Annotated in this window: 43 protein-coding genes (1 of these 43 only partly in view); 17 read left to right on the top strand and 26 right to left on the bottom strand. The window is 67.2% G+C overall.

What is annotated here, in order from left to right; translation table 11 throughout:
* The 4 genes from ABE422_RS05655 to ABE422_RS05670 all read left to right on the top strand — a co-directional run.
* Nucleotides 1-357, top strand: partial view of a tryptophan--tRNA ligase gene (locus ABE422_RS05655; RefSeq protein ID WP_313208855.1) — the final stretch only. Its footprint begins 933 nt before the window's first position; the window shows 357 of its 1,290 coding nt (coding positions 934-1,290); the start codon falls outside the window, past its left edge; the stop codon is at nucleotides 355-357.
* Nucleotides 358-525: 168 nt separating this feature from the next.
* Nucleotides 526-855, top strand: a complete 330-nt coding sequence (locus ABE422_RS05660; RefSeq protein ID WP_019185526.1) for a hypothetical protein — start codon at nucleotides 526-528, stop codon at nucleotides 853-855.
* Between the two features lie 40 nt (nucleotides 856-895).
* Entirely contained in the window at nucleotides 896-1,828 is a 933-nt protein-coding gene (locus ABE422_RS05665; RefSeq protein ID WP_346482629.1) for an MBL fold metallo-hydrolase, read from the top strand.
* A 71-nt stretch (nucleotides 1,829-1,899) separates the two neighbouring features.
* The gene (locus ABE422_RS05670; protein WP_346482644.1) at nucleotides 1,900-3,552 is read left to right on the top strand and encodes a M28 family metallopeptidase; all 1,653 of its coding nucleotides are present in this window, start codon (nucleotides 1,900-1,902) and stop codon (nucleotides 3,550-3,552) included.
* Nucleotides 3,553-3,571: 19 nt separating this feature from the next.
* On the opposite strand, the gene ABE422_RS05675 is transcribed toward ABE422_RS05670, so the two are convergent.
* Both ABE422_RS05675 and ABE422_RS05680 read right to left on the bottom strand, forming a co-directional pair.
* Nucleotides 3,572-3,955, bottom strand: coding sequence for a hypothetical protein (locus ABE422_RS05675; protein WP_346482630.1), 384 nt, complete (start codon nucleotides 3,953-3,955; stop codon nucleotides 3,572-3,574).
* 40 nt (nucleotides 3,956-3,995) lie between these two features.
* Entirely contained in the window at nucleotides 3,996-5,330 is a 1,335-nt protein-coding gene (locus ABE422_RS05680) for an MFS transporter (protein WP_346482631.1), read from the bottom strand.
* A gap of 178 nt (nucleotides 5,331-5,508) precedes the next feature.
* Here ABE422_RS05680 and yedA point away from each other — a divergent pair, with 178 nt between their 5' ends.
* Together yedA and rarD are read left to right on the top strand one after the other, a co-directional pair.
* The gene (gene yedA / locus ABE422_RS05685) at nucleotides 5,509-6,411 is read left to right on the top strand and encodes a drug/metabolite exporter YedA (protein WP_313219912.1); all 903 of its coding nucleotides are present in this window, start codon (nucleotides 5,509-5,511) and stop codon (nucleotides 6,409-6,411) included.
* Entirely contained in the window at nucleotides 6,408-7,328 is a 921-nt protein-coding gene (rarD, locus tag ABE422_RS05690; RefSeq protein ID WP_313219913.1) for an EamA family transporter RarD, read from the top strand. Before yedA ends, rarD begins: the two co-directional genes overlap by 4 nt.
* A gap of 800 nt (nucleotides 7,329-8,128) precedes the next feature.
* Here rarD and ABE422_RS05695 read toward each other — a convergent pair.
* The 5 genes from ABE422_RS05695 to ABE422_RS05715 all read right to left on the bottom strand — a co-directional run bounded on the left by ABE422_RS05695 (nucleotide 8,129) and on the right by ABE422_RS05715 (nucleotide 15,970).
* The gene (locus tag ABE422_RS05695; protein ID WP_346482632.1) at nucleotides 8,129-10,951 is read right to left on the bottom strand and encodes a TonB-dependent receptor; all 2,823 of its coding nucleotides are present in this window, start codon (nucleotides 10,949-10,951) and stop codon (nucleotides 8,129-8,131) included.
* 431 nt (nucleotides 10,952-11,382) lie between these two features.
* Complete coding sequence (locus ABE422_RS05700) at nucleotides 11,383-12,693, bottom strand: ABC transporter permease (protein WP_313208848.1); 1,311 nt, start codon at nucleotides 12,691-12,693, stop codon at nucleotides 11,383-11,385.
* A 10-nt stretch (nucleotides 12,694-12,703) separates the two neighbouring features.
* Nucleotides 12,704-13,864, bottom strand: a complete 1,161-nt coding sequence (locus ABE422_RS05705) for an FtsX-like permease family protein (RefSeq protein WP_313208847.1) — start codon at nucleotides 13,862-13,864, stop codon at nucleotides 12,704-12,706.
* Between the two features lie 14 nt (nucleotides 13,865-13,878).
* The gene (locus ABE422_RS05710; protein WP_313208846.1) at nucleotides 13,879-14,568 is read right to left on the bottom strand and encodes an ABC transporter ATP-binding protein; all 690 of its coding nucleotides are present in this window, start codon (nucleotides 14,566-14,568) and stop codon (nucleotides 13,879-13,881) included.
* Between the two features lie 166 nt (nucleotides 14,569-14,734).
* The gene (locus ABE422_RS05715; RefSeq protein ID WP_346482633.1) at nucleotides 14,735-15,970 is read right to left on the bottom strand and encodes an efflux RND transporter periplasmic adaptor subunit; all 1,236 of its coding nucleotides are present in this window, start codon (nucleotides 15,968-15,970) and stop codon (nucleotides 14,735-14,737) included.
* Nucleotides 15,971-16,175: 205 nt separating this feature from the next.
* On the opposite strand from ABE422_RS05715, the gene ABE422_RS05720 reads away from it, so the two are divergent.
* Genes ABE422_RS05720 through ABE422_RS05735 form a run of 4 tightly spaced genes read left to right on the top strand, consistent with a single transcriptional unit; the run spans nucleotide 16,176 to nucleotide 19,683 of the window.
* A complete protein-coding gene (locus ABE422_RS05720) occupies nucleotides 16,176-17,075 on the top strand; it encodes an ABC transporter ATP-binding protein (RefSeq protein WP_313208844.1) in 900 nt (299 codons plus the stop codon).
* Nucleotides 17,072-17,842 carry an ABC transporter permease gene (locus ABE422_RS05725; RefSeq protein WP_313208843.1) on the top strand — a complete coding sequence of 257 codons (771 nt, stop codon included), beginning with the start codon at nucleotides 17,072-17,074 and terminating at the stop codon, nucleotides 17,840-17,842. The genes ABE422_RS05720 and ABE422_RS05725 overlap by 4 nt, the downstream gene beginning before the upstream one ends.
* A gap of 6 nt (nucleotides 17,843-17,848) precedes the next feature.
* Complete coding sequence (locus tag ABE422_RS05730) at nucleotides 17,849-19,084, top strand: sensor histidine kinase (protein WP_313208842.1); 1,236 nt, start codon at nucleotides 17,849-17,851, stop codon at nucleotides 19,082-19,084.
* Complete coding sequence (locus ABE422_RS05735) at nucleotides 19,081-19,683, top strand: response regulator transcription factor (RefSeq protein WP_346482634.1); 603 nt, start codon at nucleotides 19,081-19,083, stop codon at nucleotides 19,681-19,683. The genes ABE422_RS05730 and ABE422_RS05735 overlap by 4 nt, the downstream gene beginning before the upstream one ends.
* Before the next feature lie 121 nt (nucleotides 19,684-19,804).
* Here the strand turns inward: ABE422_RS05735 and ABE422_RS05740 are convergent, their stop codons facing one another.
* The 10 genes from ABE422_RS05740 to ABE422_RS05785 form a co-directional block, all read right to left on the bottom strand.
* The gene (locus ABE422_RS05740; RefSeq protein ID WP_313208840.1) at nucleotides 19,805-20,371 is read right to left on the bottom strand and encodes a cytochrome b/b6 domain-containing protein; all 567 of its coding nucleotides are present in this window, start codon (nucleotides 20,369-20,371) and stop codon (nucleotides 19,805-19,807) included.
* Nucleotides 20,368-21,480, bottom strand: a complete 1,113-nt coding sequence (locus ABE422_RS05745) for a catalase family peroxidase (RefSeq protein ID WP_346482635.1) — start codon at nucleotides 21,478-21,480, stop codon at nucleotides 20,368-20,370. Before ABE422_RS05745 ends, ABE422_RS05740 begins: the two co-directional genes overlap by 4 nt.
* Nucleotides 21,481-21,646: 166 nt before the next feature.
* Nucleotides 21,647-23,014 (bottom strand): leucyl aminopeptidase family protein, encoded by a 1,368-nt coding sequence (locus ABE422_RS05750; RefSeq protein ID WP_346464192.1) that lies wholly within the window; start codon nucleotides 23,012-23,014, stop codon nucleotides 21,647-21,649.
* A 28-nt stretch (nucleotides 23,015-23,042) separates the two neighbouring features.
* The gene (locus ABE422_RS05755; protein ID WP_102788871.1) at nucleotides 23,043-23,753 is read right to left on the bottom strand and encodes an HAD family hydrolase; all 711 of its coding nucleotides are present in this window, start codon (nucleotides 23,751-23,753) and stop codon (nucleotides 23,043-23,045) included.
* A gap of 64 nt (nucleotides 23,754-23,817) precedes the next feature.
* The gene (locus ABE422_RS05760; protein WP_346481080.1) at nucleotides 23,818-24,294 is read right to left on the bottom strand and encodes a hypothetical protein; all 477 of its coding nucleotides are present in this window, start codon (nucleotides 24,292-24,294) and stop codon (nucleotides 23,818-23,820) included.
* 85 nt (nucleotides 24,295-24,379) lie between these two features.
* Nucleotides 24,380-25,471, bottom strand: a complete 1,092-nt coding sequence (locus ABE422_RS05765) for an AI-2E family transporter (RefSeq protein ID WP_346482636.1) — start codon at nucleotides 25,469-25,471, stop codon at nucleotides 24,380-24,382.
* Between the two features lie 136 nt (nucleotides 25,472-25,607).
* The gene (locus ABE422_RS05770; RefSeq protein WP_313208835.1) at nucleotides 25,608-26,090 is read right to left on the bottom strand and encodes a protein sip-5; all 483 of its coding nucleotides are present in this window, start codon (nucleotides 26,088-26,090) and stop codon (nucleotides 25,608-25,610) included.
* Nucleotides 26,087-26,587, bottom strand: a complete 501-nt coding sequence (locus tag ABE422_RS05775) for a phage holin family protein (RefSeq protein ID WP_313208834.1) — start codon at nucleotides 26,585-26,587, stop codon at nucleotides 26,087-26,089. Before ABE422_RS05775 ends, ABE422_RS05770 begins: the two co-directional genes overlap by 4 nt.
* An 8-nt stretch (nucleotides 26,588-26,595) precedes the next feature.
* Nucleotides 26,596-26,961, bottom strand: a complete 366-nt coding sequence (locus tag ABE422_RS05780) for a hypothetical protein (protein ID WP_019185548.1) — start codon at nucleotides 26,959-26,961, stop codon at nucleotides 26,596-26,598.
* Nucleotides 26,962-27,072: 111 nt separating this feature from the next.
* A complete protein-coding gene (locus ABE422_RS05785; protein ID WP_313219918.1) occupies nucleotides 27,073-28,500 on the bottom strand; it encodes a Do family serine endopeptidase in 1,428 nt (475 codons plus the stop codon).
* A gap of 555 nt (nucleotides 28,501-29,055) precedes the next feature.
* On the opposite strand from ABE422_RS05785, the gene ABE422_RS05790 reads away from it, so the two are divergent.
* Entirely contained in the window at nucleotides 29,056-30,060 is a 1,005-nt protein-coding gene (locus tag ABE422_RS05790) for a histone (RefSeq protein WP_346481079.1), read from the top strand.
* Between the two features lie 214 nt (nucleotides 30,061-30,274).
* The gene (locus ABE422_RS05795; RefSeq protein ID WP_313219924.1) at nucleotides 30,275-30,958 is read left to right on the top strand and encodes a hypothetical protein; all 684 of its coding nucleotides are present in this window, start codon (nucleotides 30,275-30,277) and stop codon (nucleotides 30,956-30,958) included.
* A 15-nt stretch (nucleotides 30,959-30,973) separates the two neighbouring features.
* Here ABE422_RS05795 and ABE422_RS05800 read toward each other — a convergent pair whose 3' ends face one another.
* Together ABE422_RS05800 and ABE422_RS05805 are read right to left on the bottom strand one after the other, a co-directional pair.
* A complete protein-coding gene (locus ABE422_RS05800; RefSeq protein ID WP_346482637.1) occupies nucleotides 30,974-33,391 on the bottom strand; it encodes a DPP IV N-terminal domain-containing protein in 2,418 nt (805 codons plus the stop codon).
* A 170-nt stretch (nucleotides 33,392-33,561) separates the two neighbouring features.
* Nucleotides 33,562-33,921 (bottom strand): DUF1428 domain-containing protein, encoded by a 360-nt coding sequence (locus ABE422_RS05805; protein WP_313208823.1) that lies wholly within the window; start codon nucleotides 33,919-33,921, stop codon nucleotides 33,562-33,564.
* Nucleotides 33,922-34,580: 659 nt separating this feature from the next.
* Between ABE422_RS05805 and ABE422_RS05810 the strand changes: the two genes are divergently transcribed.
* Both ABE422_RS05810 and ABE422_RS05815 read left to right on the top strand, forming a co-directional pair.
* Nucleotides 34,581-35,153, top strand: a complete 573-nt coding sequence (locus ABE422_RS05810; RefSeq protein WP_121044142.1) for an Ax21 family protein — start codon at nucleotides 34,581-34,583, stop codon at nucleotides 35,151-35,153.
* Between the two features lie 132 nt (nucleotides 35,154-35,285).
* The gene (locus tag ABE422_RS05815; RefSeq protein ID WP_313208822.1) at nucleotides 35,286-35,711 is read left to right on the top strand and encodes an NUDIX domain-containing protein; all 426 of its coding nucleotides are present in this window, start codon (nucleotides 35,286-35,288) and stop codon (nucleotides 35,709-35,711) included.
* Nucleotides 35,712-35,730: 19 nt separating this feature from the next.
* Here ABE422_RS05815 and ABE422_RS05820 read toward each other — a convergent pair whose 3' ends face one another.
* From ABE422_RS05820 to ABE422_RS05845, 6 genes are read right to left on the bottom strand one after another with little or no spacing between them, the layout of a single operon-like run.
* Nucleotides 35,731-36,834: a sugar kinase gene (locus ABE422_RS05820; protein ID WP_313208821.1), complete on the bottom strand. Its 1,104-nt coding sequence runs from the start codon at nucleotides 36,832-36,834 to the stop codon at nucleotides 35,731-35,733.
* On the bottom strand, nucleotides 36,831-38,012 hold the full coding sequence (locus tag ABE422_RS05825) for a GDSL-type esterase/lipase family protein (RefSeq protein WP_346482638.1): 1,182 nt from the start codon (nucleotides 38,010-38,012) through the stop codon (nucleotides 36,831-36,833). The genes ABE422_RS05820 and ABE422_RS05825 overlap by 4 nt, the downstream gene beginning before the upstream one ends.
* A gap of 30 nt (nucleotides 38,013-38,042) precedes the next feature.
* The gene (locus ABE422_RS05830) at nucleotides 38,043-38,798 is read right to left on the bottom strand and encodes a glucose 1-dehydrogenase (protein WP_019185567.1); all 756 of its coding nucleotides are present in this window, start codon (nucleotides 38,796-38,798) and stop codon (nucleotides 38,043-38,045) included.
* Between the two features lie 43 nt (nucleotides 38,799-38,841).
* Nucleotides 38,842-40,134 carry an MFS transporter gene (locus tag ABE422_RS05835; RefSeq protein ID WP_313208819.1) on the bottom strand — a complete coding sequence of 431 codons (1,293 nt, stop codon included), beginning with the start codon at nucleotides 40,132-40,134 and terminating at the stop codon, nucleotides 38,842-38,844.
* Nucleotides 40,131-42,371 (bottom strand): oligoalginate lyase, encoded by a 2,241-nt coding sequence (locus ABE422_RS05840; protein WP_346471471.1) that lies wholly within the window; start codon nucleotides 42,369-42,371, stop codon nucleotides 40,131-40,133. Before ABE422_RS05840 ends, ABE422_RS05835 begins: the two co-directional genes overlap by 4 nt.
* Entirely contained in the window at nucleotides 42,368-44,593 is a 2,226-nt protein-coding gene (locus ABE422_RS05845) for a polysaccharide lyase 6 family protein (protein WP_346482639.1), read from the bottom strand. Before ABE422_RS05845 ends, ABE422_RS05840 begins: the two co-directional genes overlap by 4 nt.
* Before the next feature lie 281 nt (nucleotides 44,594-44,874).
* Here ABE422_RS05845 and ABE422_RS05850 point away from each other — a divergent pair, with 281 nt between their 5' ends.
* Nucleotides 44,875-47,766, top strand: coding sequence for a TonB-dependent receptor (locus ABE422_RS05850; RefSeq protein WP_313208816.1), 2,892 nt, complete (start codon nucleotides 44,875-44,877; stop codon nucleotides 47,764-47,766).
* Nucleotides 47,767-47,855: 89 nt separating this feature from the next.
* Nucleotides 47,856-48,599, top strand: coding sequence for a FadR/GntR family transcriptional regulator (locus tag ABE422_RS05855; RefSeq protein WP_346482640.1), 744 nt, complete (start codon nucleotides 47,856-47,858; stop codon nucleotides 48,597-48,599).
* A 21-nt stretch (nucleotides 48,600-48,620) separates the two neighbouring features.
* Here ABE422_RS05855 and ABE422_RS05860 read toward each other — a convergent pair whose 3' ends face one another.
* Nucleotides 48,621-49,010: a DUF6165 family protein gene (locus ABE422_RS05860; protein ID WP_259260470.1), complete on the bottom strand. Its 390-nt coding sequence runs from the start codon at nucleotides 49,008-49,010 to the stop codon at nucleotides 48,621-48,623.
* Nucleotides 49,011-49,245: 235 nt separating this feature from the next.
* Between ABE422_RS05860 and ABE422_RS05865 the strand changes: the two genes are divergently transcribed.
* Nucleotides 49,246-49,884: a TorF family putative porin gene (locus ABE422_RS05865; RefSeq protein WP_346466244.1), complete on the top strand. Its 639-nt coding sequence runs from the start codon at nucleotides 49,246-49,248 to the stop codon at nucleotides 49,882-49,884.
* Nucleotides 49,885-50,003: the final 119 nt, after the last annotated feature.

A 50,003-nucleotide genomic window follows, 5' to 3' on the forward strand; every position in this document is an offset into this window, starting at 1 on the left:
CAGCAGCTGCGCGAGCAGTTCGCGGTGCCGTTGCTCAAGGAGCTGCGTCATGCGGTCGGCCTGCGTGATCTCTCCACCGCCGGTGACGTGCCCAGCGAGGAAAGCGGGGCCGCACGCGCTGCACCGCCGCTGTTCAAGCAGTACCGCGAACAGGATGGCCGCTTCTACTTCAAGCTGCAGGCCAGTGACGGCACGCTGCTGATCCAGAGCGAAGGCTTTGATTCGCCGCGTGACGCCGGCCAGCTGATCGGCGTGCTCAAGCAGACCGAACATGGCGACGGCCTGCAGAGTGAGCTGTTCAAGCTCGAGGCCGAGGTGGACGTCGTGCTGGCCGCACTCCAGGCGCTGCGCGGGTAATGCCGGCGGCTGTCCGGCGCAGGTAACCGCAGCATCACGTAGTGCCGGCCGCTGGCCGGCAACCAGGCGAACGCCCCATCACGCAGGCATCGACCGTGGGTCGATGCAACCGCTATGGCATGATGCCCCTGCACGCCGCAGGGGCGTGTTCCTGCACGGGAGACTGCGATGGCCTGGTTGTCGTTGTTGTTGTTCCTGCCCTGGTTCGTGCTGCTGGGCACGCTGTACTGGCTGTTTCCGCGCCAGCCGCGTGGCACCGCGCGCCGCGTGTTCGATGGTGCTGCGCTGGTGCTGGCCTTCGTGCTGAGCATCCTGGCGATGCTGTGGGGCCACCACATCGGCGTGGTCCAGAACGATGCCGGACCGATCTGGCGACAGGTGCTGGCGGTGCTCTATGCCTACGGTGCATTCCTGGCGGTGATGGTGGCCGCGGTGCTGCTGCGTGGGCCACTGCTGAGCGCGACTGCGACCAAAGCCGCATCGAAGCCGCTGCACTGATCGACGTAAGATGGAGGCGTTTCGTGCCAGGGATGTGTTGATGCACTCCGAGCCCAGCATTCATACGATTGACACCGCGTTCCAGCGCGATGATTTCGATGCCGCCTACCTGATTGTCGAGAACGGCCGGGCGGCGTTCATCGATTGCGGTACCGGCCTGGCCGTGCCGGCGATGCTCGCCGCGTTGGCGCGCGCCGGCTGCACACCCGAGCAGGTCGACTGGCTGATCCTCACCCACGTGCACCTGGACCATGCCGGGGGTGCCGGCCTGCTGATGCAGCAGCTGGCCAACGCCACGCTGGTGGTGCATCCGCGCGGCGCGCCGCACATGATCGATCCGGCCCGGCTGATCGCCGGTGCCACCGAGGTCTATGGCGAAGCGGAGATCGCGCGCAGTTATGGGCCGATCCTGGCGGTCCCTGCCGACCGGGTGGTGATTGCCGAGGAGGGCCACACCGTGGATCTGGCCGGCCGCCCGCTGCTGTGCGTGGATACGCCCGGGCACGCGCGTCATCATCTGTGCGTGTGGGATGCACGCAGCCGCAGCTGGTTCACCGGCGATACCTTCGGGCTGTCCTACCGCGAGCTGGACAGTACGCAGGGGGCCTTCATCGTGCCGACCTCATCGCCGGTGCAGTTCGATCCCGAGCCGCTGAAGCAGTCGATCGCGAAGATGCTGGCCTACGATCCACAGGCCATGTACCTGACCCACTACGGGCGCGTGGCACCGCCGCGGAAACTGGCGGCGGATCTTGTCGAGCAGATCGATGCGATGGTCGAGATCGGTCGCCAATGCGATGGTCGGCCGGATCGGCATCGCTGCCTGGTCGCGGCGCTGACCGCGCTGTACCTGGAACGCGCGCAGGCGCATGGCTGCCCGCTCGATGATGAGGCGGTGACCCGGGTGCTGGCGATGGACATCGAACTCAACGCCCAGGGCCTGGCCTGCTGGCTGGATCGCGATCGGCGCTAGTGCACGGTCACGGAGGTGTCACGTTACACTCCGGTGTCCTGTTTTCCGTCCTGGTGTCTGCCGTGAATCCGATGCGCATGCTGCTGCTGTCGTCCTGCCTGTTCGTGGGCGGCCTGGCCCACGCCGCCAATGACCTGCCCGGTGGCGGCATCGATCCCCAGGCCCTGTCGCGGCATGTCCGCATCCTGGCCTCGGACGCGTTCGAAGGCCGCGCGCCGGCCACGCAGGGTGAAGAGCGCACCGTCCAGTACCTGATCGAAGAGTTCAAGACGTACGGCCTGCAGCCCGGCGGCGTCGACGGCAGCTGGGTGCAGCCGGTGCCGATGGTGCGTGCGCAGGTCGATGGCCCGGTGCGTGCGCAGCTGCGCCAGAAGGGCAAGCAGCGCGCCCTGGTCAATGGCGAAGACGTGACCCTGCAGAGCCTGCGTCCGCAGGATGCGGTGGCGATCAAGAACGCTCCGCTGGTGTTCGTGGGCTACGGCATCGATGCGCCCGAGCGCCACTGGAACGATTACAAGGACGTCGATCTGCACGGCAAGATCGCGGTGGTGCTGATCAACGACGCCGATTTCGAGGCCGACCAGCCGGGCGCGTTCGATGGCAAGGCGGTGACCTATTACGGCCGCTGGACGTACAAATTCGAAGAGGCCGCGCGCCGCGGTGCGCAGGGCGTGCTGATCGTGCACGAGACCGCGCCGGCCGCGTATGGCTGGGCCACGGTGAAGAGTTCGGGCACCTCGCCGCTGTTCGATATCGAACGCACCCGCGAGCAGGCCCTGGCCCAGCACGTGCCGGTGCGCGGCTGGATGCAGCGCAGCCTGGCCGAGCAGCTGTTCCGCGATGCGGGCCTGGATTTCGAGGCCGAGAAGCGCCGTGCGATGACCCCGGCCTTCAAGCCGGTCGCGCTGGGCGATGCGCAGCTCTCGGTGGACTTCAAGCTCAAGCGCGAGCAGGTGATCACCCGCAACGTGGTGGCCAAGCTGCCGGGCGGCGCGCATGCCGATGAAGCGGTGATCTTCTCCGCGCATTGGGATGCCTTCGGTATCGGCCAGCCCGATGCCAAGGGCGACCGCATCCGTCGCGGCGCGATCGACAACGCCACCGGCGTGGCCACCGTGCTCGAGCTGGGCCGCGTCTTCGCTGCCGGCCCGCAGCCGCAGCGCACGCTGTACTTCGTGGCGCTGACCGCCGAAGAGAAGGGCCTGCTCGGTGCCAGCTACTACGCCGCGCACCCGCTGGCCCCGCTGGACAAGACCGCCGCGGTGTTGAACATCGAGATGTTCAGCCCGGATGGCCCGACCCGCGATATCGCGTCGTGGGGCAAGGGCCGGGTTTCGCTGGAAGGCGACCTGGAGCGCGTGGCCAAGGCCCGTGGCCGCACCTATTCGCCGGATCCGAACCTGGAAGCGGGCTTCTTCTACCGCGCCGACCACTTCGCCTTCGCCCGCCTCGGCGTGCCGGCGATCACCATCGGGCCGGGGCTGGACATGCGTGAGGGTGGGATCGAGAAGGGCCGAGAGCTGCGCGATGCCTACTTCGCTGCCTGCTATCACCAGGCCTGCGATGCGTGGACCCCGAGCTGGGATCCGAGCGGCCACGCCGCCGATACCCTGCTGGTCTACGACCTGGGCGCAGAGCTGGCCAACAGCCGTCGCTGGCCGCAGTGGGAAGAAGGCTCCGAGTTCCGCGCCGAGCGCGAGAAGAGCGAATCGGCGCGCCGTTGAGGCGTACCGTCGGCGGCGCTCAGCGCCGCCGCAACAGACGCCAGGCGCCCCAGCCGCTGGCCGCGAGCGCGGCCAGGTAACAGGCGATCATCCAGCCGAACCGCGCCGGCTGGGTGTCGGCACTGGCGGCATGCCGGCCGAAACGCAGCTGCAGCGCGCTGTGCCCGCTGCCGAGGTCGGCCGCCAGTTGCAGTGCCAGGGCGACCATCACTGCCAGCAGCGCCAGGCCGAAACCGATCCGCGGCCAGCGGGCCTGTGCCGATGGGCGACCCAGCACCCACGCCACGGTCGTGCCGGTGGCGAGCAGGGCAGCCCCCCATAACAATGCAGCGCCCGCAGGGGCGCTGATTGCATGAGCAGCGGTGCCGGCCTGGGCGAAGCCCGGGACCAGCATCGCGAGCATCCCCCCACCCCGCGCGATCGCGGGGTGGGCCGTGCCGCGGTTACTTGCGCGTGCCATCAAGCCAGTTCGGGCCCTTGTTGGTCAGGAAGAACATATAGACCACCAGCGAGACGGCGATGATCGCCGTGACGTACACCGCGAACATGCCGACCTGGCCGGTCTTCAGCGCGCCCTGGTACAGCAGCGGCGCGGTACCACCGAACAGCGAGTTGGCCATTGCATACCCAAAGCCCACGCCCAGTGCGCGCACATGGGTGGGGAACAGTTCGGCTTTGACCACGGCGTTGATCGAGGTGTAGCCGGTCAGGATCACGAAGCCGAGGCCCAGCACCAGGAAGGCCATGAACGGATCGTGCTGGTTGGGCAGTTCAGTGATCAGGTACCAGCTGTACAGCACGCCGCCGATACCGAAGAACACCAGCAGGCTCTTGCGCCCGACCATGTCCGACAGCCAGCCGCCGATCGGCTGCAGCACCATCAGGAAGGTCAGCACGCCGAGGTTGATCATCGTGCCGGTCATGACGTCATCGCCCGCGAATGCGCTCTGGATCATCTTCGGCCCGTTGACCGAATAGGTATAGAACGCGACGGTGCCGCCGGCGGTGATCAGGAAGCACAGCAGCAGCGGACGCCACTGGTTGACGAACAGCTCACGCATCGAGCCGGAGGCCTTGGCGCGGCCATCGCGTGCGGCTTCGATGGAATCGGTCTGCAGCGATTCGTCCATGCTGCGGCGCAGCCAGAACACCACGATCGCCGCGATGCCGCCGATACCGAACGCCACGCGCCAGCCCCAGGCGGAGATCTCCGGCTTGTCCCAGAAGGTCAGCATGCCCAGCAGGGTCAGCTGCGCCAGCACGTGGCCACCGACCAGCGTGACGTAGTGGAACGAGGACAGGAAGCCGCGCCGGCCGGGGATGGCGGCCTCGGACATGTACGTCGCGCTGGTGCCGTACTCGCCGCCGGTGGCGAAGCCCTGCAGCAGGCGCGCGAACAGCAGGATCACCGCCGCCCAGATGCCGATCTGCGAGGCGGTCGGGGTGATCGCGATCAGGAACGAACAGGCGGCCATCACCGTGACCGACACCGTCAGCGCCAGCCGGCGGCCGTAGCGGTCGGCGAAGCGGCCGAAGTACCACGCGCCGATCGGGCGCATCAGGAAGGTGGCGGCGAAGATCGCCCACACGTACATCGTGGAGTTCTTGTCGGCGGCCGAGAAGAACTGGGATTCGAAGTAGACCGCGAAGACCGAGTAGACGTAGACGTCATACCACTCGACCAGATTGCCGGCCGAGCCTTTGAGGGTATTGGAGATGGAACGCCGCAGGGCGGCCCGGTCGGAAGGTGCCGCGGTGGCGGGGACGGATGTACTCATACAGGGTAGGGGGTCCTGGCGGGGAAGCGTGGATTGCTCTTGTTACCTTACCGCACGTCAAAAACGGGTGCGTGTCAGGCAGCACGAGGCGGCCCGGTGAAATCAGCGTGCCAGCACAAGGGGTGCCGCGCCATCGGCAACGGCCTAGAATTCGTGTTCCCCCGCACTGTGGTGGCCCATGGCCGTCCTACCCGAATCCCCGTCGGCCGCTCCCCGCAGCGGCCTGGTCGTCCTGGCGCTGCTGCTGGTGTACGTGGTCTGGGGGTCCACCTATCTCGGGATCCGGCTGGCGCTGGAGGGCGGCGCGCTGCCGCTGACGATGGTTTCCGGCGGCCGGTTCATCATCGCCGGCTCGCTGATGTACGCCGTGCTGCGCTGGCGTGGCTCGCCTGCCCCGACCCGGCGCCAGTGGCGCAACCTGGCGATCATGGGCCTGACCATGCTGGTGCTGGGCAACGGCATGGTGGTGCTGGCCGAGCGCACGGTGTCCTCGGGCCTGGCCGCGACCGCCGTGGCCTCGGTGCCGCTGTGGATGGCCCTGTTCGGCGCGATGCGCGGGCAGAACGCCAGCCGTGGCGAGTGGCTGGGCATCGCGATCGGCTTCCTCGGCGTGGTCTGGCTCAACGCCGGCAGCAGCCTGACCGCCACGCCGCAGGGGTTGATCCTGCTGCTGATCGCCCCGATCGGCTGGGCCTTCGGCTCGATCTGGGCGCGCGGCCTGGATCTGCCCAGCCCGTTCATGACCGCCGCCGGGCAGATGCTCTGCGGTGGCGCGATGCTGATCGTGCTCGGCCTGCTCAGTGGCGAACGCCCGACCACCTGGCCCAGCATGAATGGGCTGCTGGCGGTGGCCTACCTGTGCATGTTCGGTTCGATCGTCGCCTTCACCGCCTACGTGTGGCTGCTGCACAACGTGCGCCCGGCGCTGGTGGCCAGCTACGCCTACGTCAATCCGGTGATCGCGGTGATCCTGGGCGTGATCATCGGCAACGAGCATTTCGGCGGCCGCGACTTCCTCGCGATGGCGGTGATCCTGGCCGGCGTGGTGGTGCTGACCCTGGCCCGGACGCGCGCGAAGTGAGCCTGCCCGCCCAACACAGCCTGCAGGAACAACGCCGCGGGTTCGCGATCACTGCCTTCACCTTCACCCTGTGGGGCCTGGTGCCGGTCTACTGGCACCTGCTCAAAGCGGTCCCGTCGCAGCAGATCATCGCGCACCGCATCATCTGGAGCACGGTGCTGGTGGTGGCCTGGCTGCTGCTGAGCAACGGAGTGGGCTGGTGGAAGGCCATCGCCGCGCAGCCGCGCGCGCTGCCGACGCTGGCACTGAGCAGCGTGGCGATCGCGTTCAACTGGGGCCTGTACATCTGGGCGATCAACGCCGGGCACGTGATCGAGACCAGCCTGGGGTACTTCATCAACCCGCTGGTCAGCGTGGTGCTCGGCGTGGTGGTGCTCAAAGAGCGCCTGCGCCGCCTGCAGTGGCTCGCGGTGGGCTGCGCGGCCCTCGGTGTGGCATGGCTGACCCTCGATGCGGGAACGCCGCCCTGGATCGCGCTGGGGCTGGCCTGTTCGTTCGGCCTGTACGGACTGCTGCGCAAGATGATCTCGGTGGACCCGGTGGCCGGCCTCGGCGTGGAGAGTCTGTATCTGTTCCTGCCGGCGATCGGGTTCGCGCTGTGGAGCGAGAACGGGCACGGGGGCGGTTTCTTCAGCGGCTGGGGCTGGCGCAATGATGCGCTGTTGATCTTCGGCGGTGCGGTGACGGCGTTGCCGTTGATCGGCTTCGCGTACGGGGTGAAGCGGATTCCGTTGTCGCTGGTCGGGATTCTGCAGTACATCGCGCCCAGTATCGGGTTGTTGTTGGGCGTGTTCTTTTTCCGCGAGCCGTTCGATACGGCCAAGGCGGTGGGCTTCGCGGCGATCTGGACCGGGCTGCTGCTGTTCATCGGCGACGGAGTGTGGCGGTCGCGGGTGGGTGGTGCGTTGAAGCGCTGAAGGCTGAAAGCCTGAAAGCCTGAGCCCTGGTTTGCCGGGGTGCGTGGCCAGGCGGGGTGTGGGTGGGTGCGCGGGACCCGCCGTGAACCCATCCATGGCGGCATATGGTCCCGCGCACCCACCCACACCCCGCCTCCGACAGTGGGCTGGTGGCCAAAGTCAAAGCGACAGGCGGCACGGCGCTGCGGCGCCATTGCTGCAGCGCCGAGCGTATTGATCCGGTGGAAGCAACGCCCGTCGAAGCGTAGCGAAGTCATAGCGCAGCCAAGACAGAGGGCGGCCAGGATAGAGCGCAGCCACGACAGAGCGTAGCCAAGCAGGTGGAGCGGAGTCTGTGAGGCAGAGCAAAGCAACGCTGAGCCCATCAAGCTGGGCGGATCAACGCTGAGCAGATGAAAGCCGCGCAGATCAAAGCCGGGCAGATCAAAAGCCGCAGCCGCGGTGCTGCTGTTCCATTGCGCACCAGCCCACTGTCAAAGGGTGGGCACGGGTGGGTTGGCGGGACCGTATGCCGCCATGGATGGCGGCATACGAGCTTACATGGACGTACTTGCAGCGGGTCCCGCGAACCCACCCCGGGCCGCCCCCACCCCCGCCACCCCCGCCCCAACCAGCGCGACCGCAGCCCTACGCGCTTTTGCGCTTTTGCGCTGTTGCTCTGCTGTTGCGTCTCAACTCACACCTCCTGCAGTCTCGCGAGATCAAAAAAAAGACGGCGCCCGAAGGCGCCGTCTTACTTCCACTCAGCGGCTTGGAGAGAGTAAGCCGCAGATTAGAAAAGGGTGATCAGGCGAACCCGATCAGAAACGCTGCTGATACTTCATGTACATATAGCGGCCGATATCGAACCCACCGTAGTACGTGAAGCTGCTGTTCGGCTGGCTGTACATGATCGGACCCTGATGGTCGAACACATTGTTCAGGCCCATCGAGACCGTGCCATTCCACGGCAGCACATAACGCACCTGGATATCGTGGAACGTGTTCGAGCCCACCTTGTTGATGCCCTGGCGGCCCGTGTACGCCGAACTGAAGCCCGGATTGCTGCACTCGGTCGTGTACGCACAGTTCTCCTTCATGCTGGAGTAGTAACGCGCCGTCCAGCCGAGGCCGAAGTTGCCGTACTGATAGTCCAGATTGAGGTTCGAACGCACGCGGAAGTTGCCCTCCCAGCCCGTGTACTGACGCACCGGGGTGGTGTCGACGTTGTCGTTCTTGCGCTCCAGGTAGTCCACGTACGTGGTGTTCCAGGAGACCGCGAACTTGCCGATCGCCAGCTCCGGCAGACGGTAACGGACCGACAGGTCATAGCCGGCCGTTTCCTGGTAGCCCGCGTTCAACAGCGTGCGGTCCAGACCGTTGACCTGACCGATGGTGCGGCCCGACTTGGCACGGGTGAAGCGGTCGCATGCGGCATCCACACCCAGCACGTAGCACTGGTTGAGCATGTCCGTGGCCGACTCACCGACGATCACGTCGTTGATGCGGATCTTCCACCAGTCCAGGCTCAGGTCCAGGCCCGAGACGAACTCCGGGCTGTAGACCACGCCCACGGTCCAGGTCTTGGCGGTTTCCGGCTTCAGTGCGGCGTTGGAGCCCGAGCTGAAGTCCGTGCCACCCTGCTGGCCCGGTACCGTCGCGGCGGTGCCGTCAGCGGCGAGCTGGCGGAAGTTGGCCGGGACCCCGTTGGCCAGGCAGCGCGCCAGGACCTGCGGGTTGTTGGCAGCCGCGCCGAAGCTGGTGTCGCACGGATCGGTGTACGAATCGCGCGTGCTGGTGGTGCCGCCGTACAGATCTTCCACGGTCGGTGCACGGAAGCCGGTGCCGTAGGTGGCGCGCACCAGCAGGCTGTCGATCGGCTTCCACTTCAGGCCGAACTTGGTGTTCGTGGTCGAGCCGAAGTTGTTGTAGTCCGAATAGCGACCGGCCATGTCCAGCGACAGTTCACGCGCGAAGGCCATGTCGGCCAGCAGCGGGACCTGCAGTTCCAGGTAGACCTCGTTGAGCGAGTAATCGCCCTGGGTCGGCTGGCCGGTGGTGCCGGCGATCTGGCCCTTCTGGACCATCAGGTCCGGCGAGTAGCTGGCTTCTTCACTGCGGTGCTCCACGCCCAGTGCACCCAGGATGTCACCGGCCGGCAGGCTGAACAGCGAGCCGGAGATGTTGGCGCTGGCCACCTTGGTGGTGCTCTGCATCTTGTCGGTGAAGCGGGTGAACAGGAAGTCCTGCACGTCCTGGTTGCTCAGCGAGCCCGGGCCGGTATAGCCCATCGGGGCCAGCGGGTTCCACGGGGTGCAGCCGGCAATCACGTTGCCGACGCTGCCGCAATGGGCGAAGTTGTTGGCATCCAGGAACGACGGGCCGACCGACTGGTTCACGTTCGGCTGGTACATGCTGCCCGTGCCGATGCGCTCGCCTTCATTGCGGTTGTACATGTAGCTGACGTTCCAGTCCCAGTACCGCGAACCGGTCTCGAAGCTGCCTTCCAGGCCCAGGCTGGCGCGCTTGGTGGTCAGGTTGTTTTCGGTGCCGCGCGGCAGCTCTTCGGTGCGATGCGCGAAGGCAACGTCACGACCGAACGGGTTGAACGCGCTGTCCTTGGACAGCAGCGCACGCGAACCGGTGCTCTGGTACGGGTAGCCGGCCAGCTGCTTGCTGGACTCGCGCTCGCTGTACAGTGCATCGGCGACCAGGCGCAGGTCATCGGTGATCGAGAAGCCACCGTTGGCGAACACCGACTTGCGCTGCAGCCCGGTGACCAGGCTCATGTTGGTCTTGGTGTTGGCGTCGTTGGCCTTGTCCGCCGGCTTGAAATTGCCCAGCTGGGTCGGATCGCCGCCCGGGCCCACGCTGAGGTTCCTGCCATCCACGGTCGCGTAGCCCCACGGGGTGACGCCGCTCAGGCCGTCGCCGGTGTGGCGCGGGCCGTTCGGGTATGCGGTGAACGCACGCGCGCCGCCCAGGACCGGATCTTCGTCGGTGTACTCGCCACCCACGGTGACCCAGCCACGGTCGAAGGTCTTGCCGAAGGTCGCGCTGTAGGCGGTCTTCTGGCCGTCGCCTTCGCTGTACTGGCCGACGTAGGCGCTGACTTCGGCACCGTCGAAGTTCTTGCGGGTGATGATGTTGACCACGCCGGCAATGGCGTCCGAGCCGTACAGGGCCGAGGCACCGTCGGTCAGCACTTCCACGCGCTCCACGATCGAGGACGGGATCGAGGCCAGATCGGAGTAACCGCCAGCGCTGACGCCCATGCGGCGGCCGTCGATCAGCACCAGGCTGCGTTCCGGGCCCAGGTTGCGCAGGCTCACGTACATGCCGCCGAAGTCGCGACCCGATTCCAGCGAGGAGGCACGGCTCATGCTCGGCGAACCGGCGGCGGTGACGTCCTGCAGGATGTCGGCGACGTTGACGTAGCCCTTCTTCTCGATCTCGGCGCGGTTCAGCGCGACGACCGGCTGGGCCGATTCGACACTGGCCTGGCGGATGCGCGAGCCGGTGATCTCGATGCGATCCAGGTTGGTGGTGCCGTCATCGGCACTCTGTGCGAAGGCGGGGGCACTGCAGCTGGCGACAAGCGCGATGGCGATCGCGTTGCGCAGCGGATTGGTCTTCAAATACATCCGTGCGTTTCTCTTTCTCTGTAAAAACATTCGCCCGTTGGGGCGGCGTGGGGAACAACACACCACGACGTGGGGGGCGGGAGTCTAATGACTTTTCAAATTTTTTACTTTCATTTGAAAGCGTAAAAACCGCTGTAAATGAACGATGGCTGACAAAACCACGCATTCAGACGAAACCTTTTTCACATCGTCGTGCAGCGCGAAGACAACAGCACCCTCGCAGTGGGCCGAGGCAGCAATAGCGGCGACGTGCGAGGCAACTTGAGTGCGTGCGGCGTGTCGTCGCAGCGCGCGTACAGCTGCGTGATCGACAGCTAAACGTGCAGTGAACACGCACGCACAAAAAAAGAACCGCACTCTTGCAAGTGCGGTTCCAGACTTGGTATTTCGCGTGCGCGATCACGCGCACGCGCGTTGTTCAAACGTATCGCTCAGGTCTCGCGCAATGCCGTGGTGATCGGCAGCCGCGCCGCGCGCAGTGCCGGGAACAGGCCGCCGACCAGGCCGATGCCGAGTGCCCACTTCAGGCCCGTCCACAGCAGCTGCGGGGAAACCTGGAACTGAAACACCACCTGGCTGAAGTTGTTGCCCAGCGTGGAGACGGTGTAGTTGTTGAACACCAGCCACGCCACCAGCCCACCGAGCAGGCCGCCGAGCAGGGCCAGCAGCATCGTCTCCAGCATCACCGCGGTCACCACCGGCACGCCGCGGAATCCAATCGCGCGCATGGTGGCGATCTCGCGCGCGCGCGTGGCCACGGCCGCGTACATCGTGTTGAGCGCACCGAACACCGCGCCGATCGCCATGATCGCGCCGATCACCGTGCCCAGAATGCTGATCAGCTTGCTCAGGCCGCCGGACTGCTTGCGGTAGTAGTCACGGGTAGTCTCCACATCCAGCTTCAGGCGCGGGTCCGCCTCCATGGCGTCCTTGAACTGCTTGAAGCCCGCCGCCCCCTCGGTGCGCACGTTGACCGACTGATACGCACTGCGGTTGTAGGTGGTGGACAGCGTCTGCGTGTCCGACCACAGCTCCGACTCGTGCACATCGTTGGAGGCGAACACGCCCACCACGGTCCATTCCTGCTTGCCCAGCTGCAGGGTCTTGCCGATCTCCAGGCCCTCGAACTGTGCCTGCGCGCCCTTGCCGACCACGATTTCGCGCAGGCCGGGCTTGAACCTGCGGCCCGCGATGATGCGCACGTTGTCGCGTACCGCCCACGCCTGCTCGCCGACGCCACGGAACTGCACGTTGGTATCGCTGTGGTCGCTGCGCGAGAGCAGGCTGATCACCTGCGACAGCTCGGCGGAGATCAGCGGCTTGCCGTCGCTGCCACGGGCCACGCCGGGCAGGTTCTCGATCAACGGGACCTGGTCGCGCATGATCACCGAGTTGGTTTCCGCCTGCGATCCGCCGCGCAGCACGATCGCCACGTCATCGCTGCCGCTGCGCTCCAGGGTGGCCTTGAAGCCATCGCCCATCGCCAGCATCGCCACCAGCACGCCGACCACGCCGGCGATGCCGACCACGATCACCGAGGAGGCACCCCAGCGCTGCGGCAGGCTGGCAATGCCGATCCGTGCGGCTGCCAGCGACAGCCGGCCACTGCGGGTAAGCACCAGCCACGCGGCCAGCAGCACGGCGATCGCCAGCACCATCCACCACGGCAGCACGATCCACACCACCAGGGCGACCAGCAACGCCACCACGGTCACTACGTTCCACATCCAGTGCGTTTTCATGGTGGTCTCCTCAGCGCCCGGCCAATGCATCGACGATCTTCAACCGCTGCGCCCGCAATGCCGGCAGCAGGCCCACCACGATTCCGATCACCGCCATCAGGCACAGCGCCACCCCCCACGTCTGCGCTGGCACGCCGGGCAGGCTGATCATGCCCTGGCTGCTGGCGCTGATCACGGGCATCACGATCGAGGCCAGACCCATGCCGATCAGCCCGCCGAGCACGATCAGCAGCACCGACTCGACCATCACCAGGACCAGCACGGTGCCATCCTTGAAGCCCAGCGTCTTGAGGATCGCCAGCTCCGGGATGCGCTCGCGCACGGCCTGGGCCATGGTGTTGCCAGTCAGCAGCACCAGGGTGAAGAACACCGCGGCCATGATGCCGGTGACGATCAGGCCGATATCGGCGAACTGTTTCGCGAAGGCCTGCGAGAACGAGGCCTCGGTCTGCGACTTGGTCTCATGATCGGAGTTCAGCGACAGCGCATCGATCGCCTGCGCCACGCGTGAGGCATGGGCAGGGTTCTCCAGTTGCACGGTATAGAAACTGACCTGGTTCTTGATGTAGTCGTTGGATTCATCGAAGTAGCTCCAGTGCAGCATCATCTGGTTCTCCGCACCGGCGTTGTTGCGGTCCCTGGCCCGGAAGATGCCGGTCAATTCCAGCGGCCAGTCGTTGCTGCCCTTGCGCGGGAAGATCGTGGCCTGCATCGGAATGGTGTCGCCCAGCTTCCAGCCGAAGCGCTTGGCCAGGGCTTCACCGACCAGGGCACCGGTGCGGGTGTTCTTGAATGCCTCGGCCTGCTCGGGCGGCAGCTCGAACTCCGGGTACAGGTCCATGTAGTTGTCCGAGACCGAGAAGCTCGGGAAGAAGTTCTTCTGGTCCTGGTAGATGCCGCCGAACCACATGGCGTAGTTGACCTTGCGCACGCCCGGGGTGGCTTCGATATCGCGCAGCAGCCGCAGGGGCAGGCTCTGGGTGATCGAGAGCTTGGAGGAGACCACCAGCCGCTTGGCGCCTTCGATGGTGTCACCGCCGGAGTTGAACGCCACCCGGACCGAATCGAGCATGCCGAACAGCAGGAAGGCCGCCACCACCGACAACAACGTCAGCAGGGTGCGGGTCTTGCTGCGGAACAGCTGTGCCCAGACCAGCGAAAAGTATTTCATCGCCGCCTCCTCCGTCAGTGGGCCGCTGGCGCGTCGGCCAGTTCGCCCTTGTCCAGGTGCACCGTGTGCGTGGCGTACTCGGCGGCCTTGGGATCATGGGTGACCATGATGATGGTCTTGCCGTGCTCGCGGTTGAGCTGCTGCAGCAGCCCCAGGATCTCCTCGGCGGACTGGCGGTCCAGGTCACCGGTGGGCTCATCGCAGATCAGGAAGGTCGGGTCGGAAACGATCGCACGGGCGATCGCCACGCGCTGCTGCTGGCCACCGGAGAGTTCATTCGGGCGGTGGCTGCGGCGGTCGGCCAGGCCGACCAGGGTCAGCGCGATCTCGGCATTGCGCTTGCGCTGCGCTGGGCCCAGGTGCGTGAGCAGCAGCGGCAGCTCCACATTCTTCTGGGCGGTCAGCATCGGCATCAGGTTGTAGAACTGGAACACGAAGCCGACGTGGTGGCTGCGCCAGGTCGAGAGCTGGCCGCCGCTCATGCGGTCGATGCGCTCGCCTTCGATCTCGATCTCGCCGGCGGTGGGCGTATCCAACCCACCGATCAGATTCAGCAGGGTCGTCTTGCCCGAGCCGGAGGGGCCCATCAACGCGACGAAATCGCCCGCCTGGATGTCCAGGTCGATGCCGTGCAACACCTGCACTTTCTCGGGGCCGCGCTGGTAGGTCTTGGTGATGTTGCGGAGCGAAACCAGGGTGGACATGGGTGGTTCTCCATGGATCGGGAAGAAAGAGCGTACGGCGCGCCCGGGCGAGGGCCGCCGGGTTCCGCGGTGACGGACAGCCGCCACCGTGCGCGCCGTGACGGCACGAGGGAATCGCACTTGCCGCGAGCGTGAGAGCGGCTCGCGTGACGCAGCTGCTGGCCCGTCAGGGGGTTTCGGTGACCTTGCTGCCGTCATGGAGCTCGGCCGGTGGGGTGGTTACCACGACCTCGCCGGCGCTCAGGCCTTGGGTGACCTGACGGTCGTTGTTGAGCGTGGTGCCCACGGTGATCGCGCGCTGTTCCACCCGCGCGTCGTCCTTGACCACGAAGGCGACGGTCTTCTGCTCGCGCTCCACGATCGCCGAAGCCGGCACGCGCACGCCCTGCGGCTTGGTCGCTTCGGCCGGTTGGGCGCTTTCCAGGAAGCTGACCCGCACGCCCATCTCGGGAACGATGCGCGGGTCCTTCGTCTTCAGCGCCACGCGCACTTTCACGGTGGCCTTGCCGCGGTCGGCGGTGGGAATGATCGCGATCACTTCGGCCGGAATCTTCCAGTCCGGGTAGGCATTGAGGGTGGCTTCGACCGGCATCTTCGGCTGCACGCGGCCGATGAAGGATTCGCCGACCTCGACTTCGATCTCCAGCGACTCCATGTCCACGATGGTGCCGATGCCGGTCCGGGTGAACCCGCCGCCGGCTGACAGCGGCGAGACGATCTCGCCCGGCTGCGCGGCCTTGGCGGTGACCACGCCGGAGAACGGCGCGCGCACGATGTTGTTGTCCACGCCGAGGTCGGCGATCGCCAGCGAGTCGCTGGCCACGGTGGTGTTGCGCTGGGCGGTCTTGAGCTGGGCGCGCAGGTTGTCGCGCTGGGCGATGGCCAGGTCGTACTGCGAGCGCGAGACCAGCTGCTGGCCGACCAGTGCCTGCAGGCGGCCGGCTTCGGCATCGGCCTGGGCCACCTGGGCCTGGAGACCGGCGAGCTGGCTGCGCGCCGCCTCCAGCTGCGAGGCCGAGAGGCTGCGCTGGGCGTTGGCATCGATCGGGTCGAGCGTGGCCATCACCTGGCCCTCTTCCACGCGCATGCCTTCTTCGATCATCACCTCACGCACCTTGCCGGTGATCTTGGCCGAGACCGTGGCCATGCGCCGGGCGACCACATAGCCGCTGGCGTCGAGCACCGAGCTGCTGGCACCGCCCTGCTGGATCGCCACCACGGGCGCGGTGGTCACGGCGATCGGGCGCTCGCGACCGAGCACGAACCAGGCCAGGCCGGCCAACACAATGAGAAGGACGATCGCCAACACGATCCAGCGGCCGCGTCGCGAGGGCGACGGGGGCGGGGAACCGGCCTTGCGGTCGATGCGGAGTTCCTTGAGCAGTTCAGCGGATGCGTTCATCGTGAGTCTGGACGGGGAATCGGGCCGAGTGTGACCGCATCGGCGGCCGGGGGGCAAACCGGCACGGTGGCCGGGGTGGTGCACAGCATGCCCGGCGGCCTGCGGCGGCGGCAGTGACAGCTGTCACCCGCATGGGCTGACGACGGCCACTGGGGTGGCCGCGGCCGGCAGCAGAAGCTGTGGGTGTCCTCTCCGGGAGTCCGCCATGACTGAATCCACTGCCTCGCCACTGGCCTGTCTGCACGACGTCCAGGTCCACTACGGTGACGTCGCCGCCCTGCAGGGCGTGAGTTTCTCGCTGCACCGCGGTGAAGTGCTGGCCCTGCTCGGCCGCAACGGCGCCGGCAAGAGCACGGCCATTTCGCTGCTGCTGGGCCTGCGCCGCGCGGATGCGGGTCGGGTGGAGCTGCTCGGCGGCGACCCGCAGGATCGGGACCGTCGCGGCGGCATCGGGGTGATGCTGCAGGCCACCGCGTTGCCACCGGTGCTGCAGGTCCGGGAGCTGATTGATCTGGCGCGCACCTGTTACGTCGATCCGCGCTCACTGGCGGACTGCCTTGCACTGGCCGGGCTGACCGATCTTGCCCGGCGTCGCTACGGAACGCTGTCCGGCGGCCAGCAGCGCCGGGTGCAGTTCGCCATCGCGGTCTGCGGGCGGCCGCAGTTGCTGTTCCTCGATGAGCCGACCACCGGCCTGGACATCCAGGCGCGGCAGCAGCTCTGGCAGGCGATCCGGCAGCTGGCGGCCGAGGGCTGCGGTGTGCTGCTGACCACGCATTATCTGGAAGAAGCCGAGGCGCTGGCCCAGCGCGTGGTGGTGATCGAACAGGGCCGGGTGCTGGCCGATGGTCCGCTGGCGCAGTTCCGCCAGCAGCTCGCGCCGCGTCGCATCCGCTGCCGCAGCGCACTGGACGTGGAGACGCTGAAGACCTGGCCGGGCGTGCGCGAGGCGGTGCGCGATGGCCTGCACCTGCAGCTGCTGGCCGAACCGGCCGAGCCGGTGGTCGCGCGGCTGCTCGCCGAAGATCCGCAGCTGCAGGAACTGGACGTGCATGGCGGCGGGCTGGCCGACGCCTTCGTTGAACTGACCCGGGAGGCCGCATGAACACCGTGACTGAAACCGTATCCGCCACGTCCGCCCGCGTGCCCGCGTGGCCGATCTACCGCGCCGAGATCGTGTGCGAACTGCGGCGTGCCTGGCGCTACCCGGGCTTCGTGCTGCCGTCGCTGCTGTTCCCGGTGTTGTTCTATTCTTTGTTCGGTGTGCTGCTCGGTCGCGGCCAGGCCTCGATCTATCTGCTGGCCACCTACTGCGTGTTCGGTGCAATGGCGCCGGCGCTGTTCGGCTTCGGCGTGCAGTTGGCGCTGGACCGCGAGGGCGGCCTGCTCACACTCAAGCGTGCACTGCCGATGCCACCGATGGCACCCCTGCTCGCACGCCTGCTGATGGCCGTCCTGTTCGCGGTGCTGGTGGCGGTGCTGCTCATGGCGGTGGCGATGGGCGCCGGCGTGTCTGTCACCCCTTGGGCCGCGCTTCATCTGCTGGCGGTGGCGGCGTTCGCGGCGCTGCCGCTGGGCGCGATCGGCCTGTTGATCGGCAGCCATGTCAGCGCCAACGCGGCGCCGGCGGTGGTCAACCTGGTCTATCTGCCGCTGGCGTTGTTGTCCGGGCTGTGGCTGCCGCTGTCGATGCTGCCACCGCTGTTCAGCGCCATGGCGCCGCTGTGGCCGACCTGGCATCTGGCCCAGCTGGCATTGCCGGCGGTCGGTCAGCCGGCGCAGGGCAGTGCCTGGGTCCACGTGGCCGTACTGCTTTGCATTACCGTCGTGGCGCTTGGGCTGGCACGGCGCCGCCTGCGGCGGATCGGCTGAAGTGGCATGATCGCGCCTGTTCGTTCTGCCTTGGAATCGTCCGTGTCCTTCAGTCGGCTCGCCTCCCTGCTGCGCCCCGCGCCGGATTCGGCCGTGGCCGAGAACCTGCGGCGCGGCAGATCGCCGTGGGTCGATGCGATCCACCTGCTGTGGACGCTGTGGGTGTTCCTGACGCCGCTGTTCGGCGGTGGCTACACGTGGCGATGGGCGGCGCTGACCCTGCTGACCTACCCGGTGTTCCTGGTCCTGTACGCCGGTGTGCTGCTCGCACCGCGTTGCCACGCGCCGCGCTATGCGCTGTCGATGGTGGTGCTGGGGCTGGTGCCGCTGGCGTGGTACCCCTCGGCGGTGAGCTACTTCATTTTCGGCTGTGTCACCCTGCGCGTCTCGCGCCGCAGTGGCTATGGGCGCTATCTGCTGCAGCTGGTGGGCTTGAACGCGTTGTTCGTGGTGGTGGGTTTGTTGGCCCACTATCCGTGGCAGGCGCTGATCTGGATCCCGAGCATGGCGATGATCATCAGCCTGGTGGTCAATTTCGAAACCGCGAGCCATGAACAGGATGCAGCGCTGCAGCTGTCCCAGGACGAAGTGCGTCGGCTGGCGGCAACGGCCGAACGTGAGCGCATTGGCCGCGATCTGCACGATCTGCTGGGGCATACGCTGTCCTTGATCACCTTGAAGCTTGAGCTCTCGCGCAAGCTGGCCGACCGCGATCCAGCCGGCTCGCGCCGCGAAGTGGACGAGGCTGAAACGATCGCGCGGCAGGCGCTGGCCGAAGTGCGCAGTGCAGTCACCGGTATCCGCGCCAGCGATCTGGCGGCCGAACTCGCCTCGGCGCGGTTGCTGCTGGAGTACCAGCATGTGCATCTGCACTACGCGCCACCGCCGCCGATGCCGGTCGATACGGAGCGGGCGCTGTCGCTGGTGCTGCGCGAGGCGGTGACCAATGTCGCCCGTCATGCACAGGCGCGGCAGGCGTGGATCACCTTCGAGCAGGACGGGCGCAGTCTGTTGATGCAGATCCGTGATGACGGGCGCGGCGGCGCCCACGTCGATGGCAACGGCCTGACCGGGATGCGCGAACGCGTCGCTGCACTGCGTGGCACCCTGGCGGTGCAGTCCGCAAAAGGGGAGGGCACCTGCGTGACGGTGCGGGTCACCTTGCCGGCCGCGACCACCGCCGTGGTGGCGCCGGTGGAGGTGCCGACAGCGCCGTCGCTGCCTGCCGGGGGTGCATCATGATCCGCATCGTGCTCGCCGAAGACCAGGCGATGGTGCGTGGCGCCTTGTCCGCGCTGCTCGGGTTGGAGCCGGATATCGAGGTGCTGGGCAGCGCCGCCGATGGGGAAGCCGCGTGGCGGATGCTGCAGCAGCTGCACCCGGACATCCTGGTCACCGATATCGAAATGCCCGGTCTGTCCGGGCTGGAACTGGCGCAGCGGATCGCCCGCCAGGGCCTGCCGATCAAGGTCGTGATCGTCACCACCTTCGCGCGCTCCGGCTTCCTGCGCCGCGCGCTGGATGCCGGCGTCTGCGGCTATCTGCTCAAGGATGCCCCGGCCGAACGCCTGGCCGATGCACTGCGCCAGGTGCAGCACGGCGGCCGCGCGATCGATCCGCAGCTGGCGCTGGATGCCTGGTCGCAGGCCGATCCGCTCAACGACCGCGAGCGCCAGGTGCTGCGCCTGTCCGGCGACGGCCGCTCGGCCAGCGAGATCGCCACCCAGCTCGGGCTCTCGCACGGGACGGTGCGCAACTACCTGTCCGAATGCATCGGCAAGCTCGGCGTGGCCAACCGCATCGAAGCGTATCGGCTGGCGCGGCAGAAAGGCTGGCTGTAGTGCCGGCCGCTGGCCGGCTCTGCACCCTCTCTGTCGAGAATAACGGGAGCCGGCCAGCGGCCGGCACTACCGGGGTGCCAGCGATGCATGCGATCCGATACCACCGACCAACGGTCGGTGGCTACCGGGGATCGGTGTCGGTGGGGGAGGTGCGGCCCGGCCCCTTCGCCATCGCCTGGAACACGCCATCGCGGCGCACCCACAGGTGGAACAGCGCGGCTGACAGATGCATCACCACCGTGGCGAACAGCACATAGGCGAGCAGGCTGTGCGCATTGCGCAGCGCCGCGTACAGCGCCGGGTTGTGCGGCAGGATCGCGGGCAGGTGCACGCCGCCGCCCATCACGATCGGGTAGCCGCCGGCAGAGAGCATGCCCCAGCCGACCAGCGGCATGGCCAGCATCAGCCCGTAGAGCACCCAGTGCGAAGCATGCGCCGCCGCGGCCTGCCAGGCGGGCAGGTCGGCCGGCAGCGGCGGCGGGCGATGCCGCAGGCGGTTGTACAGGCGCACCAGCACCAGCAGCAGGATGGCGATGCCGAGTGGCCGATGCAGGTCGATCAGCATCGGCCGCCAGTGCAGTGACGCGACCATGGTCACGCCGACGAACAGCATGGTCAGGATCATCGCCGCCATCAGCCAGTGCAGGATGCGCGCGAGGAGATTGAAATGGCCGGCATCACGGTTCATCGCGCACCTTCCTTGCCCGTGGCGGCGGGCGCTTTGCCGCTGGCGATTTCGCGCTCGCGGCGATTGAACGATTGCGAATACACCGCCGAGCGTGCGGCCAGGATCGGATCATCCGTGCCGGCCACGCCGCTGGGCAGGATCAGCGGATCGTAGTTGAGGTCGCGGCAGGCACCGGTGGCCTGCGGCTGCATGCTGCTCAGGGTCAGCGTGCCGGCCTTCACCTGGCGGCGGTCTTCCGGCCACACCTGCGAGGGGTCATTGATCGGGTCGCCGTCGTTGGCGATCGTCACCCACATGTCCCAGCGCACCGGGCCCTGTGCCAGCCGCTGCGCGAACTCCTCACTGAGGAAATCATCGTCGGACTGCGCGCGCTGTTCCGGCGTCATGTCCTCGAAGGGCGCCTGTGGGCGCATGCTCCAGCGCACGAAGTGGTGGCTGCCATCGGCGGCGGTGAAACGAAAACTGTTGACGCCGTTGTAGGGGGTGTTGGCCCAGCTGTTCGACCACGGGGCGGTCTTGGCCCACTGCTGGAAGGCAAGCGCGGAGGGGTACTTCTCCAGCACGGCGGCCATCTTTGCCGGGTCCGGTTTACCGGTGGCCGGGTCCGGCGTGCCGGCGCGGGTCTGTTCCAGGAAGGCCTCGGCGGTGGGCACCGCGAAGAACGGGAAGCTGTTCATCGCCATGCGCCATTCCTGCCCATCGTCGCTGACCAGCTGCAGCGCCATGCTGCGCACGCGGGCCTTGTTGTCGGCGCCATGCGGGTCGCCGCCGCCGATCGACAGGCGGCCCAACACCGGTACCTGGCGCTGCCGGAACACGCGGGCCGAACTCAGCGCCGCGCCTTCCGGCGTGCCCTGGAACACACCGCTGACGCAGACCCCCTTGGTATGCGCGCGGCGGAAGCCGGGCTGCGGGGGGCCGGTCGCCTCGATGGCATCGGTGAAGGTCTGCGCGGTGACGCGGTCGCGGCCGATCCAGCCGGCCAGCCAGGCGAAGGCCAGCACCAGGCCACCCGCGATCAGGGCGATCAGCGCGATCCACAGCAGCGGTGATTGAGGGCGTGGAGCGCCCGGTTCGCGACCAGCGCGGGTATAGCCGAAGAGCGACATGTCCGGATTCCTGCCTTCACGATGTGTGTGGGTGGGCGACAGGAGCATGGTGTCAGAACCCGGCGCAGGCCGATATTCACATTTTCGCCAACTCTGCAGAAACGACGATCCCCGCCGGAGCGGGGATCGTGGGAACAGCGCGTTCCGGGTACTACCCGGTGCAGCCTCAGGCGTACCGCGTCTTCAGCATCGCCCACGCCGAACGCAGCGCCAGCGCTTCGCCACCGGCCGGACGGCCCGGGCGTTCGCCGTCGTTCCAGGCGTAGACATCCAGATGCGCCCAGGTCTGGCCTTCGGCGATGAATCGCTCCAGGTACAGCGCGGCGGTGACCGAGCCGGCCATGCGCGAACCGGCGTTGGCCAGATCCGCGATGTTGCTGTGCAGGTAGCGCAGGTACGGGCGCCACAGCGGCATGCGCCAGACCGGATCGCGCACCGATTCACCGGCCTGCAGCCACTGCTGGGCCAGGGTGTCGTCGTTGCTGAACAGTGCCGGCAGGTCCGGGCCCAGCGCGATGCGGGCCGCGCCGGTCAGGGTGGCGAAATCGAGCACGATCTCCGGCTGCTGCTCGCTGGCGTAGGTCAGCGCATCGGCGAGGATCACGCGCCCTTCTGCATCGGTGTTGTCGATCTCGATGCTCAGGCCCTTGCGGCTGGCGATCACTTCGCCCGGGCGGAACGCATCCGGACCGATCGCGTTTTCCACCGCCGGGATCAGCAGGGTCAGCTGCACCGGCAACTGCTGGGCCATGATCAGGCCGGCCAGGCCCAGTGCGTGCGCGGCGCCGCCCATGTCCTTTTTCATGTTGCGCATGCCGTCACCCGGCTTGATGTCCAGCCCGCCGGTGTCAAAGCACACGCCCTTGCCGACCAGCGCCACGTGCGGCTGGCCTGCGTTGCCCCAGCGCAGCACGATCAGGCGGGGCGCGCGATGCGAGGCGCGGCCCACGGCGTGGATGGACGGGAAGTTCTGCTCCAGCAGCGCATCGCCGGTGATCACGTCGATCTGCGCACCATGCGCGGTGGCCAGTTCGCGCGCGGCATCTTCCAGCTGCTGCGGACCCATGTCCTCGGTCGGGGTGTTGACCCAGTCGCGCACGCGCAGGCTGGCGATGATCACATCGCGCACTTCGGCCGAAGGCGTGGCAGCCAGCTGGGCCGGCGCGCGGTTGGGCGTTCGGTAGCGCGCGAAGCGGTAGCTGCCCAGGCCCCAGCCGATCTGCAGCAGGGTCTCGATCTCCGGCGCCAGTGCATCCGCCAGTGTCCAGACGGTGCCTTCCGGCAGCGCGAACGGCGCGTGCGCGTAGCTGTAGACATCCCCCGGGTCGCCAACACCGACGATCGCGCCGGCCAGGCCGTGCTCGCCCGGCAGCAGCACCACGCTGCCACCGCTGCCGTTGAAGCGCTGCGCGTCCAGCCACGCGCCGAGCGCGTCGGATTGCTGCGCACGCCAGCCGGCGTACTGCTCGCGGGTCATCACATGCAGCGGCAGCGCATGCGAGGTGTCGGACGTGAAACCGTTGATCTGGGACATGGGACTCGAGTGCTCCTTGGGCGGCGGCTTACGCGTGCTGGGCGGATGCGTTCGCATCCAGCCAGTCGGCCAGCCCGGTCAGGGTGTCGAACTGCAGATCGGGCTGCAGTGAAGGGTGGGTCCAGGGGTGTTCTTCGCGGTTGATCCAGCAGCCGCGCAGGCCGGCCTGCATCGCACCGACCACGTCCATCTCGGCGTGGTCGCCGACGTGCAGCACGTGGGCAGGGGCCACCGCGAGGCGCTCGCAGGCCGCATGGAAGATGCTCGCTGCGGGCTTGGCCGCGCCGTGCTCGCGCGAGCCGAGCTGGAAGGTGAAATGGTGGGACACGCCGATGCGCTGCAGGTCGGCATTGCCGTTGCTGAGGGCGGCGACCGGCACGCGTGCGGCGATCCGGGCCAGCGCGTCCATCGCATCCGGATAGAACTCGACCTGGTTGCGCGCGGCGTAGAACGCCTCGTAGGCCGGTTCCAGCAGGGCCGGATCGGCGCCGCTTTTCTCCAGCGCCTCGCTCAGCGTCAACCGGCGCAGCGCGCTCAGGTCGTAGTGCAGGTGCGGGTTGTCATGGAAGGAGCGCTCGCGCAGTTCGCGCATCGCCGCCACCGGGTACATCGCGGCGGTGGCGGGGCTGTGCTGGAGCATCCACTCGTACAACACCTGGTCGATGCGGGCGCCGATGGGGGCGAACGGCCACAAGGTGTCGTCGAGGTCGAGGGTGATGGCTTGGACGGGGAAATTCACCCCGCCATTCTACGCCTGCGCGCGCGGGCTTTCATGGCGCGCGCAGGCGCCGAGGTGAGGTGCTTCAGCGCAGGTCGTAGGAGCAGGCGATGGAGGCCTGGCCCTCGTCCTGCCGCACGCTCAGGTCGTGGCGGCCCACTTCCAGGGTGTAGTCGCCGGCTTCGTTGCGCGGAATCTTCGCCAGCGCTGCGATCTGTTCGATACCGGCTGTGCTGAAGTAGGCGGTATAGCTGTCGATGCTGTCCTCGCCGTTGGCACCGTCGTACAGGTGCAGGCGGTTCACTGGCTGGCCCAGCACGAGCAGCGGCGTGGTCAGCGCATACTCGCCATCGGACAGTTCGCCGTACGCCTGCAGCTCGGTCGGCTTGAGCACCTTCGCCAGCGCGGCGAACTGCGCAGGCGTCAGGTGACGCTTGCAGGTGACCGCCTCGACCAGCTGGCGGCTGGCCACCTCGGGGCTGGGTGGGGGAGCAGCCAACGTCGGGGCAGCGAGGGTGACAAGGCCGGCGAGGGCCAGGCAACGGGTAGCGAGGGAAGACATCAGGGCCGGGATCCATCCGAAAAGGTGCCGGTATTCTGGCACCACCGGGGATCGCGCAGCCAGCCGTACCCTTGGCCTTGACGGCTTATTCCAGCAGCTTGGCCCAGCCCTGGGTGCCATCCAGCCGCGCCAGCACCAGCTTGATGCAGACCAGCAACGGCACCGCCAGCAGCAGGCCGACCATGCCCCACAGCCAGCCGAACACCATCAGCGCCAGGATCAGGATCAGCGGCGAGATCGCCATCTGCCGGCCCAGTACGATCGGGGTCACCACCTGGCCTTCGATGGTGTGCAGCGCGAGGTAGCAGGCCGCGGGCAGCAGTGCTTTGAAGGGATCGCTGAACTCCACGAACCCCATCAGCAGCATCAGGGCCACGCCGATCAGCGGGCCGACGTAGGGCGCGAAGTTCAGCAGGGCCGCCACGGTGCCCCATAGCAGCGCCTCCTGCAGCGAGATGCCGAGCAGCAGCAGGATGCCGGAGAACACCAGGCCGACCAGCGTGTTGATCACGGTGATGGTCAGGACGTATCGGGAAACCTCGCGCTCGATCGAGCGCAGGATGTCCGTGGTGAAACGTTGCTGCTGGCGGCTGGGGAACAGCGCGATGGCATGCTTCTGCAGGTTCTGCCCGTAGATCATGAAGAACAGGGTCAACAGCACCACCGCCAGCACCGAGGCGGCCAGGCGTGGCGCGCGGGTCAGCACCTTGTAGGGATCATCGAGCTGGGTGCGCACGATCTGCACGCGGCGGCTGCCTTCGCCACCGGCGACGCGCGCGAAGTTCTCGGCGGCCTGGTTGGCCTGCTGCACCGGCTTGGTCAGGTTCTGCACCTGGCGGGCGACCTTGCGCAGCTGCTGCGGTGCTTCCTGGGCCCATTCCATTGCCGGGCCGACCAGCTGCACGCCGAGCGCGGCGGCACCACTCAGGCCGGCGCCGAGCACCAGCACCGCGCCGAGAAACCGGGGAATCCAGATCTTCTGCAGCATCCGCAGGATAGGGTTGCCGACCAGTGCGAAGAACATGGCCAGCAGGATCGGCAGCACCACGTCCTGTGCCGCCCACAGGGTAAAGGCCACCGCCAGGGTGGCCAGGATCACCAGCGACATCGGCGCGCGCGGGCGCGGCGCAGGCGGTGCGACGACGGCTTCGGCAGAAGGGGGAACCGGGACGCTCATTCGGATCGCACACGGGAAAGGAGCGCCATTATTGGGCAAGCCGGGTGCGCATGGCGTGTGGGGTACGTGCAGACGAAGAAAGGCCCCGCGGCGGGTGCCGCAGGGCCTTCGGATGTTGCTGCCGACCGCACTGCGATCAGCGTTCGGACAGGTCCGTGGCCGCTTCGGCCGGTTGCGGCTGATGGGGCGAGGCCGGTTCGGCACGCCGTTCCGGGTTGAGCCGTGGCGTTGCCGGGGCCGCAGGCCTCGGAGCCGGAGCCGCCTGACGCGGCGCCTCATCGGTGGCCTCATCCACCTTGTCAGCAGCCTGCTCGGCGGTATCGGCCGCTTCGCTGGCCTGCATCGAGGCGAACGCGGCCTGGGTACTGGCCACCAGATTGGAGACCGAGCCGATCATCTGCAGCCACCGCGCGCCCTGCACCTTCGCGCCCAGGCCGGTGGGCTCCAGCTTGCCGGCCAGGAAACCGCCGGCCAGACCCACGGTGATGATGCGCAGCGGCGTCCATCCGGTCCGCCAGACGGTGCTGAGGGTGGACCAGCTGCTGCGGGTCTTCTCGACCCGCACCGCCACCACCAGCTCGGCGCGCTGGACGCGTTGCCGCAAGGCTTCGAAGTTCATCGCTTCACCCCCGTGGTATCGACGTCGGCATCGGGATCTTCCTCGCTGGGCTCGTCATACAGCCCCAACCGCGACAGCTGGCGGCGGGTGGCATGCATGCCGGTATGGCGGAAGAAGAACGACACCCGCCACATCGCGTAGCCGGTCACCAGCAGGCTGACGATCGAGGTGATCAACAGCGAATGGAACCAGGACAGGCCCCAGCGCTGCATCAGGGCGATCAGCGTGCCGGCCAGCAACAACCAGGCCGACGCGCCGAACACAATCGCAACGCCGGCCCAGGCCAATGCCCGGCCAAATGCGCTGCGCGCCAGTGCGAAGTCGGCCGAAGCCAACCGTCGCAGGGAGCGCAGGGTGTGCTTGGCCGAATCGACGGTCTCACGGCCGGCCTCACCGACCTGGCGGATGCTCTCGTCCAGGCGCGGTGCTTTTTCACCGCTGTCCGGTGGCGGGATATCCGCGCCACCGGCAGCGCTCGACTGGGCTTGATCGCTCACGCCGCTGCTTACTTGTCGCCGCCGCTGCGGGCCAGCTTGGCGATGATCCAGCCGGCTGCGAAGGCCACGCCGAACGACGCCAGCGGACGCTCACGGATCAGTTCAGCGGCGCTGTCGACAAGGTCCTTGCCCTTGTCCATCAGTGCATCAACCTGTTCCTTGGCGGCGGCACCGCCGAACTCGGCCGCGGCCAGGCCGGAGAGCGCGGTATCGGACAGTTCGGCCTTGACGTTGGCCTTGCCGATGCGCAGCTCATCACCGGCAGCGCCGGTGGCGCCCTTGATCGCACCGCCGGCAGCGGTGGCCGCCGACTTCAGGTGCGAGCCGGCTTCGCCCAGGTGTTCCTTCAGATTCTCGGTATTGGTGGGGCTCATCGTGTATCTCCTGCTATGCGATGGGGAAGGTGACCGCGGACGATCCGACGGCAACGAACACAAGGTAATAGCATCGGCCGGGTGTAAGCGACGTTACGGCTGACGCCGCGTTCAGCGCATCACCAGCTGGCCGCCGCCATTGCCACGGATGATCCTGAGGACCAGCTGTGCCGGGCGCTGCTGGAAGTTGGCGCGCCAGCTGGCGAGGTCGGCAAACTCACCTGCCGTTGCCGCGGTGATCACGTCACCCTGCGCCAGCCCGGAGGCTGCCGCGCGGCTGCCGCGTTTGACGTCACTGACCAATACCCCGCTGACACCGGCCTGGCGCAGCGATTCGGGCAGGTCGACGAAGGTGGCCCCGCCCAGGCGCGGATCAAGCGACTCGCCGGTGACCGCGCGTGCCTGTTCCTTCAGCGTGGCCTTGATCTGCAGCGGCTTGCCCTCGCGGCGCACGTCCAGGGTCAGCGTACTGCCGACCGGCTGCAGGCCTTCCACGTTGTGCAGCGCCTGCGCGCTGTCCACGCGCTGGCCGTTGGCCGACACCACCACGTCGCCCGGCTTGAGCCCGGCGGCCGCGGCACTGGACCCGGCCAGCACGCGGGTCACCAGCGCGCCCCGCGTCTCGGTCAGGCCCAGGCCCTGCGCGATCTGCTGGGTCAGGTTCTGCGCCTCGATGCCGAGCGTGCCACGCACCACCACGCCGTGTTTGACCAGCTGGTCGACCACATCGCGCGCCAGGTTGGAAGGGATCGCCAGGCCCAGGCCGATGTTGCCGGCCATGCTGCCCTGCGGATTGAAGCTGGCGGTATTGATGCCGACCAGCTGACCCTGCAGATTGACCAGCGCACCGCCGGAATTGCCCGGGTTGATCGAGGCATCGGTCTGGATGAAGTTCTGGTAGCCCAGCCCGCGGATGCCGCTGCGGCCCACCGCCGAGACGATGCCGGAGGTGACCGTCTGGCTGAAACCGAACGGATTGCCGATCGCCACCACGAAGTCGCCCACGCGCAGCTGGGCGCTGTCGCCGAGCTTGATCTCGGTCAGGTTGCCGGTCGGAATGCGGATCAACGCGACATCGGTATCGGCATCGGAGCCGATGAATTCAGCCTTCACCGTCCGCCCGTCGGCCAGGGTCACCTGCACGTCGTCGGCGTTGTCGATCACATGGTGGTTGGTCAACACCAGCCCTTCGGCGGCATCGATGATGACGCCAGAGCCCAGCGATTCGTTGATGCGTTCCTGCGGCACTTCGGGGAACAGGCGGCGGAAGAACGGGTCGTTGAAGTAGGGGTTGCGCACGCGCACCACCTGCTTGGTGTTGACGCTGACCACGGCCGGCATCACCCGTTCCAGCATCGGTGCCAGCGACGGCACCGCCTGGCCGGCAACCGCTGCGGGCAGCGCCGCTGTGGTCGGGATGGTGTATGCGGCCGGCGCCGCCTCGGCACGGTTGTCCAGGTGCGCGTTGATGGCCGTGGCGGTGAACCCGCCGAAGGCAGCGGCGAGGGCGAGCGTGAGCAGGGTCGGGAGCGGTCGCATGGTCCGGCGGTTCCGTGTCGGTGGGGACGGGGCAGGGAAAACACGTATACGGTAATTCAACCTGAATGAGTGTGTCCGCAATCGGCTAAACCCGGGATGAAATTCGCCGCGTCGTCGGCCATCCGGTGACGCAGCCTGGGCACGGATGGCGGTGCCGAAATCGGCCGGTGGCGAGGTGCCAAGCAGGGCGGTGCAGTGCGCTCGGCGACGTCCAAAGCAACGCTGGTCGTGCGCCTGCAGGGCGCATCCGCGTCATCGAAACCAGCGCAAATGCCGGGTACGAGGGCAGGGAATGGATCAAGTGCGACGATCAATCATGGGCGCATTGAATGCAGCCGACATGCGCATCGAGACACATCGCGTGCGCCACGCGCTGGAGCGCCGATGCTGTTTTCAAGGGGTTTCGTGCAAGAGGTTGGTGCGTTGCTTGCTGCCGACGATGGGGGTGCTACTGTCGGCTTGGCACGAGCATCGCATCAAGACCGTTCCACGATGGACCGCGCCGGTATAGCATCGCCAGCGATTTGACTAACCAGGCCCCTCAGGAGGCACTCAATGAGCAACGGTAATGGTGTGACCACGGTTCTCTCGCAGACCGTCGAAGACGCAAAAGAAACCGCCACCAACGTCGGCGAGACCATCGCACACGTTGCGGAGGATGCAGTGGCTTCGGTGAAGAAGACCGCCAAGCGCGCACGCAAGGCTGCCACCACCCAGGTCGCCAAGGTCAAGAAGGCCGTGACCAAGGTCGAGAAGACCGTCGCCAAGAAGGCTGACAAGGCGGCCAAGTCGGTCGGCAAGACCCTGGCCACCGCCAAGCAGAAGCTGGAAGCGGCCAAGAAGAACGCCAAGGCTGAAGCCACCGCCATCAAGAAGCAGGTCGCCAAGAAGAAGGCCGCCGCTGAAAAGGCCGTGACCAAGACCACCAAGGCTGCCGGCAAGAAGGCCACGACCGCCAAGAAGGCCGTGACCAAGAAGGCCGCCGCTGCCAAGAAGACCGTGACCAAGAAGGTCGCCACCGCCAAGAAGGCTGTCGCCAAGAAGACCGCGACTGCCAAGAAGGCCGTGACCAAGAAGACCGCTGCCGCCAAGAAGACCGTCGGCAAGAAGGTCGCCGCTGCCAAGACCGCTGTTGCCAGGAAGTCGGCGACCGCCAAGAAGGCCGTGACCAAGAAGACCGCAGCGGTCAAGAAGGTGGCTGGCAAGAAGACCGCCGTCGCCAAGAAGACCGTCGGCAAGAAGGTCGCCACGGCCAAGAAGGCCGTTGCCAAGAAGTCGGCGACCGCCAAGAAGACCGTGACCAGGAAGACCGCGACCGCCAAGAAGGTGGCCGGCAAGAAGACCGCCGTCGCCCGCAAGTCGGTTGGCAAGAAGGTCGCCACCGCCAAGAAGGCCGTGACCAAGAAGACCGCGGCCGCCAAGAAGACCGTCGGCAAGAAGGTCGCTACCGCCAAGAAGGCTGTGGCCAAGAAGGCCCCGGCCCGCAAGGCTGCGCCCGCCAAGCGTGCCGCCGCCAAGCCGGTTGCCCGCAAGGCACCGGCCAAGCGCGCCCGCAAGTAAGGCCTTGCAACGTGCTGCTCCTGCCTGAGGGCGGGAGCGGCATGGTGGGGTGGGCCTGTGTCCGCCCGCGGTCATTTGCCCGTTCCCGGTCATTTCGGCATCCCCGGTCGAGCGCATCGCGTCACTGTGCGATCAGGCTCCCGGACCCTGCCATCACCATCACCTCCCTGCGTCCCTTGCTAACCTGATCGGCAGACGTTCACGGGAAGACGCAATGCGCGGACTCGATTTCAGCTCCTGGCAGGCCATGCTCTCGACCCTGGTCGGCCTGGCGGTCATCACCCTGATCGGTGTCGGCATCCGGCTGCTGGTCATGCAGACCATGCAGCAGCGCCGCGAGCGTGAGAATCGCCAGATCAACGAGCGTCTGCGCACGCTGATCGCGGCTTACAAAGTCCTCGGCGGATCGTTCACCGGCACGCTCGATGTCGATCCACGTCATCGCCGCGATTTCCGCGCGCTGCCCGAGGGGAGCGAAGAAGGCGATGCGCTGCATCTGCCGGCGGAGGCCGAGAGCGGTGGCGAGCGTGCGCGTCGGATCCGTGATGCAGTGGAAGCGGCCCTGTCGGACATCGTGCTGCTGGGCACGGATGAGCAGGTGCGCCTGGCTGCGCACGCCGCCAACGAGATGGCCCAGGGCCGCGTCGTTCCTACGGCCGACCTGGTGGTGTCGCTGCGCGACTTCATCCGTCAGGCACTGGACCTGGATCCGATTCCAACCACGGTTGCCATCCCGCGCCAGGGTCCGGCACGACCTTCGGCCGGTGCGAAGGGCAAGGGCGATGCGGGTGACAAGGGTGGCGGTAAAGGCGGCGGTGGCGGTGGTATGGGAGGAATGGGAGGAATGGGCGGTGGTGCCATGGGGGGCGGGCCGGACGATACCGATACCCACCGCTGAGCGGCCCGCATCACCTCATGGCAAAGCCGCCGCCCCGATCCGGTACGGTGGCGGCGTCGCACCCATCAGATGGGTGACGAAGTAATCCCACATCCGGCGCATGTAGTAATCATCGTTGCGGAACAGTTCGTGGTCCTGGTTGGGCAGGTACAGCAGATCGTAGTCCTTGTTGGCCAGCGTGAGGGCGCGCGCCAGCTGCAGGGTCAGGGCCGGCATCGCGTTCTCGTCCAGGTCGCCGTAGACCAGCATCAGCCGGCCCTGCAGGCGGTCGGCCAGGGCATCGTTGGCCAGCGGCTGGAACAGCGCGGGCACCGCATCCGGTTGTGCGCGCACCGCGGTACCGTCGGCATAGACCGGCTGGCCGCCGACCAGGCGGTCCATGCCGTGGATCGCGCCACCGTACATGCCCTGGAAGCTGTGGCTGCCGGCCGAAGCCACCCCGACCTTGTAGAACGCCGGATGGCGCAGCAGGGCACGCGCCGCGCTGTAGCCGCCGAAGGAATGCCCGTAGATGCCGACCCGTGTCAGGTCCATGCCCCGATAGCGTTTGGCCAGGTCCCCGATCGCTGCGACGTGATCATCCAGCTGCAGATCGGCTGCGGTCAGGAAGCTGGCATCGTGGAAGGCCTTGGAGCGTCCGGGCGTGCCGCGCGCATCGATGCTCACCACCACGAAGCCGAGCTGGGCCAGGCTGGCGCGCGCGACCGGATTCATCGTCGCGGTGGCCTCGACGAAACCGACCGGCGCATTGGTGATGTGCGGTCCGCCGTACATCGCATCGATGACCGGATGACGTCCGTCCTCGCGGTAGCCGGGCGGCAGATAGACCGTGGCCTGCAGTTCGGTGTGGCCATCGGCGGCGAGGACGCTCACCCGTTGCGGGGGCGTCCAGCCGGCGGCCTGCACCGCGTGGGCGTCGGCGCGTTCCAGTTCCAGTACGGCACGGCCATCGCTGGTGGCGCGCAGCACGCTGACCGGCACCTGGTCCACCCGCGAGTAGCTGTCGACCACGTAAGCCGCGGAGGGCGACAGCAGGTGGGAGGGCCGCCCGCCCATGAGCACGCCGGTTCCGCCATCGATCGCATGATCGGCTGCCTCCGGTGTGAGCAGGACCGGGGCGCCACCGTCCAGCGACACGCGGTACAGGCGCCGCTGATAGGGATCGCCCGGCTCGCGCCCGCCGGCGGTGAACAGCACCTGGCGACGCACCTCATCGACGCCGACCACATCGCGCACCAGCCATGCGCCCTTCGTCAGCTGACGCACGACACGTCCATCGCGGCGATCGACCAGGTACAGATGGCCCCAGCCATCGCGCTGCGAGAACCAGACGATGCCATCGTCGTGCTGCAGGACGTGCACCGCCGGCCGGTTGTAGGGATAGCTGTTGAGCTGCACGCGGGTATCGCTGCGCTCTTCCCGCACGGTACGCACGCTGCCGGTGCGGACATCCACCTCGACCAGGCGCAGCCGTGCGGGGGGGTCATAGCGCACGATCGCCGTATAGACCTTGCCGGCATCGGCCGACCAGCCCAGCACGCCGGCTTCGGTCAACGTGTGCCAGCCCTCGGGAACGGCGATGCTGCGTGTGCCGCCCTCCATCTCGGTGACGAACCAGGTATCGCGGACCTGCTCGGCGTCGCCCAGCAGGCCCAGGCGCACTTCATGCACGACCGGGCGGAACCCGGTGGTCGGCGCGGTCGCCAGGTAGGGATAGGGCAGGACCTGACGTTCGTCGTAGCGCACGCCGAACAGGCGCTGGCCGTCCGGCGACCAGGTGACCGCGAACGGCGGCATCTGCATCCGGCCTTCCCGCCGCGGAATACCGCGCAATGCAAAATCGGGCAGTACCCCATAGCCGTACGAGGGCTCGCCATCCACGGTGAGCGCCCGTCGTTCACCGTCGGTACCGCGCCGCAGCCAGAGGTTGTCCTGCTCGACCCGCACGCTGTGCCGACCGTCCGGCGCAGGCAGGTCGCGCGGGTCGGCGACCGGTAACGCGTGCATCTCGCACGGCATCGGCAGCGTGCACATCACCACCCGCTGTGGGTCCACGCGCAGCGTGATCCGCACTCCATCGCCGCTAAGGGCGACGCGGTCCACCTGCTGCATCACCGCGCCTGGATCGGCGACCCCGGCAACCTGCAGTGCCGCCTGCATGACGTCCTGGTCAAACAGCGCCGTGCGCGTGGAGGCCGCCGGATCGACCAGCAGGTAGCGGGTGCGGCCATCGTGCTCCTGGCGCGCATACCAGAAGCGGCCGTCCTCCAGCCAGCGCGGCGCGACGGTGGCATTGCGGACCTTGCCGCGCAGCCGCTGGTCGAGCACACGTTCGGCGCGCTGGTACTGCATCAGGCCCGGCGCGTCGGCGTGGGCCGACGGGCTGGCGGTCGCGGTGACCGCCAGCCCCAGGAAGAGCAGAAAGTGAAACATTCCCGAACGTGCTGCGGCCATGCGTCTCGCTCCCTGATGACGGTCGCCTGGCAGGCAGCATCGTCATCATGGCGCGTGCTCCCTGTCAGCCTGGAGCACCGAGCATGCCGGTGCCCCAGCGCGCACTCAAGCGGCGCTGCCGCAGCGGCTGTACCCCTCTTGGCCCCCGCTCACTGCTTCAGTTCCACCACCGGCACGAAGCCGCCGTAGATCATCCGCTTGCCGTCGAACGGCATCGGATTGTTCTCCGGGTTCATCCGCGGGTCCTCCATCATCTTCTGCATGCCGGCATCGCGCGTGGCCTTGTCCGGCCATTCGATCCAGGAGAACAACACGGCCTCATCGTCCTTGGCCGCCACCGCACGATGGAAGTCGGTCTGCTTGCCATGCGGGACATCGTCGCCCCAGCACTCCACCACGCGCAGCGCGCCATGCTCGATGCAGATCGCATCGCCCATGTGGGCGTGTTCCAGGAATTTCGCTTTGTTCGCGTTCGGCACGGCAAGTACAAAACCATCGATATAGGCCATGGCAGTGCTCCAGATGACGCGCCGGGATGGGCGCCTTCATGACATACGACGAACCGGGAGACGGAACCTCGACACTGCGCGCGGTGGCCTTTGCGGCCGGTGAATGTGTCCAGGCAGGACACGAGGTGAACAGATTCAGCATTCAATCGGACATTTTCGGCCGCCTTCGGGACAAAGGTCAGAAAACTCTGAGTCATTGTGCGGAACATCCTGATAGGCGCGCTGACGTATTCAGCACATGATGGGGTTGCCGGGCAGGACGCCCCACGGCGCCCTGCGGTCCAACGCCCCACGGCACGGACCTCGGTGCATCCAGGAGGATGGACGCGTTAGCCGATAACTCCCCAAGAGCGGCTTCCCCAGCGCGTGACGCCCCGAAAGGGCACCGTCGTGACCAGAATCCTTTCCGGCTTGCCCGCCGCGACTCCCTGCCTGACGGCTCCGCGTGATCATCCCGCCAGGCCGCACTCACGCCGTCATCGCCTGAAAAAAGCCACGCGCGTATGCCAGAGCGCGTCTGAACGCCGCCCCAAAATTCACTTTTGTGGACGCGGTCAACTTCAGGGCGGGTTGTGTCGAATAACGGAGAATTTACATTCCCGATGCAGTCCGGCCTCCATGCCGGGTGCAAGTAGTCCAAGACATAAAGGTGTACCCCCATGAAGACTTCGTTGATTGCTCTGGCCCTGGCCGCCGCCCTCCCGTTCACCGCTTCGGCGGCTGAAGGCCTGTCCTACAACTACGCTGAAGCCGACTACGTCAAGACCGACGCAGATGGCGGCAAGGCCGATGGTTGGGGCGTGAAGGGTTCCTATGCCTTCCTGCCGAACTTCCACGCCTTCGGTGAGTACAACCAGCAGAAGACCGACATCGGCAACTTCAAGGTTGACCAGTGGCGCGTCGGCGTCGGCTACAACCAGGAAATCGGCAACAGCACCGACTTCGTGGGCCGCGTTGCCTACAACAAGTTCGACCCGAAGGAAGGCCTGGACTTCAACGGCTACAGCGCTGAAGCCGGTATCCGTACCGCGTTCGGCCAGCACGCCGAAGTCTATGCCATGGCCGGCTACGAGGATTACAGCAAGAAGCACGGCGTCAATCCGGATGGCCAGTTCTACGGCCGCCTGGGTGGCCAGGTGAAGTTGAACCAGAACTGGGGCATCAACGGCGACATCAAGATGGATCGCCACGGTGACAAGGAATGGTCGGTCGGCCCGCGCTTCAGCTGGTAATTCCAGCGTGACCGCATCGCCACGTGCCTGATCGGCGTGGCAGGAAAGGCCCGGCATCGCCGGGCCTTTTTCGTGGGCGCTATCCAGGCACGGGGCCCGAGAGATAATGAGTCACTTCCATGGAGATGCCCGATGTCCCCATCCACCGATCTGCAGCAGCCTCGCCTCGGCTGTGGTGCCGTCATCCAGCGCGCCGACGGCGCGATCCTGCTGGTCCAGCGCGGGCGTCCGCCTGAGCAGGGGCATTGGGGGTTGCCGGGGGGCAAGGTCGATTGGATGGAAACCGTCGAACACGCGGTGATCCGTGAGGTGGAGGAGGAAACCGCACTTCAGGTGACGGTGGAGCGTCTGTTGTGCGTGGTCGATCATTTCGAGCCGGCGCTTGGCCAGCACTGGGTCGCCCCGGTGTATCTGGTGCGGGCGCAGGACACCACGATCGCGTCCGTGCAGGAGCCCGAGGCACTGCTCGGGCTGGGGTGGTTCACCGCGGATGCACTGCCCGCGCCGCTGACGCTCTCTACGCGCAAGGCCCTGGAACACCTCTCGATCGCGCACTGAGTCCTCGCGCGCAGGGCGCTCAGCGTCGTGCGGCGGCCCCATCGCCGCGCGCCACGGCCTCCACTTCAGCCAGGCTGGTGACAGCGCAGTCGCCCGCCGTGGACATCGCCAGCGCGCCATGCGCGGCGCCCAGCTCCACCGCTGCCTGCTCGCCCTTGCCGCTGAGCAGGGCATGCACCACGCCGGCCACGAAGGCGTCGCCACCGCCGACACGGTCGAGCAGGTCTACTTCGCGTGCGGCGGAGACATACAGTTGCGACCGGGTGCGCAGCGCACCGGCCCAGCCGTGGCGGGCGGCGTTGGCGGCGTCGCGCAGCGTGAACGCCACCGCCTGCAGCGCCGGGAACTGCGTCATCGCGCGCACGGCGGCTGCCTCGGCCGGACCGACATCCATCGGTGTGTGGCGGCGACCGAGATCGCTCAGGTCCATGCCCAGGCATGCGGCGAACGAATACTCATCGCCGATCAACAGGTCGCACTCGGCCGCGATGGCGCAGTTGGCGTGACGCGCGGCATCCGGGTCGGGATGGCTGTTCCAGAGGCTGGCGCGGTAGTTGAGATCGTAGGAGACCGCCACGCCGTGCCGGCGCGCGGCCCGCACCGCGGTGATCGCAGTCTGCGCGCTGTGCTCGGACAGCGCGGCGAAGATCCCCCCGGTGTGCAGCCAGCGCACGCCGTGCTGCCCGAACAGCGCATCCCAGTCGAACGCCGCCGGCTGCAGCTGCGAGGCCGCCGAGTACGCGCGATCGGACATACCCAGCGGCGCACGCACCCCGAAGCCGCGCTCGGTGAAGTTCAGGCCCATCCGGGTGTTGCGGCCGATGCCATCGTAGTCGCGCCACACGATCTGGCTGGCATCCACCCCGCCGGCCTGGATCAGCTGCTGGGCCAGCAGACCCAGCTCGTTGCGCGGCAGGGCGGTGAGGACCCCGGTGCGATGGGCGAAGGTGCTGCACAGGCCGCGGGCGACGTTGTACTCGCCACCGCCCTCCCACACGGTGAACTGGCGCGCGCTGCGGATCCGGCCTTCGCCGGGATCGAAGCGCAGCATCACCTCCCCCAGTGCCAGCGCGTCCCAGCGCTGGCCGTTGTCGGCCGCAACCTGGAAGGTCTGGGCACTCATCGCGCCGGGCAGCCGAGCAGCGCCAGATCGATGCCCTCGGCCATGCGCCGGTAGCCCTCGTCGTTGGGATGCAGGTGGTCGCGGGTGATGTCCTCGGGCAGGTTCTCCGGGTGGGACGGATCGCGCAGGATCTGGTCGAAGTCGATCAGGCCATCGAAGCCGCTGCGGCCGCCGCGCATCCAGGCGTTGAGCGTGGTGCGGGTGGCGGCCGCGATCGGCTCGTAGCGGTCCGAACCACCGAACGGCGTGATCGTGGCGGCAATCGGGCGGATGTCGTTGCTGTGCAGGCGTTCGGCGATCTGCCGGTAGCCCAGCACCATGTCCTCGGCGTTGCGGCCGGCCACGGGTGGGGTGCCGCCGTCGTGGCGGATGTCGTTGATGCCTTCGAACAGGATCACGCGGTCCACGTTCGGCAGTGCGATCACGTCGCGGTCCAGCCGCGCCAGCGCGCTGTGGCTGCGGCCGTGATCCATCACCTTGTTGCCGCTGATGCCGGCGTTGACCACCACGACCTGGTCCGGGCACGCCTGCTGCAGACGGGCCGACAGCAGTGCCGGCCAGTCGCCGTTGCTGCCGCGGGTGGCGGTGGCGCCTTCGGTGATCGAGTCGCCCAGGGCGACCACCACCACCGGCTTGCTGGCGCGTTCGGCGAGCACGGCGGAGACCACGTTCTGCCGGTAGGCGAGTTTGACCGCGTCGCCGACCGCAGCAGCGCGACCCTCGGCGATGCGCAGCGCGGTGCGGCGCACGGCCGGGCGGGTAGCCTCGGGGAAATACAGGGTGAGCGAGACGTCGGCCAGCGCCGGCGCGGTGATCGCGACCGGGTCGCTGAGCAGCGCAGCGCCAACCGGCACCACGATCTCGCCACGCCCATTGAAGGTGACCGGCCTGGCCGCCGTGGCGGTGCCGGTGAGGTGGGCCGAGGCCCCGCCGATATGCAGCGGGGCCTGGCCGAGTTCATTGCTGATGCGGAAGCGCAGGGCGCGGGCCGAGCTGCCCAGGCGCATGTCCTGGCGCACGGTCTGGTTCGCGAACTGCACCGGGGCCTCGGGGGTGCCATCAAGACGGTCCGGCGCCGGCGAGGCGGTCCAGGCCGGCACCCAGACCTGGGCCTGGGCGGGCAGCGCCGCGGCGCTGGTGGCAAGTGCAAGAGAGAATGCAGTGATCCAGCGCAGCATGGCGGCCCTCCCAGGCGGTCAGCGGGTCAATCAGGAGAAGTAGGTGCCGCCATTGACGTCGACGTTGGCACCGGTGATGAAACCGGCTGCATCCGAGGCCAGGTACACCGCGGTATCGGCGGCTTCCTGCGGTCGGCCCTGGCGGCGCAGCGGCGTATTGCCGGCCACCGCGGTGCGCACTTCCGGCTTGGTGAATTCATCATGGAAGCGGGTGGCGATCATGCCGCAGCACAGCGCATTGACGCGGATGCCGCGCGGGCCCAGTTCCTTGGCCATGGCGCGGGTGAAGGTCATCACTGCAGCCTTGGCCGTGGCGTAGATCGCCGCGCCCGGTCCACCGCCATCGCGCCCGGCCTGCGAGGCGAAGTTCACGATCGCGCCGCCTTCGGGCATGTGCGGCACCACCGCATGCGTGGTCAGGTAGACCGAGCTCATGTTGAGGTCCATCACCTTGTGGAAGAACGCCTCGTCGATCTCGGCCAGCGGACGGCGCTGGACCATGCCACCGGCGACGTTCACCAGCACATCGATCTGCGGGCCGAACGCAGCCTGGGTCGCAGCGACCATCGCGGCCACGGCCTTGGCATCGGTGACATCGGCGCGATGCACGATCGCGGTGCCGCCGGCGGCTTCAACCTGCTTGAGGGTCTCCTGCGCGCTGGCCTCATCGTTGGCGTAGTTGATGCAGACCTTGGCACCGGCCGCGGCCAGCTTGAGCGAGATCTCGCGGCCGATGTCACGGCCGCCACCGGTGACGATGGCCACCTTGTCCTTGAATTGGGTCATGAAACACTCCTGTGATGCGTTGGGGGAAAGGGAAGAAGAGGGCTCAGCGGCGCTCGACCGGGCCGTGGATTTTTTCCACGCGACCGGTGACCAGCCACAGCGCCAGCAGGGAGGCCGGCACCAGGGCCGCCACCAGGATGAAAATGGGTGCGTAGGATTCGTGGGTCATCGCCGGCACCAGCCAGGTGGTGATCAGCGTGCCGGCCACCGCGGCCATGCCGCCCAGGCCGGCGACCGAGCCGACCGATTTGCCACTGAAGATGTCGCCGGGCAGGGTCTGGATGTTGCCGATGGCGATCTGGAAGCCGAACAGCACGAAGGCGATGGTCACCACGGCCCAGACCGGATCGGTGGCCAGCACCGCGCCCAGCAGCGCCGGGGCCATGATCGCGCCGCCCAGGGTGATCACCACCTTGCGGGCCTTGTCCACGCTCCAGCCCGCGCCGATCAGGCGCCCGGACAACCAGCCGCCGCCGAGGCTGCCGATCATCGCGCCGACATACGGCACCCAGGCGAAGATGCCGATCTGCTTGATGTCGAAGCCGAAGGTGTCGGCCAGGTAGAGCGGCAGCCAGGACACGAACAGCCACCAGATCGGGTCCAGGAAGAACCGCGAGATCAGGATGCCCCAGGTCTGCCGATGGCCCAGCAGCTGGCGCATGCTGGGCACGTACTCGGGGACCGGCACGGCCGGTTGTTCGGTGGGCGCATCCAGGATCAACGCGCGCTCGGCGGCGCTCACCCACGGGTGCTTGTCCGGGCCGGCGCGGTAGATGATCAGCCACGGCAGCAGCCAGATGAAGCCGATCGCACCGATCAGGATGAAGGTGCCGCGCCAGCCCAGCCACAGGAAAAGCACTGCGATCAGCGGTGCCGACACGATCGCCCCGATCGACGCGCCCGCATTGAACACGCCCTGCGCCAGCGCCCGCTCACGCGCCGGGAACCACTCGGCATTGGCCTTGACCGCGCCCGGCCACGCGCCGGCTTCGCTGATGCCGAGCATGGCGCGCACGATGCTGAAGGACAGTATGGAGTGGGTGACCGAGTGCAGCGCGATCGAGATCGACCACACCGCGATCGACAGCGCAAAGCCCAGCCGCGTGCCGATGATGTCGAACAGGCGGCCGAACACGAACTGGCCGGCGGCATAGAACAGCATGAAGACCGTGACCAGCAGCGCGTAGTCTTCCTTGGTCGCGCCGACGTCCTTGGAAATCTGCGGCCACATCACGGCCAGGGCGTTGCGGTCGATGTAGTTGATCACCGTGGCAATGGCGATCAGTGCCACGATCAGCCAACGGACATAGGTGCGGGCCTGGGTGGTGACCTTCATTTGCCGTCCTTGCCGGTGCGGGTGCCGGTATCGAAGCGCTTCCAGCCACCGTCCCAGCGCCAGCTGTGGCCGCCGCCGCTCACTTCATGCGATCCGCCCTTGGCCGGGTCATCGGCGATGCCCACGGCGAGCTGCTTGCCGCCGGCCAGGTCGAGCACCAGCACGTCTGCATCCTTGCCGCGGTAGTGGGTGAGGCGGTCGATGCGGCTGTTGGCGCCCCGCACGGTTTCGGCGGTGCCGTCGTACTGGCCGTGCGGTTCGAGCACGCCGTAGAACGTGGTGGCAGCCTGCCCATCCACCCGCTGCAGCAGCATCGGCTCACGGCGCAGGTTGAACGAGGGATCATTCGCGCCGCTCTCGCCGATCAACGCACGTGAGGGCGCGGTGCTGGCGAAACGGTAGGTATAGAAGCGGCCGTCCAGCAGCCAGGTCAGGCTGCGTGCGTCGCGGGTCGGCTCGCTCGCCGCATCGATCCAGACGTGCTGGTAACCGTTGGCCTTGCCCAGCACCGGACGTGCGGCGAGCGCGGACTGGCTCTTGAAGCCCACGTCCATGATGTGACCGTTGAAGTGCAGCGGCAGGTCATAGCGCGCGGCCTTGCTGCCGGTGACGCGCAGCAGATCCAGTACCACCGGCTCGCCCAGCGAGGGGTGCGAGAGCAGCGCCTGGGTACGGGTGAAGCTGACCCCGTCGTAGGCACCCTCCATCCGTGCCGAAGCGATCTGGGTATCGTCACTGACCGCGAACAGCAGCGGCGTCGGTGCCAGTGGCTGGCCCTTCTTCCAGTCGCCGCCGAAGTGGCTCTGTTCGTTCACCACCAGCGTGTTGTGCGCGATGGTCTGCCGGGCCCAGCTGCTGTTCTCCGGCAGGTAGATGCCACCGGCCTTCGCCTCGATGTTGAGGAAGCGCGCCGCGCCGTAATCGGTGACCACGCGCTGGCCGTTGTCGTAGAACAACCAGTTGAGCTTGTCGAAGTGGCCGTGGCCCATGCCCTGCTTGGTGTTCTTCATCACCAGCGCCTGGCCGTTCTCGCCCCCCATGCGCAGGATCGCCAGTGCGCCTTCGGTGCCGTCCGGGCCATCGCGCAGCAGGGTCGGTACGAAGGCAAACGGCTTGGCCTTGTTCTCCGCCAGCGCCTGGGCCACCTGCAGGCCTTCGGGCGAGAGCAGCACGCGCTTCTGTGTTTTGGCGACCGACAGCAGGCGTGCATCACCGGTCTGCGCGTAGGCGATATCGATGCCGGCCACCAGTTCCTCGGTGTCCAGGCCCTTGTCGAGAATGGCGTCGTTGATCGGGAAGAAGTAGCCGCCGTAGCTGCTCTGCACCAGCGCATCGACCGCCTTGAGCAGCACGCCGTCGCGGCGCTTGAAGATGCCGCGTTGCGGTTCGTTGCGCTCGATGGCGTTGGCGAACAGGATGAATGGGGCCAGTGCATAGCGCTGGTAGTACGGGCCTTCTTCGTAATACCCGTCCGGCGAGAACAGCTGATCAACCTGTTTCAGGAAGCCGGCACTGCCATCGCGCTTGCTGCCCTGCAACGCCTTGTCGACGTAGTTGGTGTCGCGCAGCACGTAGCCGGTCATGCCCACCGCAGCGACCGCCCAGGTGGCGTGGTTGTGGATCTTGTCGAAGTTCTCCGGCGTGTCGGACAGGAAGTCGGCCATCGCGCGGAACACGTTGTCGTCGATCGTCTTGCGGTCGGCGTCACTGAGCGTGTCGCGGATCGCGTCGTAGCCCTGCGCCGCGCTGACCAGCCACACCGAATCGTTGAGGGTCTGCCAGAACAGCCGGCCGGGAATCTGGCCGCGGCCCTGCGGGTGCGCGCCCAGGCCCGGGTAGAGCTTGGCGTAGCCCAGCAGCAGGTCGCGGGCGAAGGTGGCATAGGCCTTGTCGCCGGTCAGCCGATACAGCGCGCCGGCGGCCTGGATGGCCTGGTAATTGCGCTTGTGCTGTTCGTGCGTGTAACCGCCGCCCTTGTCCTTGGGCACCGGCACGTCGATGCCGGCCTTCATCATCGCGCGCACGCGCTGTTCGGCACGCTGCTGTTCCTTGGCGAACAGTGGCGAGCGCGCACCCTCGGCACGCATCTGCGTCCACTGCGCGGCGGTGACCAGCACCGGTGCGGTGGCGGACGCCGCGGGCGCCTGCCGGGCGGCGGGTGCGGCCTGCGCAGCGGGCAACGCGGCCCCGCCAAGCGTGGCGGCGAGCAGCAGCATCAGGGGCGGGGCGTGATTCATGGCAGGGCCTCAACAGGGGTATCGGACAGCAACGGCGCGGTGGCCGTCAGCGGGTTGTCGCCCATGCGCAGGGTCGGTTCCCCGACGCGATGGCTGAAACGGATGCGGCCGCTGTGGTCGAAGCGGTTGTCGCGGATGCTGGCGAACTGCACGCCATGCAGGCGCAGGCTGGTGTCATCGGCCAGCCCTGCCTGCTCGAACTGGTTGCCGTGCACCTGCAGCGCCGGACCGAAGGTGCTTTCGTCGGTGCCGCCGCGATACAGGTTCACCACCGGCCCGCCGATGCGGCGGAACGTGGAGTCCAGCAGATCCACCTGCTCGGCGTTGTAGGTGCCCAGGTCATCGGTCTCGGCGGCCGCGGCGATCACGCTGCCGGTGATGTCCTCCACCGTGACGTGGGTCAGTGCGATCCGCGCGGCCAGTCTGCCCTTGCCGGTGGCGATCACATCGAAGGCCTTGTTGGCGGTCAGCCCGTGTACGCGGCTGTCCTCGATGCGCAGCGTGTAGTTGAAGGCCTGGCTGCCCGGCGGCACGCGGATCACCGCATTGCCGGCGGCATCCGGGGCGAGCGCGCCGTCGATATCCAGCCGCGCCAGGCGCAACGAACCGCGCGCGCCGATCTCGAACAGGCTCGGCCGCGAGAACTGCACGCTGGCCTGGCCACGTGCGGGGCCGACCACGCTGAGCGGATGGTCCACCGCCAGCACCTGGCTCACGGTGTAGCGGCCGCGCTGCAGCTGCAGCCGGTCGCCCGGGGCGCTGGCGGCCACGGCGGCGGTGAGGGTGTCCTCGCCCGGTGCGACCCTGCGCACCGCGCCGCTGTCCAAGGCGGTGGTCGGCAGCGTCTTGGGGTACCAGTCCACGCCGACCTGGTCGCGGGCAATCGGGGTCAGATCGCGCGGGGCACCGGCATCGATGGCGGCGGTGGGGTAGAGCAGGCCGTTGGCCGCGCGCTGCAGGGTCAGGGTCTGGCCGCTGACACCACCAGGAAAGCCGGCAGACGCGGCAGGGCTCTGCACATTGCCCGCGAAGCTGATGCCGGAGAGATCGCCCTGCGTGCGCAGCAGCTCGCGGTGTCCATCGCCGATGAACAGGTTGCCGGCGATGCGGCTGTTCACTGGCATCGCGTTGCGCTCCTCATCCAGCCCCGCGCCCAGCAACAGCGTGCCGACCTGGATGAAGCTGTTGCGTTCGATCACCGCGTGATCGATCTGCTCGTAGCGGTTCAACGGCGCGTTGTGGGTACCGGCCATCACGCTCAAGGCCGCGGCGAAATTGTCGCCGGCGATGCCTTCGAAGTAGTTGTCGCGCACCGTCTGGTTGCGATTGATCACGCGCACGCCGCCGGTATGCGCCTTGCCATGGCCGAGGAACACATTGCGTTCGACCCGGTTGCCATGGCCGTGACGCAGCACCAGTGAGCCGCGCGAGTCCTGGAAGACGTTGCCGCGGTAAGTGTTGCCGCCGGACTTGTTGGAGACGATCTCCACCTCGCCATCGCACTGCTCGAACCAGTTGTTCTCCACCACGGTGCGCGAATCGGACTGCGAATCGTGGCTGGTGCCGATGCGCATCGTCTCGCCGCCGTTGGAACCGAGGTTGGGGCGCGGGCCGAACCAGTTGTGGTCGATGCGGTGCTGGTTGTCCAGGCCGCTGGTGGCGTTGCGCACCACCACCAGGGTGGTGCCCGCATTGGTCTTGCCGACCAGCTGGTTGTGGTCGAAGCGGTTGTGCTGGCCGTACAGCGCCACCCAGTGATCGGACTGCTGGCGATCCGGCTTGTTGTAGCGGTCGATCACGATCCCGGTCACCCGGCTGTGGTTGGCCCACTCACTGGCTGACCGCCGGAACGACACCACTTCGCCACCCGGCGCCCAACCATCGCGGAAGACGAGGTTGGAGACCTCCAGGTGCTCACCGGCCAGACGCAGCTGGGACTGGCCGCTGAGAATCACCTTGCCGGGGGTCTGCGCCGTCAACTTAATTGGTTGACCAATTTTGCCGGTTCCCCGGAAAAGCAGGTCCACGTCGCGCCAGACGCCGTCCGCCAGGATCACCGTATCGCCGGGGGCGAGGGCGTGTACGGCGGTGGCATAGGCAGCAGCGTCGCGCACCAGATAATCGGCCGCCACGGCAGGGAATGCCGCCAGGGACAGGCTCAACAGCAAGGCCTTGGCCATGGGACGCCGCGCCAACGGCGCATGCGAGTGTTGCAAAGTCACGGGCTTACCCTCCCAGATGAACCGTGGCGACTGACGCGAGCCACGATCCTAACAGGTTGCCGTGCGCGGACGTCAACCACAATCGCATACCACTTTAGGCGCATGTGGTATGTGATTTGCGCATTTTTCTGCTGCGTCCGCACATTAATTCCACGCAAAGTGGTCTGGACGGTAGTGCGGGGTAGACTTTAGTACCAATTCATTGACATTGGTTCATCAGTCGTGAATCTTCCGGATCGAATCCGTGTAATCGGACGATCCATCCTGGGAGGGAGATCACGATGTTGCATGACCGCCGTACGGCCTCACCACGAGGCCTCCGCCGCACCGCGCTGCACAGCGCGCTGTTCTATGCCCTGTGTGCCACCGCGGCCCTGCCGCTGGCCCACGCACAGGACGCCGATGCACCGGCCTCGCCGCCGGGGCAAGCCACCACGCTGGATCAGGTCCAGGTGACCGGCATCCGCGGCACCATCCAGACCTCGATCGACAAGAAGCGCGAGGAGACCGTGGTCTCCGATGTGCTGGCCGCCGACGACATCGGTGATCTGCCGGCGCTGTCGATCGGTGAAGCGATCGAAACGATCACTGGTGCCTCCACCCACCGCGAAAAGGGCGGTGCGTCGGAAATCTCGATCCGTGGCCTGGGCCCGTTCCTCGGTTCGTCCACCTTCAATGGCCGCGAGGCCACCAACGGCAGTGGCGACCGCTCGGTGAACTTCAACCAGTTCCCGTCCGAGCTGATCAACACTGTGGCGATCTACAAGACCCAGCGCGCCGACTTCGTCGAAGGTGGCGTGGCGGGCACGATCAACATGGAGACGGTCAAACCACTGGAGTACGGCAAGCGCACGTTCCAGCTCGATGGCCGGGGCACCTGGCAGGACTACGATGACCGTCTGAAGGACAAGGACGGCGTCGGCTGGCGCGGTACCGCCAGCTACATCGACCAGTTCGACATGGGCAACGCCGGCAAGCTCGGTGTCTCCATCGGCGTGCAGGCGCTGGAAGGCAGCAACCCGGAAGAGATGTTCTCCAGCAGCTCCACCTGGGTGGCCTGCGATGGCCGTGAAGTGGTTGGCGCAACGCGCAACTGCACCCAGGTCAACGGCAACCAGGTCGCCAACGGCGTGCCGTATTACCTGGTGCCCAGCAGCCGCATCTACCGCCAGTTCATCGAGCACGACAAGCGCGATTCGCAGTTCGCCGCACTCCAGTGGCGGCCCAGCGATACGGTGGAAGTGAACCTTGATTACCAGCACTCCAAGCGCGATTACACCGAAGACCGCTCGGATCTGTCGCTGTCCTCGATGATGCGCAACCTCAACAACCGCGTCGTCACCGACGATGGCGCGCTGCTGCACCACACCGGCAGCACCACGGTCGATTCCACCGGCAATTTCCTGGAGCGCCAGGAGGAATACACCGGCGGCGGGCTCAACGTGATCTTCCGGCCGAGCCCGGCGTGGACGCTGTCCACCGATCTGTCCTACTCCAACACCGAGCGCGATCAGATCGAACGCAGCACCCGCCTGCGTGCCGGCCGCACCGACGTCAACGGCAGGCCGGTCGGCGGCATCAAGAACACCCGCTACGTCGATTACACCTATGACTACAGCGGTGATGTGCCGAGCATTTACCTGGATCCGGCGTTCGATGTGAACAACCCGGACAACTTCACCGATTCGGCGCTGGTGCGTCGACGTCAGCAGCACCGCGAGCACACCATCCGTGCCGGCCGCTTCGATGCCACGTTCACCCCGGAAAGCGGCTTCTTCACCGCGATCAAGGGGGGCCTGCGCCGCTCCGAGGCGACCTACACCGATTACACCGACACCGTGGATGTCACCACCACCAATGTCGCCGCGATCCGCGCTGCCAACCTGGCCTGCCGCCAGGCGTTCCCGCAGGACGATTTCCTGGCCAACGCCAGTGGCAACACCATCGACCAGTGGGCCAGCTTCGACAGCCGCTGCCTGTTCAAGGCCTTCACCGGCGTGGACGACACCGGGCTGAGCGCGGACCTGCGCAACCCGGCCAACAACGATGTCACCGAGAAAACCAGCGCGCTGTACCTGATGGGCGATTACAGCGCCGAATGGTTCGGCCTGCCGGTGACCGGCAACATCGGCGTGCGGGGTGTGCGCACCGAGGTGCGCTCGGTCGGGCTGCGCAGCGGCCTGGATGTGATCAACAATCCCGACGGCACCGTGACCCTGGAGCCCACCGGCGATTACACCTCGCAGGTGCTCAAGTCCAGCAATACCGAATGGCTGCCCAGCTTCAACGCGGCCTTCGAACTGCGCCCGGACCTGCTGCTGCGCGTGGGCGCGTATCGGGCGATGTCGCGTCCGGACCTGGCCGCTGAAGGCTTTGGCCGCACCTTCAACCTGGGCGAGGTGGATACCGAGTTCAACAGCGTGGGCGACGCGCTGCGCAGCATCACCGCCACCGGCAACCCGCGCGCCAAGCCGTTGATGTCGTGGAACGGCGACCTCTCGCTGGAGTGGTATGCCAACGAAGACACCATGTTGTCCGGTGCGCTGTACTACAAGCAGTTCAACGGCGGCTCGATGCCGGTGATCGTCAACGAATCGTTCGATATCGACGGCCAGAGCGTGACCGTGCCGGTGGAGCAGTTGGCCACCAGCGACCAGAAGAGCGATCTGTTCGGCGTGGAGTTCACCGCCTCGCACAGTTTCTCCTACCTGCCGGGGATCTTCTCCGGGCTGGGCGTGAAGGCCAGCTACAACTACGCCGATTCCAACTTCAAGACCGAAGACCTGCGCCTGGGCGAGTCCACCGACCCCTCGACCGGCGTGGTGACCCCGGGTATCGTCGAGCCGGCCAATATCTTCGGGTTGTCCAAGCATGTGGCGTCGGCACAGGTGTACTGGGGCCTGGGCAAGCTCGATCTGCAGGCGATCTACAAGTACCGCTCCGACTATTACCAGCAGTTTGTCGGCGACCCGTCGCAGAACCGCTATGTGCGGGACAATGGCTCGCTGGACTTCCGCGCCACCTACAAAGTGAACAAGCACTTGTCGTTGTCGCTGTCGGCCAGCAACCTCACCGATGAGCCGCGGGTGTCGGATATGCCCATCCTCGGCAGCTTCCGCGAGTACACCACGTACGGGCGGCGGTATTATCTGGGGGTGCGCTACCGCTTCTGAGGTCAGTGGCGCGGTTTTTCCGACCGCGCCGCTCTCTGAAGGCGCGGTCGCGTGTCGGTCCCCAGCCACCTGTCAGCAGGCCTTTGATGATGTCCGAACCCCGTCTGTACCAGTCCATTGCTGCCGAAATCGTCGCGCTGATCGAGAAGGGCGAATTCCCGCCGGGCTCGCGCCTGCCGGGCGAGCGCGACCTGGCCGAACGCCTGGGCGTGAGCCGGGTGACGGTGCGCGAGGCGGAAATCGCGCTGGAAGCGCAGGGCCTGATCACCATCAAGACCGGCTCCGGCGTTTACGTGAAGACCAAGCCGTCGCAGGCGCCGGGCGCACTGCCCGACGTCTCGGCGTTCGACCTGACCGCGGCACGTGCGGTGATCGAGGCCGAGGCCGCCGCGATGGCGGCCAGCCGCATCACCGATGCCGAACTGGAGGACCTGGCCGGCCTGATCGCGGCCATGGTCGACCCGAATTCGGGCGAGGCGGCGGCCAGCGAGGCGGATCGTCAGTTCCACCTGTCGATCGCGCGGATCGCCGGCAACCCGGTGGTGGAGCACTGCGTGCAGCTGATCTGGCGGATGCGCAACGAGCTGCCGCGGGTCAAGCAGGTCTACGCCAACGTCTGCCACAACGACGATGACACCCGCGACGAGGAACACACCCGGATTCTGGATGCACTGCGCCAACGCGACCCGGCAGCGGCGCGGTCGGCCATGCGCAACCACTTCCAGCGGCTGTTCGAATCGATGCTGGAAGCCACCGAGAATGAAGCGCTGGCCGAAATCCGCCGGCGTACCCAGCAGGACCGCGAACGCTTCATGGCCGCGACCGGGCACTGAGCCCGGCGCGTACCCGCGGGCTTACTCGCCCTGGTACTGCTTTTCTTCGACCAGCTGCGAGCCGGCGATGCGGTTGATCTCGTTCTTCACTTTGACCCGCTCGCCATTGGTGCCATAGACACCGCGCGCCAGCTGGATGAAGGCATCGTCGAACACCTGCGCTGCTTCCTTGTCGCGCAGCTGATCCTGGATCTCCCACATGCGCTCGTTGATTGCCTTGAGCTGCGTCTTCAACGCCTCCAGCCCCGGCTGGGCGCTTACCTGCTGCTGCCACAGCGGCCACAGGCCCTCGAGTTCCTTGCGGACGTTGGCGTTCTTGCCCGCATCGGCGATGCGTTCGGCCTTGATTTCCAGGATGGTGATCTTGTCGATCAGCTCGCCAATCGATACCGGGGTCAGGATCGCGTCCACGCCATTACTCGCAACAGGTCAGAGCGGCCATGATACCGCGCACCTCCGGGCACCACCCTGACGCAGGATTTACAGAAACGTTGCGCCGATCGCCCGGGTACGCCATGGCGGCGTTACGCCCCGCCTGACGACACTGTCGCTCTCGACGGCGCGGCCGTCATCTGGAGCAGGGCACGTGGTGGGTAAACCTTTGAAACAGCGCCTGCGCTGCGGCGCGGTGCTGGTGGGGCTGGTCATGAGTGGTGCGGCCGCGGCCGCGGTGGAGGGCAATGCGACGCTGACCTCGGACTACGTCTGGCGCGGCAGCTCCCAGAGCGACGGCGATCCGGCCGCGCAGGCCGGCGTGAAGCTCGGTACGGCCACCGGCTGGTATGCCTCGGCGTGGGGCTCGGGCGTCTCGTTCCGCCCGGACAACGGCGCGCGCAGCGAATTCGATCTCATCGCCGGCTGGAGCGGCGCGGTGACGCCGGACTGGAGCGTGGACGTCAATCTGACCCGCTACCTGTATCCCTCGACCACCGTCGATCTGGACTGGACCGAGCTCAACGGCACGGTGACCTGGCGGCAACGCGCGTGGCTGCAGGTCGGCGTCTCCGACAACGCGTTGGCCGGTGGCCACGGCGGCACCTATGCGCAGCTCGGCGCGCGTCTGCCGCTGGGCGGGCAGTGGCGCATCGAGGGCGCGGTGGGCCATTACTGGCTGGACAGCGCGCAGGCCGAGGATTACCTGCACGGCCAGCTCAGCCTGGTGTGGCGGGTGCACGGGCCGTGGGAGCTGCGGGTGACCGGGCATGACACCGACGGTGCCGCGAAACAGCTGTTCCCGGGCAACGCGGGATCGCGCGTCGAGGTCGCGGTACAAACCGCCTTCTAACGTAGCGTCAACCCGGGTAGAGCCGACCGTTGGTCGGCTGCTCCAGGCGGTAGAGCCGACCCGTGGGGGGGGGCCCCACGGGGCGCGCCAATAAGCCCCCCCACCGGGCGCGCAAACCG

The organism is Stenotrophomonas sp. TWI1151, from assembly GCF_039673135.1.
GTDB lineage: Bacteria > Pseudomonadota > Gammaproteobacteria > Xanthomonadales > Xanthomonadaceae > Stenotrophomonas.

What these genes read in the sequence shown, in the direction of transcription:
- ABE422_RS05660 (WP_019185526.1), top strand. Translation starts at nt 526, where the DNA reads ATGGCCTGGTTGTCGTTGTTGTTGTTCCTGCCCTGGTTCGTGCTGCTG.
- ABE422_RS05665 (WP_346482629.1), top strand. Translation starts at nt 896, where the DNA reads ATGCACTCCGAGCCCAGCATTCATACGATTGACACCGCGTTCCAGCGC.
- ABE422_RS05670 (WP_346482644.1), top strand. Translation starts at nt 1,900, where the DNA reads ATGCGCATGCTGCTGCTGTCGTCCTGCCTGTTCGTGGGCGGCCTGGCC.
- ABE422_RS05675 (WP_346482630.1), bottom strand. Translation starts at nt 3,955, where the DNA reads ATGCTCGCGATGCTGGTCCCGGGCTTCGCCCAGGCCGGCACCGCTGCT.
- ABE422_RS05680 (WP_346482631.1), bottom strand. Translation starts at nt 5,330, where the DNA reads ATGAGTACATCCGTCCCCGCCACCGCGGCACCTTCCGACCGGGCCGCC.
- yedA (WP_313219912.1), top strand. Translation starts at nt 5,509, where the DNA reads ATGGCCGTCCTACCCGAATCCCCGTCGGCCGCTCCCCGCAGCGGCCTG.
- ABE422_RS05695 (WP_346482632.1), bottom strand. Translation starts at nt 10,951, where the DNA reads ATGTATTTGAAGACCAATCCGCTGCGCAACGCGATCGCCATCGCGCTT.
- ABE422_RS05700 (WP_313208848.1), bottom strand. Translation starts at nt 12,693, where the DNA reads ATGAAAACGCACTGGATGTGGAACGTAGTGACCGTGGTGGCGTTGCTG.
- ABE422_RS05705 (WP_313208847.1), bottom strand. Translation starts at nt 13,864, where the DNA reads ATGAAATACTTTTCGCTGGTCTGGGCACAGCTGTTCCGCAGCAAGACC.
- ABE422_RS05710 (WP_313208846.1), bottom strand. Translation starts at nt 14,568, where the DNA reads ATGTCCACCCTGGTTTCGCTCCGCAACATCACCAAGACCTACCAGCGC.
- ABE422_RS05715 (WP_346482633.1), bottom strand. Translation starts at nt 15,970, where the DNA reads ATGAACGCATCCGCTGAACTGCTCAAGGAACTCCGCATCGACCGCAAG.
- ABE422_RS05720 (WP_313208844.1), top strand. Translation starts at nt 16,176, where the DNA reads ATGACTGAATCCACTGCCTCGCCACTGGCCTGTCTGCACGACGTCCAG.
- ABE422_RS05725 (WP_313208843.1), top strand. Translation starts at nt 17,072, where the DNA reads ATGAACACCGTGACTGAAACCGTATCCGCCACGTCCGCCCGCGTGCCC.
- ABE422_RS05730 (WP_313208842.1), top strand. Translation starts at nt 17,849, where the DNA reads ATGATCGCGCCTGTTCGTTCTGCCTTGGAATCGTCCGTGTCCTTCAGT.
- ABE422_RS05735 (WP_346482634.1), top strand. Translation starts at nt 19,081, where the DNA reads ATGATCCGCATCGTGCTCGCCGAAGACCAGGCGATGGTGCGTGGCGCC.
- ABE422_RS05740 (WP_313208840.1), bottom strand. Translation starts at nt 20,371, where the DNA reads ATGAACCGTGATGCCGGCCATTTCAATCTCCTCGCGCGCATCCTGCAC.
- ABE422_RS05745 (WP_346482635.1), bottom strand. Translation starts at nt 21,480, where the DNA reads ATGTCGCTCTTCGGCTATACCCGCGCTGGTCGCGAACCGGGCGCTCCA.
- ABE422_RS05750 (WP_346464192.1), bottom strand. Translation starts at nt 23,014, where the DNA reads ATGTCCCAGATCAACGGTTTCACGTCCGACACCTCGCATGCGCTGCCG.
- ABE422_RS05760 (WP_346481080.1), bottom strand. Translation starts at nt 24,294, where the DNA reads ATGTCTTCCCTCGCTACCCGTTGCCTGGCCCTCGCCGGCCTTGTCACC.
- ABE422_RS05765 (WP_346482636.1), bottom strand. Translation starts at nt 25,471, where the DNA reads ATGAGCGTCCCGGTTCCCCCTTCTGCCGAAGCCGTCGTCGCACCGCCT.
- ABE422_RS05770 (WP_313208835.1), bottom strand. Translation starts at nt 26,090, where the DNA reads ATGAACTTCGAAGCCTTGCGGCAACGCGTCCAGCGCGCCGAGCTGGTG.
- ABE422_RS05780 (WP_019185548.1), bottom strand. Translation starts at nt 26,961, where the DNA reads ATGAGCCCCACCAATACCGAGAATCTGAAGGAACACCTGGGCGAAGCC.
- ABE422_RS05785 (WP_313219918.1), bottom strand. Translation starts at nt 28,500, where the DNA reads ATGCGACCGCTCCCGACCCTGCTCACGCTCGCCCTCGCCGCTGCCTTC.
- ABE422_RS05790 (WP_346481079.1), top strand. Translation starts at nt 29,056, where the DNA reads ATGAGCAACGGTAATGGTGTGACCACGGTTCTCTCGCAGACCGTCGAA.
- ABE422_RS05795 (WP_313219924.1), top strand. Translation starts at nt 30,275, where the DNA reads ATGCGCGGACTCGATTTCAGCTCCTGGCAGGCCATGCTCTCGACCCTG.
- ABE422_RS05800 (WP_346482637.1), bottom strand. Translation starts at nt 33,391, where the DNA reads ATGTTTCACTTTCTGCTCTTCCTGGGGCTGGCGGTCACCGCGACCGCC.
- ABE422_RS05805 (WP_313208823.1), bottom strand. Translation starts at nt 33,921, where the DNA reads ATGGCCTATATCGATGGTTTTGTACTTGCCGTGCCGAACGCGAACAAA.
- ABE422_RS05810 (WP_121044142.1), top strand. Translation starts at nt 34,581, where the DNA reads ATGAAGACTTCGTTGATTGCTCTGGCCCTGGCCGCCGCCCTCCCGTTC.
- ABE422_RS05815 (WP_313208822.1), top strand. Translation starts at nt 35,286, where the DNA reads ATGTCCCCATCCACCGATCTGCAGCAGCCTCGCCTCGGCTGTGGTGCC.
- ABE422_RS05820 (WP_313208821.1), bottom strand. Translation starts at nt 36,834, where the DNA reads ATGAGTGCCCAGACCTTCCAGGTTGCGGCCGACAACGGCCAGCGCTGG.
- ABE422_RS05825 (WP_346482638.1), bottom strand. Translation starts at nt 38,012, where the DNA reads ATGCTGCGCTGGATCACTGCATTCTCTCTTGCACTTGCCACCAGCGCC.
- ABE422_RS05830 (WP_019185567.1), bottom strand. Translation starts at nt 38,798, where the DNA reads ATGACCCAATTCAAGGACAAGGTGGCCATCGTCACCGGTGGCGGCCGT.
- ABE422_RS05835 (WP_313208819.1), bottom strand. Translation starts at nt 40,134, where the DNA reads ATGAAGGTCACCACCCAGGCCCGCACCTATGTCCGTTGGCTGATCGTG.
- ABE422_RS05840 (WP_346471471.1), bottom strand. Translation starts at nt 42,371, where the DNA reads ATGAATCACGCCCCGCCCCTGATGCTGCTGCTCGCCGCCACGCTTGGC.
- ABE422_RS05850 (WP_313208816.1), top strand. Translation starts at nt 44,875, where the DNA reads ATGTTGCATGACCGCCGTACGGCCTCACCACGAGGCCTCCGCCGCACC.
- ABE422_RS05855 (WP_346482640.1), top strand. Translation starts at nt 47,856, where the DNA reads ATGTCCGAACCCCGTCTGTACCAGTCCATTGCTGCCGAAATCGTCGCG.
- ABE422_RS05865 (WP_346466244.1), top strand. Translation starts at nt 49,246, where the DNA reads ATGAGTGGTGCGGCCGCGGCCGCGGTGGAGGGCAATGCGACGCTGACC.